The 56995-nt window shown below is 62.2% G+C and carries 55 protein-coding genes and 2 riboswitches (2 of these 57 only partly in view); of the genes, 24 read left to right on the top strand and 31 right to left on the bottom strand.

The window, feature by feature from the left end; translation table 11 throughout:
* A protein-coding gene (locus R4P65_RS02665; protein ID WP_317825333.1) for a D-alanyl-D-alanine carboxypeptidase family protein crosses the window boundary here: on the top strand, positions 1 to 39 show its final stretch. The gene continues 1272 nt to the left of window position 1, outside the view; only the last 39 of its 1311 coding nucleotides appear in the window; its start codon lies off the left edge, out of view; the stop codon is at positions 37 to 39.
* Here the strand turns inward: R4P65_RS02665 and yhjD are convergent.
* The 7 genes from yhjD to R4P65_RS02630 all read right to left on the bottom strand — a co-directional run bounded on the left by yhjD (position 36) and on the right by R4P65_RS02630 (position 6675).
* The gene (gene yhjD, locus R4P65_RS02660; protein WP_317825332.1) at positions 36 to 1070 is read right to left on the bottom strand and encodes an inner membrane protein YhjD; all 1035 of its coding nucleotides are present in this window, start codon (positions 1068 to 1070) and stop codon (positions 36 to 38) included. The two genes, R4P65_RS02665 and yhjD, sit on opposite strands and share 4 nt — an antisense overlap.
* 51 nt (positions 1071 to 1121) lie before the next feature.
* Positions 1122 to 2156 (bottom strand): tryptophan--tRNA ligase, encoded by a 1035-nt coding sequence (trpS, locus tag R4P65_RS02655; protein ID WP_230812354.1) that lies wholly within the window; start codon positions 2154 to 2156, stop codon positions 1122 to 1124.
* A gap of 26 nt (positions 2157 to 2182) precedes the next feature.
* Entirely contained in the window at positions 2183 to 2677 is a 495-nt protein-coding gene (locus R4P65_RS02650; protein ID WP_317825331.1) for a barstar family protein, read from the bottom strand.
* The gene (locus tag R4P65_RS02645; protein ID WP_317825330.1) at positions 2677 to 3204 is read right to left on the bottom strand and encodes a ribonuclease domain-containing protein; all 528 of its coding nucleotides are present in this window, start codon (positions 3202 to 3204) and stop codon (positions 2677 to 2679) included. Before R4P65_RS02645 ends, R4P65_RS02650 begins: the two co-directional genes overlap by 1 nt.
* Before the next feature lie 26 nt (positions 3205 to 3230).
* Positions 3231 to 4076, bottom strand: a complete 846-nt coding sequence (locus R4P65_RS02640; protein WP_317825545.1) for an exodeoxyribonuclease III — start codon at positions 4074 to 4076, stop codon at positions 3231 to 3233.
* A gap of 36 nt (positions 4077 to 4112) precedes the next feature.
* Positions 4113 to 5252, bottom strand: a complete 1140-nt coding sequence (locus R4P65_RS02635; protein ID WP_317825544.1) for an MFS transporter — start codon at positions 5250 to 5252, stop codon at positions 4113 to 4115.
* Between the two features lie 199 nt (positions 5253 to 5451).
* Positions 5452 to 6675, bottom strand: coding sequence for an NADP-dependent isocitrate dehydrogenase (locus R4P65_RS02630; protein ID WP_019747659.1), 1224 nt, complete (start codon positions 6673 to 6675; stop codon positions 5452 to 5454).
* 305 nt (positions 6676 to 6980) lie between these two features.
* Positions 6981 to 7121, top strand: a riboswitch (SAM riboswitch).
* 143 nt (positions 7122 to 7264) lie between these two features.
* Here R4P65_RS02630 and R4P65_RS02625 point away from each other — a divergent pair.
* The 4 genes from R4P65_RS02625 (at position 7265) to R4P65_RS02610 (ending at position 12246) form a co-directional block, all read left to right on the top strand.
* The gene (locus R4P65_RS02625; protein WP_317825329.1) at positions 7265 to 8590 is read left to right on the top strand and encodes a bifunctional o-acetylhomoserine/o-acetylserine sulfhydrylase; all 1326 of its coding nucleotides are present in this window, start codon (positions 7265 to 7267) and stop codon (positions 8588 to 8590) included.
* Positions 8587 to 9723: a homoserine O-acetyltransferase MetX gene (gene metX, locus R4P65_RS02620; protein WP_230812350.1), complete on the top strand. Its 1137-nt coding sequence runs from the start codon at positions 8587 to 8589 to the stop codon at positions 9721 to 9723. The genes R4P65_RS02625 and metX overlap by 4 nt, the downstream gene beginning before the upstream one ends.
* 118 nt (positions 9724 to 9841) lie before the next feature.
* The gene (locus tag R4P65_RS02615) at positions 9842 to 11671 is read left to right on the top strand and encodes a DEAD/DEAH box helicase (RefSeq protein ID WP_317825328.1); all 1830 of its coding nucleotides are present in this window, start codon (positions 9842 to 9844) and stop codon (positions 11669 to 11671) included.
* Positions 11671 to 12246, top strand: coding sequence for a hypothetical protein (locus R4P65_RS02610; protein WP_317825327.1), 576 nt, complete (start codon positions 11671 to 11673; stop codon positions 12244 to 12246). Before R4P65_RS02615 ends, R4P65_RS02610 begins: the two co-directional genes overlap by 1 nt.
* 5 nt (positions 12247 to 12251) lie before the next feature.
* Here the strand turns inward: R4P65_RS02610 and R4P65_RS02605 are convergent, their stop codons facing one another.
* Together R4P65_RS02605 and R4P65_RS02600 are read right to left on the bottom strand one after the other, a co-directional pair.
* On the bottom strand, positions 12252 to 12536 hold the full coding sequence (locus tag R4P65_RS02605) for a DUF3017 domain-containing protein (protein ID WP_230812347.1): 285 nt from the start codon (positions 12534 to 12536) through the stop codon (positions 12252 to 12254).
* A 5-nt stretch (positions 12537 to 12541) separates the two neighbouring features.
* Positions 12542 to 13399, bottom strand: a complete 858-nt coding sequence (locus tag R4P65_RS02600) for a bifunctional methylenetetrahydrofolate dehydrogenase/methenyltetrahydrofolate cyclohydrolase (protein WP_317825326.1) — start codon at positions 13397 to 13399, stop codon at positions 12542 to 12544.
* A gap of 64 nt (positions 13400 to 13463) precedes the next feature.
* Here R4P65_RS02600 and R4P65_RS02595 point away from each other — a divergent pair, with 64 nt between their 5' ends.
* On the top strand, positions 13464 to 13943 hold the full coding sequence (locus R4P65_RS02595) for a GNAT family N-acetyltransferase (RefSeq protein WP_411742510.1): 480 nt from the start codon (positions 13464 to 13466) through the stop codon (positions 13941 to 13943).
* Between the two features lie 32 nt (positions 13944 to 13975).
* Positions 13976 to 14251, top strand: coding sequence for a DUF1905 domain-containing protein (locus R4P65_RS02590; protein ID WP_230812345.1), 276 nt, complete (start codon positions 13976 to 13978; stop codon positions 14249 to 14251).
* Positions 14252 to 14257: 6 nt separating this feature from the next.
* Here the strand turns inward: R4P65_RS02590 and R4P65_RS02585 are convergent, their stop codons facing one another.
* A complete protein-coding gene (locus R4P65_RS02585) occupies positions 14258 to 14878 on the bottom strand; it encodes a pentapeptide repeat-containing protein (RefSeq protein ID WP_003940770.1) in 621 nt (206 codons plus the stop codon).
* Positions 14879 to 14911: 33 nt separating this feature from the next.
* Positions 14912 to 15592 carry an excalibur calcium-binding domain-containing protein gene (locus tag R4P65_RS02580; protein WP_317825324.1) on the bottom strand — a complete coding sequence of 227 codons (681 nt, stop codon included), beginning with the start codon at positions 15590 to 15592 and terminating at the stop codon, positions 14912 to 14914.
* Positions 15593 to 15727: 135 nt separating this feature from the next.
* Between R4P65_RS02580 and R4P65_RS02575 the strand changes: the two genes are divergently transcribed.
* Positions 15728 to 16192 (top strand): tRNA (cytidine(34)-2'-O)-methyltransferase, encoded by a 465-nt coding sequence (locus R4P65_RS02575; protein ID WP_317825543.1) that lies wholly within the window; start codon positions 15728 to 15730, stop codon positions 16190 to 16192.
* Between the two features lie 6 nt (positions 16193 to 16198).
* Here the strand turns inward: R4P65_RS02575 and R4P65_RS02570 are convergent, their stop codons facing one another.
* Positions 16199 to 20386 carry a bifunctional nitrate reductase/sulfite reductase flavoprotein subunit alpha gene (locus tag R4P65_RS02570; RefSeq protein WP_317825323.1) on the bottom strand — a complete coding sequence of 1396 codons (4188 nt, stop codon included), beginning with the start codon at positions 20384 to 20386 and terminating at the stop codon, positions 16199 to 16201.
* A gap of 180 nt (positions 20387 to 20566) precedes the next feature.
* Complete coding sequence (locus tag R4P65_RS02565) at positions 20567 to 21400, bottom strand: DUF3626 domain-containing protein (protein WP_317825322.1); 834 nt, start codon at positions 21398 to 21400, stop codon at positions 20567 to 20569.
* A 91-nt stretch (positions 21401 to 21491) separates the two neighbouring features.
* Here R4P65_RS02565 and R4P65_RS02560 point away from each other — a divergent pair, with 91 nt between their 5' ends.
* Complete coding sequence (locus R4P65_RS02560; protein WP_317825321.1) at positions 21492 to 21662, top strand: hypothetical protein; 171 nt, start codon at positions 21492 to 21494, stop codon at positions 21660 to 21662.
* Positions 21663 to 21674: 12 nt separating this feature from the next.
* Here R4P65_RS02560 and R4P65_RS02555 read toward each other — a convergent pair whose 3' ends face one another.
* Positions 21675 to 22586, bottom strand: coding sequence for a LysR family transcriptional regulator (locus R4P65_RS02555; protein ID WP_230812341.1), 912 nt, complete (start codon positions 22584 to 22586; stop codon positions 21675 to 21677).
* Between the two features lie 90 nt (positions 22587 to 22676).
* Here R4P65_RS02555 and R4P65_RS02550 point away from each other — a divergent pair, with 90 nt between their 5' ends.
* Both R4P65_RS02550 and R4P65_RS02545 read left to right on the top strand, forming a co-directional pair.
* Positions 22677 to 23762 carry a TDT family transporter gene (locus tag R4P65_RS02550; protein WP_317825320.1) on the top strand — a complete coding sequence of 362 codons (1086 nt, stop codon included), beginning with the start codon at positions 22677 to 22679 and terminating at the stop codon, positions 23760 to 23762.
* 74 nt (positions 23763 to 23836) lie between these two features.
* Positions 23837 to 24478, top strand: a complete 642-nt coding sequence (locus tag R4P65_RS02545; RefSeq protein ID WP_317825319.1) for a dihydrofolate reductase family protein — start codon at positions 23837 to 23839, stop codon at positions 24476 to 24478.
* 48 nt (positions 24479 to 24526) lie between these two features.
* On the opposite strand, the gene R4P65_RS02540 is transcribed toward R4P65_RS02545, so the two are convergent.
* Positions 24527 to 24835, bottom strand: a complete 309-nt coding sequence (locus R4P65_RS02540) for a rhodanese-like domain-containing protein (RefSeq protein ID WP_230813203.1) — start codon at positions 24833 to 24835, stop codon at positions 24527 to 24529.
* Positions 24836 to 24920: 85 nt separating this feature from the next.
* On the opposite strand from R4P65_RS02540, the gene R4P65_RS02535 reads away from it, so the two are divergent.
* Both R4P65_RS02535 and R4P65_RS02530 read left to right on the top strand, forming a co-directional pair.
* On the top strand, positions 24921 to 25760 hold the full coding sequence (locus R4P65_RS02535) for a CPBP family intramembrane glutamic endopeptidase (RefSeq protein ID WP_317825318.1): 840 nt from the start codon (positions 24921 to 24923) through the stop codon (positions 25758 to 25760).
* Between the two features lie 33 nt (positions 25761 to 25793).
* Positions 25794 to 26684, top strand: coding sequence for a chlorophyllase/cutinase-like alpha/beta fold protein (locus tag R4P65_RS02530; RefSeq protein WP_317825317.1), 891 nt, complete (start codon positions 25794 to 25796; stop codon positions 26682 to 26684).
* Here R4P65_RS02530 and R4P65_RS02525 read toward each other — a convergent pair.
* From R4P65_RS02525 to R4P65_RS02510, 4 genes are all read right to left on the bottom strand, one after another.
* The gene (locus tag R4P65_RS02525; protein WP_317825316.1) at positions 26671 to 27678 is read right to left on the bottom strand and encodes an NAD(P)-dependent alcohol dehydrogenase; all 1008 of its coding nucleotides are present in this window, start codon (positions 27676 to 27678) and stop codon (positions 26671 to 26673) included. The two genes, R4P65_RS02530 and R4P65_RS02525, sit on opposite strands and share 14 nt — an antisense overlap.
* A gap of 57 nt (positions 27679 to 27735) precedes the next feature.
* Positions 27736 to 28506: a glucose 1-dehydrogenase gene (locus tag R4P65_RS02520; RefSeq protein ID WP_317825315.1), complete on the bottom strand. Its 771-nt coding sequence runs from the start codon at positions 28504 to 28506 to the stop codon at positions 27736 to 27738.
* 14 nt (positions 28507 to 28520) lie between these two features.
* Complete coding sequence (locus R4P65_RS02515; protein ID WP_230812334.1) at positions 28521 to 28868, bottom strand: hypothetical protein; 348 nt, start codon at positions 28866 to 28868, stop codon at positions 28521 to 28523.
* A 215-nt stretch (positions 28869 to 29083) separates the two neighbouring features.
* Complete coding sequence (locus tag R4P65_RS02510; RefSeq protein ID WP_317825314.1) at positions 29084 to 32371, bottom strand: error-prone DNA polymerase; 3288 nt, start codon at positions 32369 to 32371, stop codon at positions 29084 to 29086.
* Positions 32372 to 32639: 268 nt separating this feature from the next.
* Here R4P65_RS02510 and phoA point away from each other — a divergent pair, with 268 nt between their 5' ends.
* Complete coding sequence (phoA, locus tag R4P65_RS02505; protein WP_317825313.1) at positions 32640 to 34172, top strand: alkaline phosphatase; 1533 nt, start codon at positions 32640 to 32642, stop codon at positions 34170 to 34172.
* A 31-nt stretch (positions 34173 to 34203) separates the two neighbouring features.
* Here the strand turns inward: phoA and R4P65_RS02500 are convergent, their stop codons facing one another.
* From R4P65_RS02500 to R4P65_RS02485, 4 genes are all read right to left on the bottom strand, one after another.
* Positions 34204 to 34974, bottom strand: coding sequence for a (2Fe-2S)-binding protein (locus R4P65_RS02500; RefSeq protein WP_317825312.1), 771 nt, complete (start codon positions 34972 to 34974; stop codon positions 34204 to 34206).
* Positions 34971 to 35768 carry an ABC transporter ATP-binding protein gene (locus R4P65_RS02495; RefSeq protein ID WP_317825311.1) on the bottom strand — a complete coding sequence of 266 codons (798 nt, stop codon included), beginning with the start codon at positions 35766 to 35768 and terminating at the stop codon, positions 34971 to 34973. Before R4P65_RS02495 ends, R4P65_RS02500 begins: the two co-directional genes overlap by 4 nt.
* An 86-nt stretch (positions 35769 to 35854) precedes the next feature.
* Entirely contained in the window at positions 35855 to 36895 is a 1041-nt protein-coding gene (locus R4P65_RS02490; protein WP_317825310.1) for an iron ABC transporter permease, read from the bottom strand.
* Complete coding sequence (locus tag R4P65_RS02485; RefSeq protein WP_230813202.1) at positions 36892 to 37887, bottom strand: ABC transporter substrate-binding protein; 996 nt, start codon at positions 37885 to 37887, stop codon at positions 36892 to 36894. Before R4P65_RS02485 ends, R4P65_RS02490 begins: the two co-directional genes overlap by 4 nt.
* 115 nt (positions 37888 to 38002) lie before the next feature.
* Positions 38003 to 38149, bottom strand: a riboswitch (cobalamin riboswitch).
* Positions 38150 to 38220: 71 nt separating this feature from the next.
* Here R4P65_RS02485 and R4P65_RS02480 point away from each other — a divergent pair.
* The 4 genes from R4P65_RS02480 to R4P65_RS02465 all read left to right on the top strand — a co-directional run bounded on the left by R4P65_RS02480 (position 38221) and on the right by R4P65_RS02465 (position 43146).
* Positions 38221 to 40341 (top strand): MMPL family transporter, encoded by a 2121-nt coding sequence (locus R4P65_RS02480; protein ID WP_317825309.1) that lies wholly within the window; start codon positions 38221 to 38223, stop codon positions 40339 to 40341.
* Between the two features lie 129 nt (positions 40342 to 40470).
* Positions 40471 to 40593 carry a hypothetical protein gene (locus R4P65_RS02475; protein WP_269067799.1) on the top strand — a complete coding sequence of 41 codons (123 nt, stop codon included), beginning with the start codon at positions 40471 to 40473 and terminating at the stop codon, positions 40591 to 40593.
* A 50-nt stretch (positions 40594 to 40643) separates the two neighbouring features.
* On the top strand, positions 40644 to 42638 hold the full coding sequence (locus R4P65_RS02470) for an SDR family oxidoreductase (RefSeq protein WP_317825308.1): 1995 nt from the start codon (positions 40644 to 40646) through the stop codon (positions 42636 to 42638).
* Between the two features lie 52 nt (positions 42639 to 42690).
* Positions 42691 to 43146 (top strand): hypothetical protein, encoded by a 456-nt coding sequence (locus R4P65_RS02465; RefSeq protein ID WP_317825307.1) that lies wholly within the window; start codon positions 42691 to 42693, stop codon positions 43144 to 43146.
* Between the two features lie 63 nt (positions 43147 to 43209).
* On the opposite strand, the gene R4P65_RS02460 is transcribed toward R4P65_RS02465, so the two are convergent.
* Together R4P65_RS02460 and R4P65_RS02455 are read right to left on the bottom strand one after the other, a co-directional pair.
* On the bottom strand, positions 43210 to 43893 hold the full coding sequence (locus R4P65_RS02460) for a response regulator transcription factor (RefSeq protein ID WP_317825542.1): 684 nt from the start codon (positions 43891 to 43893) through the stop codon (positions 43210 to 43212).
* Between the two features lie 41 nt (positions 43894 to 43934).
* Entirely contained in the window at positions 43935 to 44573 is a 639-nt protein-coding gene (locus tag R4P65_RS02455) for a sensor histidine kinase (RefSeq protein WP_317825306.1), read from the bottom strand.
* 179 nt (positions 44574 to 44752) lie between these two features.
* On the opposite strand from R4P65_RS02455, the gene R4P65_RS02450 reads away from it, so the two are divergent.
* From R4P65_RS02450 to R4P65_RS02440, 3 genes are all read left to right on the top strand, one after another.
* Positions 44753 to 45928 carry a serine hydrolase domain-containing protein gene (locus R4P65_RS02450; RefSeq protein ID WP_317825305.1) on the top strand — a complete coding sequence of 392 codons (1176 nt, stop codon included), beginning with the start codon at positions 44753 to 44755 and terminating at the stop codon, positions 45926 to 45928.
* 100 nt (positions 45929 to 46028) lie between these two features.
* Positions 46029 to 47225, top strand: a complete 1197-nt coding sequence (locus tag R4P65_RS02445) for a serine hydrolase domain-containing protein (RefSeq protein ID WP_317825304.1) — start codon at positions 46029 to 46031, stop codon at positions 47223 to 47225.
* Between the two features lie 286 nt (positions 47226 to 47511).
* Positions 47512 to 48663, top strand: coding sequence for an MFS transporter (locus R4P65_RS02440; RefSeq protein ID WP_317825303.1), 1152 nt, complete (start codon positions 47512 to 47514; stop codon positions 48661 to 48663).
* A 92-nt stretch (positions 48664 to 48755) separates the two neighbouring features.
* Here the strand turns inward: R4P65_RS02440 and R4P65_RS02435 are convergent, their stop codons facing one another.
* Both R4P65_RS02435 and R4P65_RS02430 read right to left on the bottom strand, forming a co-directional pair.
* Positions 48756 to 50381: a D-aminoacylase gene (locus R4P65_RS02435; RefSeq protein ID WP_317825302.1), complete on the bottom strand. Its 1626-nt coding sequence runs from the start codon at positions 50379 to 50381 to the stop codon at positions 48756 to 48758.
* Between the two features lie 153 nt (positions 50382 to 50534).
* Positions 50535 to 51524, bottom strand: a complete 990-nt coding sequence (locus R4P65_RS02430; RefSeq protein ID WP_230812321.1) for a threonine/serine dehydratase — start codon at positions 51522 to 51524, stop codon at positions 50535 to 50537.
* 81 nt (positions 51525 to 51605) lie between these two features.
* Here R4P65_RS02430 and R4P65_RS02425 point away from each other — a divergent pair, with 81 nt between their 5' ends.
* Positions 51606 to 52526 (top strand): LysR family transcriptional regulator, encoded by a 921-nt coding sequence (locus R4P65_RS02425; RefSeq protein ID WP_317825301.1) that lies wholly within the window; start codon positions 51606 to 51608, stop codon positions 52524 to 52526.
* Positions 52527 to 52571: 45 nt separating this feature from the next.
* Here the strand turns inward: R4P65_RS02425 and R4P65_RS02420 are convergent, their stop codons facing one another.
* Entirely contained in the window at positions 52572 to 53147 is a 576-nt protein-coding gene (locus tag R4P65_RS02420) for a TetR/AcrR family transcriptional regulator (RefSeq protein ID WP_230812319.1), read from the bottom strand.
* A 77-nt stretch (positions 53148 to 53224) separates the two neighbouring features.
* Between R4P65_RS02420 and R4P65_RS02415 the strand changes: the two genes are divergently transcribed.
* A complete protein-coding gene (locus tag R4P65_RS02415) occupies positions 53225 to 53839 on the top strand; it encodes an NAD(P)H-dependent oxidoreductase (protein ID WP_317825300.1) in 615 nt (204 codons plus the stop codon).
* 14 nt (positions 53840 to 53853) lie between these two features.
* On the opposite strand, the gene R4P65_RS02410 is transcribed toward R4P65_RS02415, so the two are convergent.
* Positions 53854 to 54435, bottom strand: coding sequence for a GNAT family N-acetyltransferase (locus tag R4P65_RS02410; RefSeq protein ID WP_230812317.1), 582 nt, complete (start codon positions 54433 to 54435; stop codon positions 53854 to 53856).
* A 76-nt stretch (positions 54436 to 54511) separates the two neighbouring features.
* Between R4P65_RS02410 and R4P65_RS02405 the strand changes: the two genes are divergently transcribed.
* A complete protein-coding gene (locus R4P65_RS02405; protein WP_317825299.1) occupies positions 54512 to 55495 on the top strand; it encodes a hypothetical protein in 984 nt (327 codons plus the stop codon).
* Positions 55496 to 55549: 54 nt separating this feature from the next.
* Here the strand turns inward: R4P65_RS02405 and R4P65_RS02400 are convergent, their stop codons facing one another.
* Complete coding sequence (locus R4P65_RS02400) at positions 55550 to 56452, bottom strand: sucrase ferredoxin (protein ID WP_411742503.1); 903 nt, start codon at positions 56450 to 56452, stop codon at positions 55550 to 55552.
* A gap of 30 nt (positions 56453 to 56482) precedes the next feature.
* Positions 56483 to 56995, bottom strand: the 3' portion of a protein-coding gene (locus R4P65_RS02395; RefSeq protein ID WP_317825298.1) for a YdeI/OmpD-associated family protein. Its footprint extends 60 nt past the window's final position; only the last 513 of its 573 coding nucleotides appear in the window; the start codon falls outside the window, past its right edge; its stop codon occupies positions 56483 to 56485.

Genomic DNA, 56995 nt, shown 5'->3' with positions numbered 1-56995 from the left:
GTGTCGGGAGCAGTCGCACTCAACCGTCGACGGCGCTAGCGCGGCCGACGACGCAGGAAGCCCGAAAGACCCAGGCCGGCAACCGCACCCGTGGCGATCAATGCAACGGCACGCGACGGCGAGGCACTATCGCTGACAACCACGCGCGGCGAGATCACTGCGGGATCGGGCGGAGGAACGAAGGCCAGAGCCATACTTTCCTTTGTCGTCGCCGCCCACGCCGTGCAGAACAGCAGCATCCTCGACGCCGTGAACACGAACACGAGCAAACCGATGATCGGGCCGAATGCCACGCCCGCCGGGCCACCGGTGACGGCAGCGAGGTAGATCGCACCCACCTGCTTGAAGATCTCGAACACAACCGCGGCGATGAGCGCTGCCTGCGCGGCGCTGCGCAGCGTGACGGGCTCGCGCGGTAGCCGGGCGATCACCCACAGGAAGACCGCCCACGTCGCCAGCAGTGACAGCAACAGCGAAACGACTCTGAGCCCCACACCGACACCGGTGATGTTCTCGAGGTTGAGCCACTTCACGATCTGAGTGGCTACCGTCCCGCTGCTCAGCGCCGACATTCCGAGCGAGACGACCATGGCGAGGGCCAGACCGATAAGGGCCCCTGCGTCACCGAGTTTGGTTCGCACGAAACCCTTCGGCTCGCGCTTGCTCTCCCACATGGCCGTCAGCGCGTCGCGAACATTTGCCATCCATCCGAGACCCGCGTAGGCGGCACCCAGGAGACCGAAGATTCCGACGCTGGCGCGCGAGTCGATAGCCGAATCGATCAGTGTGTTGATGGTGTCACCCAAGCTGCCCGGAATGCTCTTGGTGATCTGCTCCTGAATCGACTCCAGGTACTCGGGATGCCCGGCCAATACGAAACCGGCCACCGCAAACGCGACCATCATGATCGGAATCAGTGCCAGGACGCTGAAGTACGTGATTCCCGCAGCGTAGTAGTCGCCTTTTTGCTCTTGGAACCGTCCAGCGGCGCGAACCAGATGATCGAGCCAGGGTCGCGCTGCCCGTTGCTTCTCGAGAAAACTGGGTGCGTCGTCGTCCGTGTCAGCCATTGCCGTCCCCCTCATGTTCGGTCAGGCGCCGTGAGTCCGAATTCGCGTCGGTCAGCCCTTCGGTGCCAGGAATCCGACCTTGTCATAGACAGCGGCGAGAGTGCGTGAAGACACCTCGCGGGCGCGGTGCGCTCCGGCCGCGATGATGCGATCCAGCTCCGCCTCGTCGGCGAGGTAACCGTCCACCTTCGCTTTGAGCGGGGTGACGAACTCGGTCAGCACATCAGCGGTATCGGTTTTGAGGTCGCCGTATCCCTTACCCTCGTAGCCCGCCACCAGAGTCTCGATCGGTACTCCGGAGAGAGCCGACTGAATAGTGAGCAGGTTGCTGACGCCGGGCTTGGCCTGCGGGTCGAAGCGAATCTCGCGCTCGTTGTCGGTGACGGCCGACTTGATCTTCTTCGCCGACACCTTCGGATCGTCGAGCAGGTTGATCAGCCCTGCCGCACTGGCAGCGGACTTGCTCATCTTCGCGGTCGGATCCTGCAGGTCGTAGATCTTTGCCGTGCCCTTGATGATCTGCGGCTCAGGAACGACAAACGCCTTGCCGTAGCGGGTGTTGAACCGGCCGGCCAGATCGCGTGCGAGTTCGAGGTGCTGGCGCTGATCCTCACCCACCGGGACTCGTTGCGGGCGGTACAGGAGGATGTCAGCGGCCATCAGAACCGGATAGGTGAACAAACCGACACTGGCGTTGTCGCTGCCTTGCTTGGCGGACTTGTCCTTGAACTGAGTCATGCGGCTGGCTTCACCGAAACCGGTGATGCAGTTCAGGACCCACGCCAACTGCGTGTGCTCAGGAACTTGACTCTGCACGAACAGCGTCGCCCGATCGGGATCGATACCCACTGCGAGGAGCTGAGCCACCGCAACCTTGGTGCGACGACGCAGTTCCTTCGGGTCCTGCGTCACCGTGATGGCGTGAAGATCCGGAATGAAGTAGAAAGCGTCGAAATCGTCCTGCAACGGAACCCACTGCTGCAGCGCACCCAGGTAGTTGCCGAGGTGGAAAGAATCCGACGTCGGCTGGATTCCGGAAAGCACGCGAGGCTTTGCGGTGGGCTTCTGTTCTGCAGGGGTCGACATGGTTCCGATCTTTTCACGAGTGGAAATCAGTGCAGTGGCGTGGTGCCCGGGTAGTCGAGTTCGACGAGGTCTTCACCGGTGGCGCTGGGGCCGTCCTCATCGAACTGGTAGACGGTCCGAAAAACGACGGGTGCCCATTCTTCGGCGTAGAAGTCCATCGTTCCGCGGAACCACTCCAACTGATCCTGTTGCTCGGACAGTAGAGAACCCGCGCCTCGGATCACAACTACATATCCGGCGCCCAATCCGAGTACATCGTCCAGATCGCGCATGACGTCGTCGAAAGCATCCTTGTTTCGTCCGAAGTGGGACGGAAACTGGAAGGCCGCCGCGAACTCGTCGAAGACCTGCGCCGTGGTCCGCATCTTCTCTCCACGAACCACCCGAATGACAAAATCCTCGCCACGGAGTTCACGCGCAAGATCATCCGCGACCGATTGCTCGCCGCGCAGGGCCACCGAAGTCACGACGGAAGACGGGTCCAGCCACTGCGTCACGCTGACCGTGGACGAGTCGGACATCAGCGAATCCTCACAAACGTGTCGTAGTGATCGAGGGTGTACCACGCCGAACCGTCGTTGCCGGTGACGATTCGCTCGGCGTCGCGGCCTTGGCCGTTCTTCTTCGGGTTCACATCCCATTCCTGATAGACGACACGTCCGCCACCGGCACCGACAGCCGGTAGACGCCCTTCGCTGTTGCGGAAGGTGATGCCGCCCTTGGTGCCCGGCGCGTTGGCGGAATCCGGCCACCTCCCGGCGTCGATCTCCACCAGCGTGGCGAGAACTCGCGCCGGCGCATCGCTGTTCGTCTGCTGTGTTGTCTTGGCAGCGGAACTCGACGGCGCGGAACTCGACGGCGCAGCCTTGGTGGTGGCGCCAGGCTTGGCTTGAACACTCGAGGACTGAATGCTCGAGGACTTGGTGACCGACGACGCCGAAGACGCCGAACTGTCGGAGTCGCGTGAAGAAAGCGTCACCGCCAGCACAAGCGCCACCACGGCAACGACGACGGTGATGATGGCGTTGCGTGTCTTTGCGCTCGGCATTTTCAGACCTTCAGGCATGCCCGTCCCTACCGGTACGAGACGGTGACAGGTGCGTGATCCGACCAACGAAGGTCGTAGGACTCAGCGCGTTCCACGAGGGCAACCTTGGCCCGCTCGGCGTATCCGCGGGTGGCAACCTGGTAGTCGATGCGCCACCCCGAATCGTTGTCGAAGGCTTTTCCTCGGTACGACCACCACGAGTACGGACCGTCGACACCCGGATGGAGGGTGCGGAAGACGTCCACCCACGCGGAGTCCTGCGCGAACAGAAGGTCCATCCATGCGCGCTCCTCGGGGAGGAATCCCGAGGACTTCTTGTTGGTCTTCCAGTTCTTGAGGTCGAGTTCGGTGTGCGCGATGTTCCAATCTCCACTGACCACCACGTGGCGATCGGCAGCCTCGGCCGCCGCAGCGGTGGAGGCGAGGTGAACTGCGAAGGATGCCATGAACCGCTCCTTCTCTTCCTGCTTCGGCGTGAGCGCCTCACCGGAGGGCAGGTACAGGCTCGCGACGGTCAGATCCGCGAAGTCGGCTTCGATGTATCGACCGGCGTCGAGAAACTCGTCGTCCCCGTGGCCGATCCGCACCGCGTCGGGCTCGGTACGTGAGAGCACGGCGACTCCGTTGCGTCCCTTCGCGGACGGCTCGGCGGAGACCAGGAACCATCCGTTGCCGAGCGCCGGTTCGAGAGTCTCGCGAAGCTGATCGTCCGACGCACGCGTTTCCTGAAGGCAGATGAAATCCGCCGACGTCTTCTCCAGCCAGTCGAGCATGCCCTTACGGGCCGCTGCTCGAACGCCGTTGACGTTCACGGACGTGATGGTGTGGGGCGCAAGAATGTGGGAGTCAGCAGTTTGTGGCACGGCAAGCACCGTAGCCGATTCCACCGACGCGGATGGGCTCCCAGATCAGCGCACGGCCCTACGCTGCAGAATCACCGCAACCGCCAGCACGACGAGACCCGCGACGGCCAGCAAAGACCCCACCGCCGCCGGCGCCGTGTACCCGTAACCGGCCGCGATGACGACGCCGCCGATCCACGCTCCGAAGGCGTTGGTGATGTTCAGCGCGGCGTGATTGAGAGAAGCAGCCAGGGTCTGAGCGTCCTCGGCGACGTCCATCAACCGTGTCTGCAGACCCGGAACCATCGAGGACCCCGCGAGACCGATGAGGAAGACGAAGACCAGTGCCGTGTACGGATTGCGCACGGCGATCACGAAGACCGCGAGGATCACCACGAGGGATCCCATCGACAGGAACAAGCCCTTCATCAGTGCGCGATCCGCGAGGTATCCGCCGACGAAGTTGCCGGCCACCATGCCCAGTCCGTAGAGCATGAGTGCGAGGGGAATGAACGAAGCGTCAAGCCCGGACACGTCGGTGAGCGTCGTACTGATGTAGGTGTAGACGGCAAACATGCCGCCGAATCCGACCATGCCCACGATCAGCGTCATCCACACCTGGACACGGCCCAGTGCCCCGAGTTCGGTGATCGGATTCGTCACCGGCATACCGTCCAAACGCGGTATCCAGACGAACAGCGAAGCAACCGTTGCCACTCCGATTACCGCAACCAAGGCGAAGGCGCTGCGCCAGCCGAGTGCCTGACCGATCCAGGCGGCGACCGGTACCCCGATCACGTTGGCCACGGAAAGACCCATCATGACCATCGCCACGGCCTTCGCGCGTTTGCCCGGTTCGGCCAGGTGCGCTGCGACCAGCGCGGCGACTCCGAAGTACGCGCCGTGCGGCAATCCGGCGACGAAGCGAGCCATCATCAGCGTCGTGTACGAGGGCGCGAAAACCGAAGCGGCATTGCCGACGGTGAAGGCGACCATGAGCGCGATCAACAGTGTGCGGCGCGGTACCCGTGCGGTGAGAGCAGCGATCAGCGGAGCGCCGACGACAACGCCGAGCGCGTACGCGGAGATCACGTGGCCTGCGATGGGTTCCGAGACGCCGAGCCCGGATGCCATTTCCGGGAGCAATCCCATGGCGACGAACTCGGTGGTGCCGATACCGAAACCGCCGAGGGCGAGAGCGAGCATCGCCGGACCTCTGGCGGAACGAACCCCGGGTGTCGAGGCGTCAGAACGGGAGAGGGTAGACGAAGTCACTGATCAATTGTGATCTCACACCTGGTTGAACTTCCAAGTGAGAGCGGGTGAGTTCACTCACGTGAGACCGCGAACACAGATGGGACGCCCGGTTTCCCGGACGTCCCATTCGAGAGGTGAAGCGGTGAATCTACTTCGCGGCCATGGCCTTCTGCAGGTTCACGTCGAGCGCGCCGAGGAACTCCTCGGTGGTCAGGTAGCCCTGATCGCCGCCGACCAGCATCGAGAGGTCCTTGGTCATCTGGCCGCTTTCGACGGTCTTGATGACAACGTCTTCGAGCGCCTGCGCGAAGCCGATGACCTCAGGGGTGCTGTCGAGCTTGCCACGGTGCTCGAGCCCACGGGTCCACGCGAAGATGGATGCGATCGGGTTGGTCGAGGTGGGCTTGCCCTGCTGGTGCTGACGGTAGTGACGCGTCACGGTGCCGTGAGCAGCCTCTGCCTCACAGGTCCGTCCGTCCGGTGTGAGCAGAACCGACGTCATGAGGCCGAGCGAGCCGAAGCCCTGGGCCACGGTGTCGGACTGGACGTCACCGTCGTAGTTCTTGCATGCCCAGACGTAGCCGCCCTCCCACTTGAGTGCGGAAGCGACCATGTCGTCGATGAGGCGGTGCTCATAGGTCAGACCTGCGGCATCGAACTCAGCCTTGAACTCGGTCTCGTACACGTGCTGGAAGATGTCCTTGAAGGCACCGTCGTACGCCTTGAGAATGGTGTTCTTGGTGGACAGGTACACCGGGTAGTTCTGCTGCAGTCCGTAGGTGAGCGACGCGCGAGCGAAGTCACGGATGGACGTGGTGAAGTTGTACTGCCCCTGGACGACGCCGCCCTCTTCGGGGAAGTTGACCAGTTCGTGCTCGATCGGTGCGCTGCCGTCCTCAGGCGTGTAGGTGATCATCACCTTGCCGGGGCCGGGGACCTTGAAGTCTGTGGCGCGGTACTGGTCGCCGAATGCGTGACGGCCGATGATGATCGGCTTGGTCCAGCCCGGAACGAGTCGCGGAACGTTGGAGATGATGATCGGTGCGCGGAAGATCGTGCCGCCGAGAATGTTGCGGATCGTTCCGTTCGGGGAACGCCACATCTTCTTGAGACCGAATTCCTCGACACGTGCCTCGTCCGGCGTGATCGTGGCGCATTTGACGCCGACGCCGTGCTTCTGGATCGCGTGCGCTGCGTCGATGGTGACCTGGTCGTCGGTCTCGTCGCGGTACTCGATACCGAGGTCGTAGTACTCGAGGTTCACATCGAGATACGGATGGATCAACTTGTCTTTGATGAACTGCCAGATAATGCGCGTCATCTCATCGCCGTCGAGTTCGACGACGGTGCCCTCAACCTTGATTTTGGACATGGGTGCTTCGCGTCCTCCTAGGAAGTTTCCCTGGTTACACGGTTGCGGTCACACTTTGTGAGTGGGTCCGCGAACGGTTCGATTATCAAACCTAGACGGTGTGGACTGATCTCGGGAGATGAGTCCCAAACAAGACAAGCGTACTGCTAACCCGTGAGGCCGCAACCGGCAGGTCCACCCATCCGTCTCTACTCGCGAGTAACTTTTGCCTGCTAGTGGGCTGCGTCGCTCTGCCTCGCGTGCGGTTGCGGCTCACATTTCGCCCCGCGTCAGGACTGCGCTCACTTCCCGGTAGAATCCGACGTGGTCATGAGTGCCAGCGTCAAGCCCCGGCTCGCTGGACGGCAACCCTCCAACCGCGGTGGGGTGCCCCGGGTGATGACCAGGTTTCCCGACGTGGATCTGCTCGCGCAGTTCCACCGCAATTCGGGTGACAAGCGCGGGTCCGACAGGGACGGACCCCAGACCGGGCCGAGCCCCACGGAGGTTTTTCAGTATGTGTCGCACTTGTAGATAGACCCCAGCACGGGGCGGCGATCATTCGCCCCCGTCCGACATCTATCCGTCAGACCACTGGAGTGAAAAAATCATGACCGACAACACAGCCGACGCCGCAGCAACTTCTGATCCGACCGCGAACTGGTCGTTCGAGACCAAGCAGGTGCACGCCGGGCAAACAGCGGACACCGCCACCAATGCGCGCGCTCTGCCGATCTACCAGACCACCAGCTACGTCTTCGACAGCACGGATCACGCTGCGGCACTGTTCGGCCTCGCCGAGCCGGGCAACATCTACACGCGGATCATGAATCCCACACAGGACGCCGTCGAGCAGCGCATCGCTGCCCTCGAAGGCGGAGTCGCCGCACTCCTCCTCTCCTCGGGTCAGGCTGCCGAGACCATCGCGATCCTCAACATCGCCGAGGCCGGCGACCACATCGTCTCCAGCCCGTACCTGTACGGCGGCACGTACAACCTCCTGCATTACACCCTTCGTAAGCTGGGCATCGAAGTCACGTTCGTCGAGGATCCTGACGATCTCGACCAGTGGCGCGAAGCAATTCGCCCGAACACGAAGGCGTTCTACGGCGAAACGATCGCCAATCCGAAGAACCACATTCTCGACCTACCCGGCATCTCGTCGCTGGCCCACGAGAACGGTCTTCCGTTGATCGTGGACAACACTGTCGCGACGCCGTACCTGCTCCGCCCGCTCGAACACGGCGCCGACATCGTCGTCCACTCCGCCACCAAATACCTTGGCGGACACGGCACCGCGATCGCCGGCGTCATCGTCGACGGCGGCACCTTCGATTGGACGCAGGGTCGCCATGCGAACTTCACGACGCCTGATCCCAGCTACCACGGCGTCACCTTCGCAGACCTCGGCGCGCCGGCGTTTGCTCTCAAGGCTCGCGTCCAACTGCTGCGCGATCTCGGCTCCGCCGTGGCGCCGTTCAACGCGTTCCTCATCGCGCAGGGCATCGAAACCTTGAGCCTGCGCATCGAGCGTCACGTGTCCAATGCACAGAAGGTCGCCGAGTTCCTCGACCGCCACGGCGAGGTGGCCTCCGTTTCCTACGCGGGACTTCCCTCCTCGCCTTGGTTCGAACGCGGAAAGCAGCTGACGCCCAAGGGAACCGGCGCCATCGTCACCTTCGAGCTGCCCGGCGGGATCGATGCGGGCAAGAAGTTCGTCAACGCCCTGACACTGCACAGCCACGTCGCCAACATCGGTGATGTTCGCTCACTCGTCATCCACCCCGCGTCGACGACGCACTCGCAGCTCACCCCCGAAGAGCAGCTCGCTTCGGGTGTCACGCCCGGACTCGTCCGCCTCGCGGTCGGGATCGAGGGAATCGACGACATCCTCGCCGATCTCACCGTCGGCCTGGCTGCGGTGGCAAACTCGTGACCGTGAACGAATTGGAGCCCAGGATCGACCTCCTACCCCCGGCCGACGGTCAGGTGGGGTTCGTCGACATCGGCGCCCTGGAACTCGAAAGCGGCGCGGTACTCCCATCCGTTTCGCTCGCCGTTCAGCGGTGGGGTGAGCTGTCCCCGAACTGCGACAACGTCGTACTCGTCGAGCACGCACTGACCGGAGACTCGCACGTCACCGGTCCGATCTCCGCGAATCAGCCATCCCCCGGCTGGTGGAACGGGATGGTCGGCCCCGGCGAACCGATCGACACCGGCGAATGGTGCGTCATCGCAACCAATGTCCTCGGTGGTTGTCGCGGCACGACCGGTCCCAGTTCACTGGCCGACGACGGCAAGCCGTGGGGCAGCAGGTTCCCGGAGATCTCCATCCGGGATCAGATCGCGGCGGAGAAGAAGCTTGTCGATCTGCTCGGGATCGACCAGTTGGCCTCGGTGGTCGGCGGATCCATGGGCGGCATGCGCACCCTCGAGTGGGCAGTTACCTACCCGGACAGCATTCGCTCCGCGTTGGTGCTCGCAACCGGTTCACGGGCGACCGCAGATCAGATCGGCACCCAGACGACGCAGATCGCGGCCATCGTCTCCGATCCCGACTGGCAAGGCGGTAACTACCACGGAACGGGTCGGGCACCGCGCGCCGGACTCGGCATCGCTCGTCGCATCGCGCACCTGACGTATCGCTCCGAGTCGGAACTGGATGCGCGCTTCGAGAACTCCGCCCAGAACGACGAAAACCCTTGGAACGGTGGACGATACGCTGTGCAGAGTTACCTGGAACATCAGGCGGACAAGCTCGTCGACCGCTTCGACCCGAGCACGTACGTCCTCCTGACCGAGGCCATGAACCGGCACGACATCGGCCGTGGACGCGGCGGCGTTGCAGCGGCGTTGGCATCGATCACGGCACCGGTCGTCGTGGGCGGCGTGGATTCGGATCGGCTGTATCCCCTTCGTTTGCAAGAGGAGATCGCCGACGGAATTTCCACGTGCAGCGGCCTCGAGATTCTCAAGTCCAAGGACGGCCACGACGGCTTCCTGACGGAGGCGGACGCCGTTGCTGGACTCCTTCGCCGCACGATGGAGTTCGCACGCACGGCTCGCTGATCCGGCACAGAGCCACATTTTCAGAATTCGTCAATGTCGGGAAAACCACAGCTGATCTGCGGGTTTTCCCGACATTTTCATTGGCGAACGTGAGCCGGCGCGGCTAGCATCGGCGAACGTGAATCAGCCATGCTCGACGCGCCTGCAGGCTACGTACATTCCCGAGCACATGTCCTTCGCGTTCTGGGGTGACGCAGACCCGGCAGCGCGGCTGTCGGCGCTGGGGATGCCGACCGGATCGCCGGGCATGTGCAGGCTTGCGATCCCGGTCGACGAGTCGATCACAGCAACCGACGTCGAAGCACAACTGCTCGACCTCACCACCGCGATCGACGCGTTCCACAACCTCGATGCAGGTCGCGGCGACCTCGGACCGTCGTTGCTCGCGTGGAAGCGCGTCATCGACACCGGCGCACATGACATTCCGACCGCAGCGCATGCAGCGATCGACCGTGACGACACGAAAATCAGAAGCGCCCGGTCCACGCTGCAATTGTTCACACAAGCGCGCGCGGCCATCGAGAGTCTTCGCCGAGCAAAGATTCAGGCGACATTGCGCCCGTATCAAGTGCAGGGAGTTGCCTGGTTGACTGCACTGTCGGGTTCGGGCGGTGGGATCTTGGCCGACGAGATGGGTTTGGGTAAGACACTGCAAGCGATTTCGATGATCGCGATCCGCGCCGACGACGGTCCGCATCTGGTTGTGTGTCCCACCTCGGTGATCGGAAACTGGCGCCGCGAGATCGAGCGATTCGCTCCGCATCTGCCACTGCATGTTCATCACGGGACTGCTCGCGCACTTCCCACTAGTATGCCCGCCGGCACCACGGTTCTGACCAGCTACAGCGTCTTGCGTTCCGATGCGGCCCAATTGAGCCCGATCCACTGGAGTTCGGTGATCTTCGACGAGGCGCAGCAGATCAAGAACCCCGCTTCCCTCGCTGCGAAAGCGGCAATGCAGTTGTCGGCCGACGTCAAGGTGGCGATGACCGGCACGCCGGTGGAGAACCGCCTCGAAGAGTTGTGGTCCCTCTTTCGCGTCGCAAATCCGGGCGTCCTCGGAACACGCGCACGTTTTCGTCAACGCTTTGCCCTACCGATCGAATCCGGTCGATCCGCCACTGCGGCGAACAGGCTTGCCGCGGTCATCGATCCTTTCATTCTGCGCAGAACCAAAGACACAGTGGCCAAGGATCTTCCGCCCAAACAGTTCTCCACTGTCTCGTGCACTCTGACATCGGAACAGGCGCGGATCTATCGGTCGGCAGTTGCCGATGCTTTCGACACCGGATTGGGTACGGGAATTGCCCGGCGCGGCAACATCCTTGCGCTGCTGACCACCCTCAAACAGGTATGCAATCACCCCGCGCAGGTGACCGGTGATACGGACGACCTCTACGGAAGATCCGGAAAGCTCGACCGCGCAACGGAAATGATCGCCGAGATCGTCGACGACGGCGATCATGCGCTGATCTTCACGCAGTACCGGACGATGGGCGAGATGCTTTCGCGGCACCTGGGATCCGAATTGGGAATCGGCGCCGTGCCTTTCCTCCACGGCGGCCTGAGCACCGACAAGCGCGACGGGATGGTCGACGCGTTCCAGAACGACGCGGATTCCCCGCCGGTTCTGATTCTGAGCCTGCGCGCCGCCGGCTTCGGCCTCAACCTCACTCGCGCGAGTCACGTCGTGCACTACGACCGGTGGTGGAACCCAGCCGTCGAAGATCAGGCAACCGACCGGGCACACCGCATCGGCCAGAAGCGCACGGTCAACGTCCACACCTTGGTGACGGGCGGAACCGTGGAGGATCACATCGCTGCGATGCACGAGTCCAAACGAGCTGTGGCCGATGCTGTTTCCGGGAACGTCGAGGCCGCGCTGGCCGATCTTCCCGACACCGAACTGCGTGAACTTCTCGAACTGGATGGCGCGGTGATTATCTGATGGCCAACGAATTCGGTGTCACCGCTTGGGGTCGGGCGTGGCTGCGGACGGTGGAGCGGACCGCGGCATCAGGTCCGAACCCGTCCCTGCCGACGGCTCGTACCCTCGCACGCAACGGGTCGGTGGAATTCACCGTGGTCTCATCGGGGACCGTCGTCGCGGCGGTGAGCACCAAAGCAAAAACCTCGTCGGTGACGATTGGTGTCCCGCTGTGGACCAGATCCGAAATCGCTGCAGTGAAGAGCCTTCTCCGCTCGGCTGGAAAGGCCAACAGATCCGTCTCGACCGGCGAGCTGCCGGACAGCGTCGTCACCGAACTTCAGGCTCGAAATATCGCAGTCGCCGTTGATCTTTCGGAGTGCACTGCCAGCTGCGACTGCTCGGGTCGGCGCTCGCCGTGCGTTCACCATCTCGCCGCGATCTACGCTCTGGCCGGGCGGATCGACGAGGAACCAGTCCTCGCAGTGACGCTGCGAAGTGCACCGGACAAGGCCGGAAAGAAGTCGGCATCCACACAGTCACCGGAGTGGATCCCGTTGAGCGACATCGACATCCGCTCGTTCTACGGGAACTGACCTTCTCAGTCGGTACCGAGCGGATCGATGGTCAGGGCAAGCGTCGCGATCAACGCTCCCATGACGCCCATCGCCGCGGTGTCGAAAACCCTTCCGCGCACGGCAAGCAACCCCACACGATTCTCGGGAACGAACCACCGCGCGGCAGCACCGATGATGACGGCAACACCGAAGACAAGGGCGCCGCGGCGCCACCGGTCGGCCAGCACGAGAACAACAGCTGCCGCGATCACGGCAAGGACCGCGAGCATGGGCAGATTCTTCTTCGCGAGGCCGACCAGTGAGGACATCGGACTCAGACTCCGGCCAGAACCCGCTCGGCGCGCTCGACCACGTTGGTGATCAGGAACGCGCGGGTCAGCGGTCCGACACCACCGGGGTTGGGTGAGACGAACCCGGCGACCTCGTTGACGTCGGCTGCAACGTCGCCGCGCAGGCCGTCGTCGGTGCGACTGACGCCGACATCGAGGACCGCCGCTCCGGGCTTGACCATGTCTGCGGTGATGAGACCGGGAACGCCGGCGGCGGCGACGATGATGTCGGCGCGGCGAACCTCGGCTGCGAGATCGCGGGTACCGGTGTGGCAGAGCGTGACCGTGGCGTTCTCGCTACGACGCGTCAGCAACAGTCCGATCGGGCGACCGACCGTGACGCCGCGTCCGACAACCACCACGTGTGCGCCGGCAATCGGGACCTCGTAGCGACGCAGAAGGTGGAGGATTCCACGTGGGGTGCACGGCAGGGGCGCTTCCTTGCCTAACACCAGTCGACCGAGGTTGACCGGATGCAAGCCGTCGGCATCCTTGTCAGGGTCGATGCGCTCGAGGGCCGCGTTCTCGTCGAGGTGCTTGGGAAGGGGCAACTGGACGATGTAGCCGGTGCACTCGGGATTGGCGTTGAGCTCGTCGATCGTCGCGTTGAGTTGCTCCTGCGTGATGTCGGCAGGCAGGTCGCGTCGCAAAGAATTGATACCGACCTTGGCGCAGTCGTTGTGCTTGCCGCGCACGTAAGCAGCGGATCCGGGGTCGTCGCCTACCAGGATGGTGCCCAAGCCGGGTGTGATGTCCTCTGCCTTCAGAGCGCTCACCCGCACCTTCAGGTCTTCGAAGATTTCGTCGCGGGTAGCTTTGCCGTCGAGGATCGTTGCAGTCACGGCGACCATTGTTCCAGGTTAGGGTCGATGAGTGACAACGGCTCCGGAACTACGCGGCCCGAGAGTGGTCCTCTCCCCGCTCGCGCCCGATCATCACGCCCGTCTGCGGGCAATTCACCTGCACCCGGACGTCGTGCAGTGGTGGCAAAATCCCGACGACGACTGGCCTGCGGCGCCAGAAGCCGGCACCACGCGCTACAGCATCTTCTACGGAGACCAACTGATCGGCTTCATCCAGTGGTACGAAGCCGAGGACGACCCCGACTTCCGCCACGCCGGGCTCGACTTGTTTCTCGATCCCGACTTCCACAGCCAAGGGTTCGGTCGCGAATCGATACGGGTGCTGTGTGCCCATCTGATCGACGACCTCGCATTCCACCGTCTGGTCATCGACCCCGAGGTCGATAACTCCGTCGCCATCGCGTGCTATCGATCTGTGGGATTCAAGGACGTCGGGGTGATGCGCGAGTACTCGCGAGATCGCCACGGTGTGTGGAAGGACGGTCTGTTGATGGATCTCCTTGCTCGGGAATTCATCCGCTGATCGACTGGGACGAGCGCGAAAGGACCGACATCATGTTGCTGGACAAGGAATTCACGGCCACCTTGCAGAAGAGCGACGCCAAGGGCGGGTGGACTTATGTGATCTGGCCGGAGTCCGCCGAGTTCTTCGGCACCCGCGGCCTGGTCAAGGTTCGCGGGACGATCGACGGACATCCGTTCCAGAGTTCGTTCATGGCCTTGGGAGACGGCAACCACAAGCTGCCGGTCAAAGCCGATCTTCGCAAAGCCATCGGCAAGGAGACGGGCGAACTGGTGACTGTGCACCTCGAGGAGCGCTTGCAGAGCTAGGCGCCACTACTTCATGTCGACGACAAGACCGTGCGCCGACGCATAAGCCACGGCCTGCATCAACTCGATCTGCGCGTTTCCGACAGACGCGGACGTCCACAGACTCGGGTCGATCCGCGCACCGCGCAGGTCTGCACCCTCGAGTTTGAGTCCACCCGTGCGAGCACCGGACAGATCCGCCGACGCCAGAACCGCGCCCCGCATGTCGGCCCGAACCAGGTTCGCTTCACGGAAGCGGCATGAGGTGAAGTCGATCTTCCTCAAGTCCGCCCCGCCCAGTGAGGTCAACGAGAAGTCGACTTCGTCGAGCGTCAACGGCCGGATACGGCAACCGTCGAACGTCGACCCGAGCAGACTGCAGTTTCGGAACGTGCTGTGCCACAGGCTGGTCCGAGCAAAATTGCACGAACGGAACGCCGTTCCCGTATGTACGGACTCCCCCAGATCGGTGCCGGTGAAATCGCAGTCGGTGAACACCACCGATTCCGTCGTGAGTCCGGTGAGATCGGCGTCTCGGAAATTGCAATTGGTGAAAGTGCGCTGACGCCACTTCTGCCCAGCCAGTCGCGCGTCTGAATAATCTTCGCCGACGACGTCGTCGGATTCTTCGGGGAGCATGCCGTCCATACTGCCCCGCCGCACCGACACCGTTTCGACCGCCTAGGTCTCGCAGGCCACGCCGTCACCGTCGCGATCGAGCTTGGACGAATAGCCCGGATCGCCTCGGTAGATCGGGGCAGCACCGGCCGCTCGCACCGCTGAGCAGTTGGCGTAATAGACCCCCGCATCAGGCACCTTGGCCGGCGGCGGAACGTACGCCGGTTCCGTTGTCTTCGGCGGCGTGTACGCCGGAGCGGGCGGAACGTACGGCGTAGTCGTGGTCTCCGGGACCTGCGGCACCAGCGGCACTATTGCCACGGTGGTCGTCGTCGGTGGCTGCACGATCGTTGTCGTCGTCGGCAAGAGGGACGAAGTTGTGGTCTTCGTCGTCGATGGGACAGTGGTTTTGGTTGCCGTCGCTGCAGCTGTCGTCGAAGAGGTCACAGCAGGCGTCGTCGATTCTTCCGACTTGCCCGCCCCCGTCGCCGCAGCGATGGCCACCAACCCCACGACTGCTGCGCCGGCGATCCACGGCCACTTACGCCGCGTCTTGCCTTCCTCAGCGTTTGCGTCCGGCGACGGAGATCCCGGTGCACCGAAGACTTGCGTCGGAGTACCGAATGCTTGAGTGGGTGCATCGACGCCCTTGGGCCGTGTCTGGGCGGTCCACTGCTGACCGTCCCAGTAACGGTCGATCGTGGGGTCGAAGGGGTCGGGGTTCCAACCGGCGGGAGGGTTCATGAAATGTCCGTTCTGAGAAGAGTGCCGGAAATAGGTTCGCACGGACTGGCCGGTTTGTTACCAATTCGCCCACACTTCTCGACGGCTCTTCTCGCCGACGCGGGCAGCGATATGCCGCCCGGTACAGTTCCTCGCGTGTTCCGAGTGATGTTCCACGAGCCCCGCATCCCACCCAACACCGGAAACGCGATCCGCATGGTCGCGGGCACCGGTTGCGAACTCCACCTGGTCGGCCCTCTCGGGTTCGACTTGTCGGAGCCGAAACTCAAGCGCGCAGGCTTGGATTACCACGATCTGGCGACTGTCACGGTCCACGAGAACCTTGCTGCGGCGTGGGAAGCCGTCACGCCCGCGCGCGTGTTCGCCTTCACCGCGCACGCGACCACGTCCTATGCCGATATCGCCTACCAACCCGGCGACGTCCTGCTATTCGGGCCAGAACCCACCGGACTGTCCGAAGAGGTATTGGCGGACGAACACATCACCGAGCGCCTGCGTATCCCGATGCTTCCCGGACGCCGATCCCTCAACCTGTCCAACGCTGCCGCCCTGGTGACGTACGAGGCCTGGCGCCAGAACGGGTTCAAGGGCGCCGTCTGATCGACGTCAGTAGACGTCCCGGACGTAGCGCTTCTCCGCCGAAAGAGCCTTCACATACGCCTCGGCACTACGAGGGGCCAGTTTTCCGTGTTGAGCGACCACCCCGTTGAGGGCACTGTCGACATCCTTGGCCATCCGGTTGGCATCGCCGCAGACGTAGAAGTGTGCACCCCTCTGCAACCACTCCCACAGCTGCGCGCCCCGCTCACGCATCCGGTCCTGCACGTAGATCTTGTCGGCTTGATCCCGGGAAAATGCGAGGTCGAGTTCGGTGAGAAAGCCGTCTTTCCGCAATTCTTCAATTTCTTCGCGGTAGTAGAAGTCGGTCGCGGCATGCTGTTCTCCGAAGAACAGCCAGTTCGGACCCGTGTGCCCCAACGCCCGCCGCTCATGCAGGAAAGCACGGAACGGTGCAATGCCGGTCCCCGGACCGACCATGATCATCGGGGTCTCGGGATCGGAAGGGGGCCGGAAGTGAGTCGACTTCTGCACGTAAATTCCGATGTCGTCACCGTCAGCATGATCTGCGAGATACGTCGAGCACACTCCACGGCGTGGGACGCCCGCGACGTTGTATCGGACGGCGGACACCGTCAACTGCACTTCGCGTGGGTTCTCTTTCGGACTCGAAGAAATCGAATACAACCGCGGCTGAAGCGGTTTGAGTAACGAGAGCCATTCGTCGGTTGAAGCACGAACCGGCGACTGCGCAAGTACGTCGACGGACTGTCGTCCCCACGACCAGTCTTTGAGCGTGGAGATGTTCTCCGGCTTCATCAACTCGGCCAGGTCCGCATCGCGAGTCCGTTGATGCACGAACCGAATCATGTCGCTCGAGATTCGAGTGATCTCCAGGCGTTCGGTCAGCGCGGTACGCAAGGTCATCGCGCCGTACTGCCCCAGATCGACGGTCTCCTCACCGTCGAGGCCGGTAAGGGTGAGCCACTCGTCGACAAACGGGGAGCTGTTTCGCGGCCAGACTCCGAGAGCGTCGCCGGCTTCGTAGCTGACCGTGTCGTCCGGAAGGTGAAAACCCAACTGCCGCACGTCTTTGGAAGAGCCTGGCCGGTTGAGCACGACATTGCGCGTCAAAGCTGTAGTCAGTGGCGCCTTCTTGTTGTACTGCAGCGGCGCCGACATCGCCGGTAAAATCGGCGCGGCCACAGCAGTTGTGCCGGAGTTCTTCAATGCAACGACGACGTCGGTCGACTCGCCCGCCTCCGTGCTCTGAAGTTCGGCCGTGACCGCGTCGAGCCATCCAGCAGCTGTGTCTTCGAAATCAGGCTCGCAGTCGACGCGATCGACGATACGACTGGCTCCCAGTTCAGCAAGGCGAGCGTCGAGTTTTCGCCCGTGTCCACAGAAGTCGTCGTAGTTCGAGTCCCCGAAAGCAATTACTGCATAACGTGTCTCGACCATGCTGGGCGCTGTGTCAGCAGCCAAGGCTTCCCAGAAACCGCTGCCGTTGTCCGGGGATTCGCCGTCACCGGAGGTACTGGTGATCAGCAGGACCTCTCGGGTGGCCGCCAGGTCGGCAGCCGGGAACTCGTCCATTGCGTGTATCACCACGGGCAAACCGACTTCCCCGAGACGAGCAGCGCAGGCGGCGGCAAACTCCTCCGCGTTTCCGGTCTGCGATGCCCAGAGCACGACGATCGGCGCCCGCTCGGAGGCAGTGTCCGTACCCGATGACAACGCGGGCCCGTCAGTGCCAGGGAGTGAGGTCCTTGAGTACAGGCCGGCCAAGACACCGTCTACCCACATCCGCTTTTCGCCATCGAAGGGTGCAGCCGGAGGCAAGGTCGGCACTCCGACAGTGCGATCGGCATCCGCACGCAACGCCGCGAGAAGACCTGCCAGGTAGCTCTGTTGGAGCGGATCGAATACCACTGCAGGTGTTCCTGTTTGGCCGATGACATCAGCGAGGACATCGGTTCGCGACAAAGCCCGATCAGTCGCCACGGGAGCCACCCGCGGCGATTCGGCGAGCTCCGTTTCGGGCGTGTTCACGGCGACCTTCGTCATAGTGACGGCACAGGCTTTGAACTCCGGTTGCTGGGAGGCAGGGTCGATGGCGTCGTTGGTGACGGCGTTGATCGAGAGATACTCGCCGAAGGCGTCGTTCCAGTGAAACGGTGCGAAGCAGTTTCCCGGACGCACTCGGTCGGTGACCACGGCCGGGAGCACTGCGCGGCCGCGGCGTGAGGCGACCTCGATCGCGTCCTTGTCGACGACGCCGAGGCGTGTGGCGTCGTCGGGATGGATCTCGACAAAGGGCCCGGGATTGAGTTTGTTCAGCTTGGCCACCTTGCCGGTCTTGGTCATGGTGTGCCACTGGTGCGCAAGACGACCGGTGTTGAGCAGGAACGGATAGTCGTCGTCGGGCATTTCGGCGGGAAGCATGTGTGGCCGGGCGAAGAACATCGCGCGGCCCGTGGCGGTGGGGAACGCGAGGCGTGGAGTGCTGCCGTCCTCTCGGACCAGAAGCCTCTGACTGACACCGTCATTGAGGTATCGGATGGGATGACGGTCCTGATCACTGTCTGGCGGGCATGGCCACTGGATCGACGTCTTGCGGAGCCGCTCGTAGGTGACGCCGCGTAAGTCGTAGCCGGTCTTCGGATTCCAGAACTGCTTGATCTCTTCGAACACCTCTTCGGCGCAGGTGTAGGTGAACGCTTCGGCGTACCCCATCTCGCAGGCGATCCGGGCGATGATCTGCCAATCAGGCAGCGCCTGCCCAACCGGATCCAGTGCCTGCTGAAAGAGCGTCAGGTTGCGTTCGGAATTGATCATCACTCCGTCGGACTCTGTCCACAGCGACGCGGGCAGCAGAACATCGGCGTATTCGTTGGTCTCGGTGCCCAGGAAAGCATCCTGGGTGATGACGAGGTCGGCCTTCTCCAAGCCGTCGATGACGGTCTTGCGGTTGGCCACCGTCGCAACGGGATTGGTGCAGATGATCCAGCACGCTTTGATGTCGCCCGCCGCCATTCGGGAGAACATGTCGATGGTGCCACCGCCGATGTCGGTGCGCAGCGAGCCCTGCGGGATCCCCCATCGCTCCTCGACGAAGTCGCGATCGGCGTCGACCATCACGGCGCGCTGACCTGGCAAACCTGGCCCCATGTAGCCCATTTCACGCCCACCCATGGCGTTCGGCTGACCGGTCAACGAGAACGGACCGCTGCCGGGCTTGCAGATCGCACCGGTCGCAAGGTGAAGGTTGCAGATGGCGTTGGTGTTCCACGTGCCGTGGGTGCTCTGGTTCAAACCCATTGTCCAACAGCTCATCCAGTTGGCGGCCTCACCGATCCACTGCGCTGCCGTGTGGATGTCGGCTTCGGAGATACCGGTGATCTCGCTGACCTTCGCAGGCGTGTACTCCGCGAGGAAACTGGGCATGACCTCCCAGCCTTCGGTGAAGTCGGCGATGAAGTCCGGATCTGTGTGGCCGTTTACGACGAGCAGGTGGAGTAGTCCGTTGAGTAGCGCGAGATCGGTGCCGGGAGCGATCTGCAGGAACAAGTTCGCCTTGTCGGCGGTGGCGGTGCGTCGAGGATCGACGACGATCAACTTCGCGCCTGCCTTGATCCGCTCCTGCATCCGCAGAAAAAGGATCGGATGGCAGTCCGCCATGTTCGCGCCGGTCACGAAGAACACGTCGGCGTGTTCGAAGTCCTGATAGGAACCGGGCGGTCCGTCGGCCCCGAGTGACTGCTTGTAGCCGGTGCCGGCACTCGCCATGCACAAACGGGAATTCGATTCGATCTGATTGATCCCGATGAAGCCCTTGGCCAGTTTGTTCGACAGGTACTGAGCTTCGAGTGACATCTGCCCGGACACGTACAACGCAAACGCGTCGGGACCGTGCTCGTCGATTATTGCCCGCAGGCGCTGGGCGGTGTCAGTGATGACTGCGGCCATGTCCGCCGCTTCGATCGCATCACCTCGGCGCGGACGGCGATATGCAGATTCCATGCGCCCCGGGCCGGCGAGCATGTCTGCGGTCGTGGTGCCTTTGGTGCACAGACGCCCGAAGTTGGTGGGATGTGTCTTCAGACCGGAAGACTTCGCAGCCTTCCGACGCCCCGTCTCGGGATCAGTGATGATGTCGAGGACAAGACCACAGCCCACCCCGCAGTATGCGCAGAGTGTGTCGACACTGGTGGTGGTGGTGAGTTGAGCGCCCATCGATTCATGCATCCCTTCGACCGAGGATCAAGGTCGACTTCCATCTTCGGATGCAGTTGTTTCGGGAGTTCATGCCCGATGTTGCGTATCAATCACTCTTTCCTCACCGCCGCCTTCGGACTGATGTGCGCTCCCGGAACCATCAGTCGTCGACGGGCCGGGGTACGCGAATGCCCAGTTCTACGCCCTGCCGCCGAATCGAGCGATGTAGTGCCAGACCTTTTTGACGTCCTGCGGATCGTAAGAGCCGCGCCGGGCGAGACCCTGGACGGCAGGCGTCAGTCGACCATCGAGCGCAACCTCTCGGGCAATGTCGACGACGGTAGCTCCCCGATAGTCGGGATGTTCGGCGACCTCGTCGGCGTCGACCGCGTAACCGTCGTGCCACAACACCTGGCACGTGAGCGAGTGGGCGATCTCTTCGATCCGTGTGCCCCGGTAACTCGGATCCAGAACGAGCGCCTCGACGTCCGCTCCGATGTCGACGACGCCGTGAACGTGCGCCTCGATGTAGTGGTCGAGCGGATCCTCGAACTCGGCGGCTACGGCAGCGTCAACCAAGCTCATCGCTTCCGCCGTTCCGAAGAGGCCGGACTCGAAGACGCTGTCCGGAAAGCAAAAAGTGGTGCGGTCGAGCGTGTGCTCGGCAAGCCGGAAGTAGGACGAGCCGAATCGAGGAGATGCCCCGTACAGATCGGCGGAAAAGTTCAATGATCCGTACTTCGGCCGTTCCGACAGCTCTCGCTCGTCGTACGCTCCGCCGAAAATCCGACTCTCCCAACGCCAACGGTCGCCGCCGTGGTGTGCCGTCAGTCCCCCGTTGCTCGTACGAGTCTCGAACTGGGTCACATAGGCGCCTTGACGTGCGATCGAGGCCAGTGTCAGACCACTTTCAAAAGGGAGGTCTGGATGAAAGTGCAACGTCACCCGGTGATTTCGATCCAGCGGGCCACCCTTCGAGAGGTCGTGCACGTGCGCAATCGCGGCGGACGCGGGAGAGGAATCGACAGGCATTCGCCCATTATCCGGATACGGAAGCATCACCAGTGAAGAAGTCGACCAGCGAGTAGGGTGCGCCTTCACCGAGGCAGAGATCAAGGATCACGTGCAAGTCCGCGCATTCCTCGCGACCGTCGCCACGCGGTGGGAAGAACTCGACTCCGCGAAGTACCCGTTCCTCAATCGGGTGACGGCACGACTGCGCGATCACGACGACCGCGAGCAGTTCCTGGCAGGCATCAACCTCACCCTCGCGGGGATCGACACCGTCCGATAGCAGCCGCAGCCGTCAGCGTGAATGAACAGCGGTGTTGGAACCGAGCGCAATGTCGAGGAAATCTCGTGCCGCACCGCGCAATCCGCGATCGGGATCCCAGACGGCCTGCAGTCGCCGCGGCATCCGCAAGCCGTCGACGTTGACCGCGACCAGTCGGCCGTCCGTCAGGTCGGCCGCAACCGCCAGCGACGACAGAACGGCCGGGGCGTTGCCTGCCACCACCGCAGCCTTGACGGCGGTGCACGAGGTGAGCTCGAGCAACGGCGGCACACAATCGGGAACAGCATTCTCGAGCGTCAGACGGGTACCGGACCCTGACTCGCGCTGAATGAGCGGTGTGCGCGCGAGGTCCGCGACCGGAACCGGCGCACCATTCGCCCAGTCATGCCCCGGTGGAACCACCACGACGAGGTGATCACGCGCCACCTCGCACGACGCGAGCGCTGACGGCACATCCGGCCCTTCGACAAATCCGATATCAGCCTTGCCTGCCTGGACTTGAGCGGAGACGTCCGAGGAGTTGTGCAAACTCACCGACGCTACGACGTTGGGGAACTTGTGGCGCATCGCAACCGTCCACCCGGGCACCAGATATTCGGCAATGGTCATGCTGGCCGCGACAGTGACGGCAGCGTCGCGTTCACCGCGGAGAGCAGCAACCCCCGACGCCATTTCCTCGGCACTGACCAGGATGTGGCTGGCCCATTCGAGAATCAGTCCGCCCTCGGCAGTGGGACGTACACCGGTCGCCGCTCGATCGAAGACCTTGATTCCGAGCTGACGCTCGACCGAACGCACGCGCGCACTGACTGCCTGCTGACTGAGCCCGTGCTCCCGGCCGGCAGCACCCATGCTGCCCAGACGCCCCACGGAAAGCAGGACGTCGAGGGCACTGAGTTCCGGCACCCGAGGAGACAACGACATGACCCAAGATTAGACCCACAAGGCGAGTTTGTGGGCATTCAAGGACAACCGGTCTACCGGTACGAACCAGATGAGACGACAGTGGAATACATGACCACCACCACGAGTCCCACCTTCGCCCACATCACCCCGAACTGGTTCGCGGCAGCGATGGGAACGGGAATCGTGTCGGTGGCCGCGGCTTCGCTCGAACCGGAGATCGAGGGCTTGAAACTGGTCTCGGAGATCTTCTGGGTGCTGGCGGTTCTCGTGCTGTGCGCCCTGATCGGAGCATTCGCCACCCATTGGTCACAACATCGATGTCAGGCCCTTGCCTACCTGCACAGCCCCGCGATGTTCCCGTTCTACGGCGCCGTCGCCATGGCGCTTCTGACCGTGGGATCCGCAACCGGCATCACCGGCCCGGACTTTCTCGGCCACGACGTGGCGATCACCGTGTCGCTGACACTGTGGACACTCGGCACGGCACTCGGCCTGATCACCTACGTCGTGATGATGATTCGCCTGGTTCGAGATGCGGGAATGGCAACTGCTATGCCGTTCTGGCTCATGCCCGTCGTACCTCCGATGGTCTCGGCCACCACCGGCGCAGCGGTCAGCACGCACATGCCCGATGGTGCATTGCGCATCGCGGTACTGGTTTTCTGCTACATCCTGTTTGTTCTGGCACTGACCGCCGCCATCGGCATTCTGGTTGCCGTCGCCAGGCAGTTCGCACGCAACCGCTCGGCAGGCGTTGATGTGATCCCGTTCAATGCCATTCCCTCACTGTGGATTCCGTTGGGCGTGATCGGACAGTCGATCGCTGCATCGAACTTGTTGGCCGCCGCCTCACGGCATGTACTCAGTACCGAGCATGCCGACGCCCTGCACGAATTCGGAATCGCATACGGAACCGTCGTCGGAATCATCGGCGTGATCGCCTTTGTCACAGTCACCACCGTCACCGTCCACGCACTGCGCCGCGGCTTGGACTTCTCACTCGGGTGGTGGAGCTTCACATTCCCCATTGGAGCGTGTGCTGTCGGCGCAAATGCCTTCGGAGTCGCCACTGGTTCCACTGCAATCCTGGGTATCGCGCTTGCACTGTTGACTGTGCTCATCCCGATCTGGGCAACCGTCGCGGTGAGGACCGTCCGATCGATCCGCAGTGGAACCCTCCCGGCAGCGGCGTGAATTCGCACCGATGAGTTTTGCCGCGCCGTACGGTCTGTACTCACGTAGACCATTGTCGAGAGCGGGAGTACACGGTGAGTCAGTTATTGCGAGTGCAGAATTTCAGCGTTTCCAGAGACGGAATAGCCTGCGGTCCGGACCAAAGCTTCGAGAGCCCGTTCGGCCTCGACCACGGTGAAATGTTTGCGTGGGCAGGAGCCACGGCCAGCTGGCCCAATCGCACCGATCCCGGCGGCAGCCGAGGCCTCGACGACTATTTCACCCGGGACTTCTCCAACAATATCGGTGCCGAAATCATGGGCCGCAACAAGTTCGGCCCTCACCGTGGTCCTTGGGAGAATCTCGAGTGGCAGGGCTGGTGGGGCGACGAGCCACCGTTCCACACCCCGGTTTTTGTCTTGACCCACCACGTGCGGCCCTCGTTCACACTCTCGGACACGACATTCTACTTCGTCGACGCAGACCCCGCGACAGCCCTCGAGCAGGCACGTGAGGCGGCGCAGGGCAAGGACGTTCGGCTCGGCGGCGGAGTCAGCACTATCCGTGAGTTCCTCGACGCCGACCTTGTCGACGCCATGCACGTGGTGGTCTGCCCGCTCGAATTCGGATCCGGTCTACGGCTGTGGGAGTCACCCGACGAGTTACGAGACCGCTTCAACCTCGAAATAGTGCCGAGCCCGAGCGGCGTGACGCACCACTTGTTCTGGCGAAAATGACCTGTTGGGGCAGCTCCGGAAAACTGGAACTGCCCCAACGGTTACGCCCTAGGCCCCGGTCTCGACCTGGCGCCCCGACTGGTACCACGCCATCGTTCCACCGGCCACCGAAACCGCATTGATGCCGCGAGCCTGCAAATACTCTGCCGCTTGCAAGCTACGGCCACCGACAGCGCAGATGACGTAAACGGTTTCGGCGTCCGGAATCTCGCCTACACGAGCGACGAACTCGCTGAGCGGAATGAGCGTCGCACCCGGAACTCGAACCTGAGCGAACTCGTCGGCCTCACGGACGTCGATCAAGGGCTCACCCGCTGCCAAAGCCGTGTCCAGTGCATTCAAATCGACTTCCAACATTATTTCTGCGCCCGCCTTCATGTTCGCTGCTGTCCGAATAGACCGTACCCGCGCGCGTTCCTGCGACTCCCCTTACGATCTGACAATGACCAATACGGTTCCCGAAAAGTCCGGTTTTTGGAGTCGCCCCACAGTGTGGAAAGTACTCCTGCTGATCGTCGGCTACCTGGCCTTCTATCTCGCTGTCGGGCAGGTCACCTCTCGTGTTTTTGCAAACCAGATCGACACGGACAACGTCGTCGCGAGCGCCTCCAGCATCATCTTCGGAGTCGCATTGCCCATCGCGATCGGCGGGATCGCCCTGCTGGTTTTCGCGACCAAGGTCGGCTGGCTGCGCGAAATCTTCGGCCCACAGCCCATTCGTGGGCGGGGTTGGATGTGGATCGGTCCGATAATCGTGGTCGCCGCCGTTGTTGCGCATCTCGCGGGAACTGACTGGAGCGCGTGGACCACCGGCGAGATAATCGCCCTGCTGGTACTCGGTGCGTGTGTCGGACTGACGGAGGAACTGGCCACACGCGGTCTGGCAGTGAAGATGCTGCGCGACGCCGGCCACCGCGAGCGCTTTGTAGCCGTCGTGTCTTCACTGGTGTTTGCACTCATGCACACGGTCAACCTCATCGCCGGGATGAAGCCGTCGACCGTCCTTGTCACCGTTGTCTACACGTTCGGATTCGGTATGTGCATGTACCTGACCATGCGTGTGACGGGCACGATCTGGGCCGCAATCGTGTTACACGGCCTCACCGACCCCACCACCATTCTCTCGACCGGCGGGCTGGACACCTCGGTGACGTCGGAAGTGAGTGGGGTCGCAGCCGTCACCTCTTTACTCACGGTCCTCTTGGTCGTCTTCGGGGTAATCGCCATCTTTCTCATCCGGGATCGAAACGGCGAAGAACGGCCCACACGCGTCTCGGCCTGACCGACCGCGACCGTACAAGACATACTTGTGCCCATGCCTTCTCGAACCACATACTCGATCGCCGTCGTGACTGCATCGTGTGTACTGGCGCTCTCGGGTGCCGTCACTCATGCCACCGCGGGGGTTCCGACAACTTCCGGCGTGTCCACGACCGAGACCGTCGTACAGCAGTCGGTCAGTGAGATATTCGCGAATCCAGGTTCCCACGAGGTCACCGAGGAATCGGTGACGGGGTATCGGCTCTTCTATCCCACCGATATCGCCACAGTCGAGGAACAGCATCCCGTCGTCACCTTCGGCAACGGCAGCTATGCGACTTACGAAGAGTACGAAGCGCTCCTGCAGCATCTCGCTTCTTGGGGTTTTGTCGTTGTAGTGGCCGACAGCAGCGTCACCGGCGACGGGACGGAGATCTTGGGGGCTGCCCAGTACGTCGTCGATCAGAACACCAACGCTGAGAGCATTTTTTACCAGCGGATCGACACCGACAACATTGCCTCGGTCGGGCACTCCCAGGGCGCTGGTGGCGCGATCAACGCGGCAACCCAGTCCGCGAATCTGATCACCGCCACGGCGGTACTCGATTTGCCTGACCCGTGGTGGGCCTCGCGACCTGTCGACGTGATCGACGTGGCCCAGTTGACCGGACCGACGTTCTTCATGACCGGCGCCGACGACCCGGTCTCCACCGCCGATCCGCAAGCTGAGTACTTCGACAAAACCACTGGGCCCGCGGTCCGCGGCAGACTGCTTGGAGTCAGCCACAATTGGGCCGCAGACGGTGAAGGATTTCGTGGCTACCTCACCGCCTGGCTGAGGTTCACCCTCAGCGGCGATCAGACCGCTGCACCTGCCTTTGTCGGCGACGCGGCGGAAATTCTCACCGATCCCCACTGGGACCGGCAAGCCGTCAAGGGTTTGTGATGACGATCTTGCCGTAGGCGCGCCCTGATTTCTGTTGCTGGAATGCGTCAGCGAGGCGGTCGAGGCTGTAGGAAGAATCGATGACGGGACGAAGCGCGAGGCTCTCCAACCCGGCGACCATCTCCTCCTGGTGGGCACGACTGCCCACCAGGACACCTTCGATGATGACCTGCTTTGTCAGTAGCGAAGTCAGGTCGATCGACGACGAGGGGCCGTTCATGATGCCCAGCGCGCAGATCCGCCCGCCTGGTCGGACTGCAGCCAGAGATTGGCCGAGGGTGGAGGGCCCGCCGACGTCGAGGACAAGGTCGATCCCGCCGCTGAGCCGCATCGCTTCCGAACCCCAGTCCGGACGCTCACGGTAGTTGACCACGTGATCGGCACCGAGCTCGACCAATCGAGCCATCTTGTCGGGAGCCGACGAGGTTGCGATCACCTGAGCTCCAGCAGCTTTGGCAAGCTGGACGGCAAACAGCGCTACCGTGCTGGTCCCGGGAATCAACACCGAAGAACCAGGGATGATCGGGACGCTGGCAAACAGTGCACGCCACGCGGACAAGCCCGCAGTGGGCAAGGTAGCGGCTTCTTCGTACGTGTAGTTTCGCGGCATCGACGTCACTGCCGATACCGGCACGGTGACGGTGTCACGGGCGAACCCGTCGACGCCGTCACCGGGTGAATTTCCGAATCCGTCGAAATCCGGTGCACCGCTACGCCAATGCGGCAGATAGGTGCTCATCACTCGGTCCCCGACGCTGAACTGTGTGACGCCTTCGCCAACGGCGATTACTTCACCCGCAGCATCGGACAACAGAATGCGAGGGCCATCGGTCGGTATCTCGCCGGTCACCACGAGGTAGTCGTGATGGTTGAGCGAATTCGCGCGGATCGCGATCGTCACCTCACCCGTACCTGGCCCTGGCGTCTCGATCGTCCTCGATTCGAGGTTGTTCAACCCTCCAGGCGGAAGTACGTACACGGCGCGGTTGGTCATGGTGTGGATCCTCGCACGATTGATGATTTCGGGTGACGTTCGGAAAGGCTCTGCTGCTCAGAGGAGAGAAGCGGTGAACCCTCCGTCGAGAACCAGACTGCTGCCGTTGCACCACGACGACTGGTCGCTCGCAAAGAACACTGCTGCGGCGGCCACTTCCTCGGTCCGCCCGTAGCGCGTCTGCTTAGTGACCATCAGGTCGTCGAATCCTCCGGGCCCGAGGCCGAGCGCGTTCTCGAAATCCTGCTGGTGACTCTTGACCAGGTCAGTGTCGATGAATCCGGGTAGCAAGGCATTGGCTCGGAATCCATGGAAGCGAAGTTCGGCCGAGAGGGTTTCGGTGAGGTTGCGAACCGCAGCCTTGGCTGCGGCATAGCTGCCGATCAAAGGCGATCCGGTTGTCGACGAGATCGACGAGATGTTCACGATCGAACCGCCCCCGGATGCGACGAGCGCGGGCAGCGAATGACGGACGGTCAAGAACACTCCGTCGAGGTTGACGGACATGACTTTCCGCCAGTCCTCGAACGAGGTCTCGATCAGTGGAGTCGTGGTGGCGATGCCGGCATTGGGTACTACGACGTTCAGTCCGCCGAACTCTTCGGCCGCTCTGGCGACAAGATCCTTGACCTGCTGTTCGTCGGTGACGTCCGCGGTGACAGCGATAGCGCCGTCGATCGAGTCCGCCACGGTCTGTGCTGCGTCACCGTTGATGTCGGAGACTACGACGCGTGCACCCTCCGCCCCGAATGCCCGGGCAATGGCGGCGCCGATGCCTGCGCCTGCTCCGGTGACTATCGCAACTTTGTTCTCGAGTAGATCTGACATGTCGGCCGCTTCCTTCAGTTCTCGGTCGGGACGTAGAAAAGCAATTCGGGTCCGGTGTCACCGGTGGTCGCGATGGCCTCGGACATGTCGAGAGTTCCGTCGCCCAAAGCACTTCCCAACGCCTGGGCGGTGCCTGCGAGATCTTCCGTGTCGAGTTGATAGATGCTCAAGTAACGGCGCGCAGGCAATGCGTCCTCGGGCAGCAACTGCACATCCGCGAGAGAGAATCTGGAGGCGGAGACAACCCCAGGCACTCGTTCGACGACCTGCGGGATATGCACGTCGTCGTACCAGCGGTTGAATGCTTCTTCCGAAGACGGATCGGTGGGGTGTACGTGTGCGACGAGGATCGCTGTGCTCATGGAGTTCCTGTTCGATTCGAAGTGCTTTGGGTTCAGCGTGTTTGGAAGGCGACGATATTCACCTGCAAGGCAACTGACCGTGGCTGCGTGTGGTGAATCGATCGCGCTCAAGCGACAACCCTAGGGAGTAACTGTGACCCGCGCCATATGCTCGGAGGTCAGAGTTGAGCTCCACATTTGTCCTCTCGGCACAAAACGGTGGCCGGAATCAGGCGTTAACGGAAGTCTCGCGATTTGGCCGTGACTCGCAGATCCATCAGCTGCATCCGGTCTGCCACGACAGTGACAGCGCCTTCTGCATTTTGCACCTTTCCTCGAATAAGCAACGCCGGCGCCGTATTTGCAAGTTTTCGATACTTTGCCCACAACCCCACCGAACATACGACGTTCACCATTCCGGTTTCGTCCTCGAGATTGATGAACGTGACGCCCGCAGCTGTTGCCGGTCGCTGCCGGTGTGTGACCGCTCCCCCCACCAGCACACGGTCACCGTCCGGGATGTCGAGAAGTCTCGACGCCGGCACCACGCCGAGCGCGTCGAGCTGCGGGCGGAGAAACTGTGTCGGGTACGTGTCGGGAGATACTCCTGTCGCCCAGACATCCGCTGCCGCCAATTCGACGTCGCTCATGCCGGGCAGAGTGGGAGCTGTGACCGATGCACCGATACCGGGCAAGCGGTCGGGACGCTCCCCCGCCGCAGCGCCCGCTGCCCACAGCGCTTCTCTACGCGAGATACCGAAGCTGGCCAGCGCACCGGCGGTCGCCAGCGATTCAGCTTGTGCGGTAGTCAGTTCCACCCGCCCGGTCAGATCGAGAAGCGACGTGAACGGTCCACCGAGGTCGCGCTGTTCGACGATCTTCTCGGCCAGTGCATCGCCGATGTTGCGCACTTCCCCCAGTCCCAGCCGAACCTCGAATCCACCTGCCTCGACGGTGGTGTGCGCGAGGCTGACGTTGATATCGGCACCGTGTACCTGCACTCCGTGCCTGCGCGCATCAGCAACCAGGGACTGCGGTGAGTAGAAACCCATCGGCTGCGCGCGCAGAAGCCCAGCGCAGAACGCAGCGGGGTGATGGAGTTTGAACCACGAGGAGTAGAAGACCAGCGCGGCAAAACTTTGTGAATGGCTTTCCGGGAAACCGAAATTGGCAAACGCATACAGCTTTTCGTAGATCCTGTCGGCAACCTCGTCGCCGATACCGTGTAGGTCTCGCATGCCCTGGTACAGCCTCGCCCGCAGTTGCTCCATCTTCTCGGTCGAGCGTTTCGATCCCATTGCCCGACGCAATTGGTCGGCCTCGGACGGCGTGAAACCCGCAACGTCGACGGCCATCTGCATCAACTGTTCTTGGAACAGCGGAACCCCCAGCGTGCGTTCGAGTGCCTTCTCGAGCGATGGATGGTCGTAGGACACAGGTTCGAGTTTGTTGCGCCGACGAATGTACGGATGCACTGATCCGCCTTGAATCGGCCCCGGACGGATGAGCGCGACTTCGACCACCAGGTCGTAGAAGTTTCGAGGCTTCAGACGCGGCAGTGTCGCCATCTGCGCACGTGATTCCACTTGGAACACCCCCACCGAATCTGCCCGCTGCAACATCTCGTACACCGCTGTTTCCGACAGATCGAGTTGCGCCAGATCGACTGTGATGCCTTTGTGTTCGGCCACCAGATCCATCATGTAGTGCAAAGCGGAGAGCATACCGAGGCCGAGCAGATCGAACTTGACCAGCCCAGCGGCAGCACAATCGTCCTTGTCCCATTGCAGGACACTGCGATTGGCCATCCGCGCCCACTCCACCGGGCAGACGTCGGCGATGGGACGATCACAGATGACCATGCCGCCTGAGTGGATGCCCAGGTGCCGCGGATAGCCTTCGATCTGCGCCGCCAGTTCTAGTACCGGACGCGGAATATCTGTATCCGCGTTCTTGTCGATACCGCCCCACCGGCCGACCTGCTTACTCCACGCATCTTGCTGGCCCTGCGAAAAGCCAAGTGCCCGAGCCATGTCCCGCACCGACGACTTTCCTCGATAGGTGATGACATTGGCGACCTGCGCGGCATACGTACGCCCGTACTTCGCGTACACGTGCTGGATCGCCTCTTCCCTGCGGTCGGACTCGATGTCCACGTCGATGTCCGGCGGGCCGTCACGTTCGGGCGCAAGAAACCGCTCGAACAACAATTTGTTGCGAACCGGATCGACATTGGTGATGCCGATCGCGTAACACACCGCCGAGTTCGCAGCGGAACCTCTTCCCTGACAGAGGATGTCGCTGTTCTTGCAGAACGACACGATGTCATGCACCACCAGGAAGTATCCGGGAAAGCTCAATCCCTCGATGATGGCAAGTTCATGTTCGAGCTGTTTGTATGCCTTCGGCGCGCTTTCCGGAGGTCCGTAGCGTTCCAGCGCCCCCACCATGGTGAGCTCACGCAACCACGACGCCTCGGTATGCCCGGTGGGAACGTCGAACGGTGGCAATTTGGGCGCGATGAGCTTGAGATCGAAAGCACACTCACGTCCCAGATCGGCGGCACCACTGACGGCCTCGGGATAGAGCGAGAACAGTGTCGCCATCTCCGCGCCGGACCGCAGGTGCGCTCCGCCGTTAGGGGCCAACCACCCGGCAGCCTCGTCCAAACTTTGACGCGATCGCACAGCTGCCATTGCCATGGCGAGGCGTCGACGCGGAGGAGCGGCGAAGTGCGCGGCGGTGGTCGCCACCGTACGTAATCCACGCTCTCTCGCCAGTTCGGCCAGAACGGCATTGCGCTCGTCGTCCTCCGCCAACCCATGATGAGTGAGTTCCACCGACACTCGCTCCGCCCCGAAACGCTCGACCAAATCCTGCAAGGCTTCCGCCGCCGCGTCGCGACCACCCGACGTCAAGGCTTGCCGCACATGACCTTTGCGACATCCGGTCAGGATCTGCCAGTGTCCACCGGCCGCTTCGGTCAGCACGTCGTAGTTGTACTGCAGTTTGCCCTTCTCACCGCCCGCCAGATGTGCGGCGGCTATCTCCCGCGAAAGACGGCGATATCCTTCCTGCCCACGGGCAAGTACCAGAAGATGCGTTCCACCGGGATCTGCCGTGCCGGTTCTGGGTACCGAATCCAGAGACAACTCGGCCCCGAACACGGTCCGCATTCCCCATTCACGCGCAGCCTCCGCGAACCTCACCACGCCGTAGAACCCGTCGTGATCGGTGACGGCAATCGCCTCGAGCCCGAGACGCACAGCTTCCTCGACCAGCTCTTCCGGCGGTGATGCGCCGTCGAGGAAGCTGAAGGCCGAGTGAGCATGCAGTTCTGCGTAAGGAACCACGCCGGTGCCACGGGTGAGCTCGCCTGCGTGATACTCGCCGCGCTTTCGTGACCAGGCAGGGCTGTCACTTCCGTCGCCCGGGAACAAATCCTCATGTTCCACGCGGCCGGGCCGTCCGGACAGCACCCGTTCCATCTCGGACCACGTCGGCGGCCCATTTCCCCAACCCACACTGACCTCGCACCTGATCGAGCCGGCCGTCACGGACGACCGACTGCTCGAGGATGCCGAAAGGGAAGACGCACCACATGCATCGAACTGATGTTCGACACAAATTCAGTCTGACAGGTCACTCACTCGCAGTCAACAGAGCGAATCTCAACCCTCACCGTCTCGTCACATTCAGATGTACGCATGTCTGCACTCCGTTCACTTTGGACCCAGATCATTAGCGGCGTTCACCATCTCCATCCACACTGTTTCCAGGAGTACTACTCGTATGTCGTTCTCGCGCAACACACGTAGGTTGACGGCCGTCGCCGGCGCCGTCGCCGTTCTGGCCGCTGCAGGCTGCAGCAGCAGTGCCGATGAGGCCACAGGCTCGAACGGCACGACCGTCGATCGCACCGCGACCGGCGAACTGTCTTCGAACGGTGGTGCTCGTCGTATCGACGGTGATCAGTCGGCCGCGGTGCGCGACGCCGTCAACGCTTCCGGCGCGAAGAACGTCATTCTCTTGATCGGCGACGGCATGGGCGACTCTGAGATCACAGCCGCGCGCAACTACGCCGAAGGCGCTGCCGGCAGCTTCCCCGGTCTCGACGCCCTGCCGATCGCCGGCCAGTACACGCACTACGCACTGACCAAGGACGGCAAGCCCGACTACGTCACCGACTCCGCAGCGAGTGGATCGGCGTGGTCCACCGGCACCAAGACCTACAACGGCGCGATTTCCGTCGACATCAAGGGGCAGGCCCAGTCGACCGTCCTCGAGATCGCCAAGGCGAACGGCAAGGCCACCGGCAACGTCTCCACCGCCGAGGCGCAGGACGCCACCCCCGCAGTGCAGGTCGCGCACGTCAGTGGCCGCAAGTGCTACGGACCCGAGGCGACGTCCAAGTCCTGCCCGGAGAACGCCATCGAGAACGGGGGCAAGGGGTCGATCAGCGAACAGCTCCTCGACACCCGCGCCGACGTCACCTTTGCCGGCGGTGCCAAGTCCTTCGCCGAGACTGCGAAAGCCGGTGACTGGCAGGGCAAGACGCTCAACGAGCAGGCCGCAGCTCGCGGCTACCAGCTGGTGAAGAACGCCGCCGAGATGAACGAGGTCGGCAAAGCCGATCAGGATGCGCCCGTGCTCGGCCTGTTCGCCGAGGGCAACATGCCCGTCCGCTGGGAAGGATCCGTCGCCACCCGTGACGGTTACCTGCAGCCCGCCGAAACCTGCGTCGACAACCCCAAGCGAACCTCCGACGTACCCAAGCTCGCGGACATGACTCAGAAGGCCATCGATCTACTGAAGGTCAACGACAACGGTTTCTTCCTCCAGGTCGAAGGTGCCTCGATCGACAAGCAGGATCACGCGGCCAACGCGTGCGGTCAGATCGGTGAAACCGTCGACCTCGACGAAGCTGTGCAGAAGGCACTCGAATTCGCGAAGACCGACGGAGAAACCCTGGTCATCGTCACAGCCGACCACGCACACACCAGCCAGATCGTCACCAATGTCAGCGCCGACGACATCGCCACCATCGCCAAAGACCAGAACATCCCGGTCGAGCGCGCCCAGGACATCGTCTACCCCGGCCTGACCCGCAAGCTGACCACCAAGGACGGCTCGGAGATGACGATCAGCTACGGAACGTCCGAAGATCCGGCCGTCGAATCCGAAGGACACACCGGAACCCAGTTGCGCGTAGCAGCTTTCGGCCCGCACGCGGCCAACGTCAGCGGCCTCACGGACCAGACCGATCTGTTCTTCACGATGACCGACGCACTGGGACTCGACCGTTCCAAGGTCGCAGCTCACTGATCCGATAAGACCTGAATCCGCCCACCCACAGTCACACCAGAGCGGCCAAGGCTCGCACCCGGTCTTCGGGTGCGCGCTTCGGGCAACTGGTGCACTTGCCTTCACCGGGTACCTCGTAGATCAGGCAGCACGACGCCCGCTGCGTGAATCTGCGTCGCCCGAATGCCACCGGCGTCAATGGATTACCCACGCGCACAGCAGATTCTCTGCGGTCCACGTCCACGAAACGCGGGACCGGAATGCCCGGGTTCTCACCGCGGAGAACTTCGATCAGACCGGCAGCAAATGCACTTCCGCGCTCCCGCGCATTACCGGCGGCGTCGAGGCTGCGATTGGCGATGGAGTCCGTTGTGATCGCCCACAGCGCCTGCTGCCGAACGCCGGACACCTCGGCGAGCACCTCGATCACGGGACTGAGCGAGCGGAACATCGCGTGGCCCAACTCCGCCACACTCCGCGAGATCGAAATTACCGATCCGGCAGCGAAACCGCCCAGATAGCCGTTGTCACGCAGGAAGATCCGCCCACCGTCCAACACTGGATCGGCCGCGAACCCGGTGACCATTCCGGTTCCGATCGGAATGCCGGTCAGCGTCGAACTGGCCGAGTACCACCACAACGTGCCGTTCACTCGACTGTCCGCACTCCCCCATCGCTCGGCCGTATCGGCGACGCGTGCTGCCAACCACTGGGGGTCGGTCATCAACACCGCTGGCACCGTATCCGGATACGCGCTCAGGTTGTCGAAGAACGGCACAGCTACTGCCATACGGGCGTAGATCCCGGCTACCGATTCCGTCATGCCAGCCCCAATATCTCCATCCGCGGACGTACTCCGCGTTCGACTCGCGCCTTGATGCCGAAAACCTCGGCCAACAACGGCTCGTCCAAGACCTCGACCGTAGACCCACACGCGCGGAGTTCACCTTCGGTGAGCACCGCAAGGTTGTCGCAGTACTCGACTGCCAACCGTAGATCGTGCATGGTGACCACAACTGCGAGCCCCGCCGACGCAAGTTCGGCGAGCAATTCCATCACGATCAACTGGTGACGAAGATCGAGATGATTGGTCGGCTCGTCCAACAACAGAACCTTGGGCTCCTGAGCCAACGCGCGAGCTATCGAGACACGTTGCCGCTCACCACCCGACAGGGTCGACGCGTCTCGTCCGGCAAGCTCGACCAAACCGACCTGCTCGATGCACCGGTCGACGATGGCGGTATCGCGCTCCGTGCTTCGGTCCAACCAGCTACGGTGCGGAGTTCGTCCGAGTGCGATCGATTCACGAACCGAAAGACCCGCCGAGACAGTAGGTTCCTGGACGCTCGCCGAGATGGTTTTGGCGATGTCCTTACGCGAGAGCGTCGTCGAGTCGGCTTGATCGATCAGAACTGCTCCACCTGTCGGCGTCAAAGCGTTGTAGCAGCAGCGCAGTGCCGTCGTCTTGCCACTGCCGTTCGGTCCGACCAAGCCCAATATTTCACCAGACGTCACTGCGAAAGTGATGCCGCGCAAGACTTCGCGGTTGCCGAGCCTCGCCCGGGTCTCGACGAGTTCGAGCAGAGGCGCAGCTTCGGCGTCCTTCGGGAGTGTCACTGTTCTGTCCTGTGTCACTGTTCTGTCCTGTGTCACTGTTCTGTCCTGTGTCACTGTTCTGTCCTGTGTCACTGTTCTGGCTTGCGTCACTGTTCGAGCCTCCGATACTGCCGGTAGAGCATCCAGACGAAAATCGGCGCACCGACGAGGGCGGTGATCACCCCGACCGGGACTTCAGTGGATTGCGCCACCGAGCGCGCAGCGGTATCCGCGGCAACCATCGCGACGGCGCCCAGCAGGGCTGCAGCAGGGAGCAGTCGAATTGCTCTGGTGCCGACGATGAAGCCTGCCAGATGTGGGATCAGCAGACCGATGAAACCGATTCCACCGGCAACGCTGACTGCCGCGCCCGCCAGTACGGAGACCGCGAGCAAGGACAAGACACGGAACCGTCGGACGTTCATACCGAGTGCAGCAGCCCCGTCGTCACCGGTCTGCAAGACGTCCATCCACCGCGAACTGAACAGTAGCGCGGCACCGACGACGACTAGCGCCATAGTCGGGAAGATCAGCGTCGACCATCGCGCATCTCCGAATCCGCCGGCAATCCAGTGCATCACCGACGTCACGTGCCGATCATCGGCCAACACCAGGATGCAAAAGGTGATGAGCGCCGAGAATATCTGGGCGAGCGCGACACCCACCAAAATGATCGCGGTCGGCTGCGGATACCGGCCGCCGATCAGCAGCGCGAGGAACAACGGGATCATCGCCCCGACGAATGCTGCGACCGGAATCGTGAAAACCCCGAGGAGGCCGGCACCGAAACCCAGCACCGACACAAGCACCACCATGAATCCCGCACCCGACGACACTCCGAGTAGATACGGGTCGGCAAGAGGATTCCGTGTGACAGCCTGAGCAACAGCACCCGACATCGCCAAGGACGCACCCACCACCGCAGCCGTGAGGGCACGCGGTAGGCGAGAATCGATCACGATCGACTCCCGCGCCGCGGTCCACCATGTCTCGAAAGTCCCTGGCGCCAAACGGGCTCCGACTATCGCCCAGACGTCACCGACGGGAATGCGAACCGATCCCAAGGAGACGGCCAACCCCAGTACGATCGCCAAGGCGATCGCCAAGCCGACAAGCAGGGCGCCGTACCCGTAACGCGTGCGGGTCACTTCGCCGCGTCAGCGCCCGGATGGAAGGCTGTCGCGATGGTCTGTGCCGAACGCACCAACCGTGAACTCTCGAACAGGTCAGCGAGAGGAACCACGACGAACCGGTTCTGCTGCACAGCAGGGGTGGTCGCCATCAACGGCTGGGCACGGAGGAAGTCGATCTTCTGGTCGGCCGTCTTGTCGCCGTAGTCGATGACCACGATCGCCTGGGGTGCACGCTCGGCAACAGCTTCCCACGATGCGTCGATGTACGGCTTTGTCCCTTCGGCGAAGATGTTCGAGACGCCGGAGTATTCCGCGACCAATTGACCGACGCCGACTCCGCCGATTGTCGTCGGAACCTGGTCACCGCTGTCGTAGAAGAAGGTCGGCACCGGCGCCGCGTCCCCGACCGAAGCGCGGACGGAATCGAGACCATCGCTGATCTCCTCGGCGACCTCGCGGGCGGAATCTTCGACGCCCAGGACTCGACCGAGTTGCGTGTAGTCGTTCTCGAGCAATCCGATGTCGGGGAAACCGGTGCCACAGTATTCGGAGAAGAGGAAGGTGTTGATTCCGCGCTCGCCGAAAGCGTCTCGGGAACGGCCTTGCTTCTCGTTGAAGGCACTGGTCATTCCTCCGACCACGAAGTCCGGATCGACGTCGAGAACCTGCTCCATGCTCGGAAACGTATCGGAGAGGCTGGGAATCTTGTTGAATACATCGGCGGTCTCGGCAGTTGGCGGGTTGTCACTGTAAGCCCGCCCGACAATCCGATCACCCGCGCCGATCTCGATGAGGGCTTCGGTGACGTGTCCGTTCAAAGACACGATGCGCTGCGGCGGCGAATCGAAGGTCATCTCGCGATCGCAGTTGGTCACGGACACCGGCTGTGCGAAGGATTCCGCAGCAGACGCCGACTCTGATTCCTGACCTTTGGAACAACCTGCCGAAACCAAGGCGACCGCGATGAGAACAGCGGCGGCGCGGGACGGGGAGAACTGAAGTGACACGGGGACCTCGTAAGGGCTCTGAGCCACGAATGAGAATCCGACAGACAACTCCACCCGCACACTGATCCTCGGCCAGAGCTCCTGCTGGACTTCCTTTTCGTAGACCACGACGAATGGATGTCGCACACCGCGCGGTGGGTAATCGGGCTTGCCGACACTCGGTGACTACCGAGAATCGACCTACCGTTGCGGGTCAGCGCCGGATTCGGACCGGCTTCCCCCACACGCGTGGCTTGCAAGTGCTTCGAGCAGTATGCATGACGTTTCCGATTCAAGACCAAACGCCCACTACAGTCGATCTGGCCAGACGCCCCCACACACCGGAGTTGATACATGACACGCTGGGCCCAAACCGTCGTCGCCCGGAAATGGTGGGTACTGAGCCTCGCGGTTCTGATAGTTCTCATCAGTGGGGTGTGGGGACTCGGAGTATTCGGCAAGCTCAGCCAGGGCGGATTCATCGATCCGGGCAGTGACTCCGCGAAAGTCGCCGACATCATCGAAGACAACCTCGGCCCACAGACCCCGGACATCATCGCGATCTATTCGCCCACAGGCGGTAAGACCCTGGACGACATCGGGCCGGCAGTGACGGCCGCGGTCGACCAGTTCAAAACGGAAGTGCCGACGGCGTCGGTGAAGTCGTATTGGGGAACGGACGCGGCGGCCAAGGCCAGTCTGCTCTCGAACGACGGATCCATGGGCGCCGTTGCGATCACGTTGGCACCGGACTCGGGAGTCACGCCGGCCACTTTCGCCGATCTCTTGCCGAAGCTCGAAGTCGAAGGCGCCGAGGCACAATTCGCGGGCAACACCGTCGTCGGCGTCGCATTCAACACCAAACTCGAGAAAGACCTGGTTGTCGCCGAGGCCATCGCCATTCCGATCACTCTGGTGCTGCTGGTCTTCATCTTCGGCGGCGTCGTCGCTGCCGCGGTTCCGGTGTTCGTAGGTGTACTCAGTGTCCTGAGCGCATTGGCGGTTCTCCGGATCCTCACCTTGGTCACCGATGTGTCCTCATTCTCGATCAACGTCGCTTCTCTTCTCGGGTTGGGACTGGCGATCGACTACGGACTGTTCGTGGTCGGCCGGTTCCGTGAAGAACTGAATTCAGGCTCGGATCCGGGAGCTGCTGCCCAGCGAACAGTTCTGACGGCGGGTCGCACCGTCATGTTCTCGGGTCTACTGCTGATCTGTGCGTTCAGCGGCATGCTCGTTTTCCCGCAGGCCGTCATCCGGTCTCTGGGCTTCGGTGCGATCGCTGCAGTACTGAGCGCGGCAGTCCTGTCGCTGACCGCTGTGCCTGCGCTGCTTGCCATTCTGGGGCATCGCATCAACGCCCTGACGTGGCGCAAGGATGCGGCGCAACGCGGCGAGGAACGCTCGCGCAAGTTCTGGGGCCGCGTCGTCACGTGGGTGATGAAGCGTCCGGTCGCGGTCTCGGTGACGATCGTGGCCGTGCTGCTCGTGATGGCCTCGCCTCTGCTCGGCGCCCGTTTGGGAGAACTCTCGTACACCGCACTGCCGGACAACGACCCCGCTCGCGTCGCGATGGACACGTTGGTCAACGACTTCCCTCAGACCGGTAACGGCGCGACGTTGATCCTTCAGGCCGAGGACGGGAACACTCTCACCCCGGCCGAAGGTGCAGCGATCGCCGAGTCCGCCGGTCAGGTCGAGGGCATCGGTCAGGCGACCGTCGTCGCGAGCACCAATCAACTCATCGCGGTTCAGGCGCTGTACAGCGAGGGCTCCACGCCCCAATCGCAGAGCGCCGCAGTCACGGATCTGCGTGCGATCTCCGCTCCCGACGGGACGGAACTGCTTGTCGGCGGCGGCCAAGCCATGGTCGACGACGGCAACAACGCCGTCCTGCACTGGCTGCCGGTGATGATCCTCATCATGGTCGGATCGACCTTGATCTTATTGTTCCTCGCGTTCGGGTCGGTGATCCTGCCCATCAAGGCGGTGCTGATGGCAGCCCTGAGCCTCGCGACCACCTTCGGCGTCCTGACCTTCGTCTTTCAGGACGGTCACGGCGTCGAACTCCTCGGGGTCAGTCAAACTCCGCTGGAGGCGACGTTTGTCGTGCTCATCCTCGCGGTCGTCTTCGGATTATCCACGGACTACGAGGTCTTCCTGATGTCACGGATGGTCGAGGCAAAGAACGCGGGTGCGACGACAGAGGAAGCGGTCAAGTTCGGAACCGAGCGCACCGGCCGCATCGTGACGGCTGCCGCCTTACTCCTGATCGTGGTGACCGGGGCCTTCGCGATGTCCGGGCTGTCGGTGATGAAGTTCCTGGGCGTCGGCATGATCGTCGCGCTGATCGTCGACGCGACCATCATCCGTATGTTGCTCGTGCCCTCACTCGTGAAGTTGATGGGCGAAGCGAACTGGTGGGCTCCCGCGTGGATGAAAAAGGTTCACGCGAAGGTCGGCATCGGGCACTGATTTCGGGTCACTGATCGCGCACTAGTGGATTTCCCTGATCGGGCAGTCGTCCTCGAGGATGACTGCCCGATCGTCTAAATCGCTCCGCAGGGCGATGTTCTCCGAAGCTGATTTCGTCAGACTTGGAGCATGACAATTTTCGAATGGATCCTTGCAATCCCTGCTCTTGCGCTTGCCGTCGCGTTCTTGTTCTCCGGAATCATCACCGCGGGCATCGACTTCGACGCCGAGGACGGTGTCATGGCGCACTGATGTTCGTTTCCCTCTAGCCGCTGATCTTACTTTGGAGTAAGTTACCGACTATGGCCACATACATCGTCACTGGCGGTACCGGATTTCTCGGACGAGCTGCACTGCCACTCCTGCTAGAGCGTGATGAAACTGCTCAGATCCACGTGCTGGTCAGAGCCGGGTCTGTCGCCAAACTCGAAGAACAGGTGTCGGCAATTCCCGGCGGCGACCGCGTGCATCCGCTCATTGGAGATCTGACCGAACCTGGGCTGGGCATCGACTCTCCCCCACCTGCCGACCACGTCCTTCACCTCGGCGCGATCTACGACATCACGGCCGGAGACGAGCAGGCTTCGACGAATGTCGAGGGCACACGCTCCGTGGTCGAACTTGCTGCGAAACTGGGAGCCACCCTTCATCACGTGTCATCGGTCGCAGTCGCAGGCGACTATCCGGGCACGTTCAGCGAGACCGATTTCGATTGCGGCCAAGGCTTTCCGACGCCGTACCACCGAACCAAATTCGAGGCCGAGAAGCTCGTTCGAGAACGAGAAGGCCTCACCTGGCGTGTCTATCGGCCGTCTGCCGTGGTCGGCAACTCCGTCACCGGAGAGATGGACAAGATCGACGGTCCGTATTACTTGTTCCCAGGACTGGCGCTACTCGCGAAACTACCTGCAGCACTCCCCATCCCGATCCCCAGTCTCGGCGCAACCAACGTGGTGCCCGTCGACTACGTGGCCGCCGCCCTCGTCGAATTGATGCATGTGCCCGGCCATGACGGTGAAGCATTCCATCTCGTGAATCCGAAACCTCAACCGGTACGCGAAATCTATGCCGGACTCGCCAAGGCCGCTGGAGCGCCGCGGCCCGCGCTCAGCCTGCCGGGCGTGATCGCCAAACCCTTCGTCTCGCCGTTGCCGATGGATTCGGCAGAATCGGCGCGGAAGGTCTTCCTCGATCGCATCGGCATGCCTGCAGCATTACTCGACAACATGACGATGGCGCCGACATTCACCTCCGCGAGAACCGTTGCCGCCCTCGCTGGATCAGGACTGACGGTCCCCGAGTTCGGGTCGTACTCGACTGTGTTGTGGAAGTACTGGCGCGCAAATCTCGATCCCAATCGCGCACGTCGCAACAATCCCGAAGGACCACTCGTCGGCCGGATCGTTCTGATCACCGGAGGCTCGTCCGGAATCGGCAAGGCATCTGCCATCGCCGCCGCCCAGAAAGGCGCCACCGTTCTCCTGATCGCACGCCGCACCGACGAACTCGATGCCGCGGTACAGGAGATTCGATCAACCGGGGGCAAGGCATTCGGTTATCCCTGCGACATCACCGACGACGAATCCGTCCAGCACACGATCAAAAGCATTCTGACAGAACATGATCACGTGGACATGCTGGTCAACAACGCCGGTCGATCCATCAGACGCGGCATCTATCACTCCACAGATCGTTTCCACGACTACGAACGAACGATGGCCGTGAATTACTTCGGCGCTGTGCGATTGGTTCTGGCATTGTTGCCGACCATGCGTTCTCGTCGCTTCGGCCACATCGTGAACATCAGCAGCGCGGGAGTCCAGGCGGCGACACCCCGATTCTCGGCCTACGTAGCGAGCAAAGCTGCCCTCGACGGTTTCTCCGACGTAGCCGCCTCCGAAACCCTGGCCGACGGAATCACTTTCACGACCATCCACATGCCGCTGGTCGAAACACCGATGATCGCTCCGACCGGCGAATACAACAACGGCCCGATCACCAGCCCGGAAAAAGCTGCGGCAATGGTGATCCGCGCGCTGATCGATCGCCCCAAACGCATCGACGTGCCACTGGGAACTTTGGGCGATCTGGGAACCCTGTTCGCACCGCACACCAAGGACCGGATTCTCAACCAGATGTACCAGGCCTTCCCCGATTCTCCGGCGGCAAAGGGGCAGGTAGACAAGGAAACTCCGGCAGACGTTCCGGCAACATCGACGCGACAGCACCATTCGCGCTCACGTATTCGTAAACTCGGTCGACGCGCCGCCCGACTCGTGCCCGGTACGCACTGGTGACCGGTGGCGTGACTTCGCCTCGGAGCGCATTGACCACCGCAAGGGATATGCCGTGCTAGTCATCCGAATCTATCCTGACCATGGCCATCCCAGTTCGCTGTGGCCGTCGAAGGAATTGATTGTCATGCCGCCGCAACGCTTCCCGCAGGCATACGTTCTCCCGAGCCAAGTGGGGATCGACGACGAACTTGGAGAGAAGATACTGACGTGGACTGATCGCTTCCAAAAGTTCTTTGTGACTGAGATCGACGGTTTCGCGATGCGGCCGCGGTGGCGTCCAGGGATTAACGTCTTCGACTGGTATGACGAGGGCTATCAGATCGTGGGCGACCTTCGCGCACGGTTCCCGGATGTGCACGTCAAGCCCGAATTTGCCCAGTACGTCTTTTCGGTCAACGAGCGTCGGGAAAGCATGGGACTTGTGCCGGTCAGCCTTCCAAACGAACCCAAGCCCGGGCACATAAGCATTTCAGAACTCCTGCACCCCAAGGGGCAACACAAGTCCTAGTCTCACCCGAGGGCCTTGGGTTCAGTCGGCGAATCCTCACCGGCGCCACGCTGACGAAAAAAATCAACCGTCAGCTGCACAGGGTTCCGTATCGGTGCCTGATCCCGGGACCACCAGGCCAGACTCGTAGGCGATGACGACAGCGTGCGTCCGATTCTGAGCACCGAGCTTTGTCAGCACGTTTCCAACGTGCGTCTTCACCGTCTCCAGGCTCACCACCAGAACCTGAGCAATATCCGAGTTGGACAGCCCGGTGGCCATCAACCGCAATACCTCTTCCTCCTTTGCTGTCAGCGCTGCATTCGGGAACGCCTCAGCGGAAACCAATGGGCGGGGCGTGGCCATCCGGCGCAGCGCGGCAGGGAACAGGATCACTTCGCCCGCCGCCACTACACGTACTGCCGCTGCGATCTGCGGGACTGGGAGCCGCTTCAGTACGAAGCCACTCGCGCCCGCACTGAGTGCGGCCGTGACGTAGCCATCGTTTTCGAAAGTGGTGATTACCAAGACTTTCGGCGGTTCGGTGCACTCGACCTGGAGGTGTCGAGTTGCCTCTATACCGTTGCGCAGCGGCATCCGCACGTCCATCAGCACCACATCCGGACGAAGTTGCCGCGAAAGCTCCACTGCTTCGATACCGCCGGAGGCCTCGCCGACGACCACAATCCCGGGCTGAGCTGCGAGCAGCATACGCAGGCCGCTGCGGGTAACGTCGTCGTCATCCGCAATCAGCAGCGTGACTGGCATGCTTGCAGGGTTGGAGGCGTCCTCACTCCAATTGGCTTCAGTCATCGTGCCACCCGTACCGGCAACTGAACACTCAACCGCCAGCACTGGGCTCCGTCCGGTCCAGCCTTGAACTCGCCGTTCAAGAGTCGCACGCGCTCGGCCAGACCTGCCAGGCCGCGCCCTGATCTTCGAACTACGTCTGCGTTTCCCTCGGCCACTGCCCCGATGCAGTTGACCACTCTGAGCTCGACGCTCTCCGGCGCGAGCGCCACCGTGATTTCGATCGGCCCGCTGTCCCCGTGCCGCAGAGCATTGGTCGTCCCCTCTTGCATGATCCGGTACGCCGCGCGAGAGAGTGTCCCCTGGATCTCTGAAAGGTCACCAGACAGGTTCACCTCCACAATTGCACCCGCATGCCGCAACCGCTCAATCAAGTCGGGCAAGTCCGACAGCGTCCGCGAAGGTACAGCCCCAGATCTCTCCTCGCGAAGTACGCCCAGTACGTAGTCCAGGTCCTCGAGCGCAGCACGTGTCGACTCCTCGATGCTACGCATGGCGGCCCTCGCGGCGGCAGGATCGGAGGCGAGCACCTCGCCCGCCACGGCCGCCTGGATCGTGGCGGCGGTGAGCGTGTGCCCGATCGAGTCGTGCAACTCGCGAGCGACCCGATTACGTTCGGCCAGTATATAACTCGTCAAACCGACAGTGTCAGCCGCGAGAGGCCGGGCTCCGAGGTGCAGCCAGCTACACCCCTTGCGCTCCGGCGCGCACAACCGAGAGACTGCACTTCGCACCATGGAGGACGCGTACGCACGTCAATACTGTTCTCTGCATGTGGAACTCACCATGAGATCCGACGAACAGGAGACCACAACCAATGACCACCCTTCGACGTCGCCCCCTGCTCACCGTGCTTCCGGCAGTCACCGCTGCAGCCCTCATCTTGGGCGTGAGCGGATGTGGTGACGCCACTGATTCCACTCGGCAAAGCGACGCTGCCGTGCAACAGGCGCTCGACGGCGTCATCGAACAGGGGATCCCCGGCGCACAACTCGTGATCTCCGACCCGTCGCGGGGCACTCGCATCATTCGTGCAGGAATGGGAAACACCGCCACCGGCGAGCCTATCCCCGATGATGCGCGGGTCCGAATCGGCAGCAACACAAAGGCCTTCGTCTCGACCGTCGTCATGCAACTCGTCGACGACGGACTGCTCGACCTCGATATGAGCATCGAGCACTACCTGCCCGGAACGGTCGTAGGCAACGGGAACGACGGCAACCGAGTCACCATTCGAGATCTCTTGCAGCACACCAGTGGACTGACGGACTACCTCGCCGCCGGCGGAGCACGGCCGGAAGACATCAAGCCCGGCCAGCTGCTGGTGGGGACAAGCGCACAACCATCGGAGCACTTCTCCCCCACTGAACTGGTCGATATCGCGATGTCTCTTCCACCCGGCCCGGCAGCCAAAGACAAGGCTGTCTATTCGAACACGAACTACATTCTGCTCGGGATGCTCATCGAGAAGGTCACCGGACGCCCTGCCGCGCAGGAGATCACCACCCGCATAATCGATCCGCTCGGACTGATGGACACCTATTTTCCCGCCTCCCGCGAGACACAGATCCGCGGTTCTCATGCACAGGGCTATCACCCGATTGACGGCATTCAGGTCGATGTCACCGATGGCGACGTGTCGTGGGCTGACACCGCAGGTGCGATGGTCGCAACGGGCGCCGACCTCAACACTTTCTTCACGGCTTTGCTACGCGGCGATCTCGTCTCGAATGACAGGCTCGCCGAGATGAAACACACCGTGCCGTTCGACAGGAGCCCGCAGGACAGCTACGGACTCGGACTAGTCCGCGTGAACAGCTCCTGCGGGAAGGAGATCTGGGGTCACGGCGGCGGAATTCCCGGCTTCGGCACCTCGGGCGGAGTCGATACCACAGGACGCGCTGTGACTCTCACCCTCAATCACATCCCGATGAGCGAGGACGCCTTCGTAGCAGCACAGCGAGTTGTCGACGCAGCGATGTGCGAGGGGTGAAGGAAACATGTTCGTGCACGACTTCGCACGCAACATCGAACAACAATTCTTCCCGAGCGAACGATGTCCCAAACCCTACCAATCCTCAGGAGTTCTACTGATGCGTAACAATATTCGAAAGGGCTTCCCTTCCTCAGATCGCCGGCAAGACCGCAAACGGCACCGGACCTTTTCGGTCGTTACCGCGGTGGCCCTCGGTGCCATGACGCTGGCGTCCTGCTCGCCGTCATCCGCCCTCAGTCCCGATACCGTCGGTTCTTCCTCCACCGAGTCCGACGCGGTTCAACGCTCCCTCGACGCGCTGGTGAGCGAGGACGGACTACCCGCCGCCCTCGCAAGCATCCAAGACCGAAACGGCAACTCCCGCAACTACACCGCAGGAGTCGGTGACCTGACCACCGGATCAGAGGTACCGCACAACGGCCAGATACGGATCGGCAGCAACACCAAAACCTTCACCGCAGTAGTGGTCCTGCAACTGGTCGCCGAAGGAAAGATCGAACTCGACACCCCCATCGAGACCTACCTACCCGGACTCGTCCGCGGAGACGGGATCGACGGCCACAACATCACCATCCGCCAACTCCTCCAGCACACCAGCGGACTCCCCGAGTACGGAATACACGTCAATGACGAAGAGATCAGATACCGCTACGCCGACCCCCACGACTTGCTCGATATTGCCTTCCAGCACCCCGCCGACGCACCGCCCGGGGCGACTTGGGGGTACAGCAACACCAACTACATTCTGGCCGGCCTACTCGTACAGAAGGTTACCGGGCGCCCCCTCACAGAGGAGATGAATCGACTTATCTTCGCGCCGATCGGCCTGCGCGACACCTACTTCCCACCGCCCGGCGACATGACCATCCGGGGTCCCCATCCCAAGGGCTACCACCGCACAGCACCAGACAGCCCACTGAGTGACGTCACAGAGATGGACCCGTCGTGGGGATGGGCCGCAGGGCAGCTGATCTCCACCACCTCGGACCTCAACCAGTTCCTCTACGCGCTACTCGACGGACGACTGCTCCCCACAGCCGAACTCGATCAGATGCGTACCACCGTCCACGTCGGCGGGCCCACCGGACTCGAATACGGCCTCGGCCTCACCAGCAGGACTCTCTCGTGCGGCGGGGTCTACTGGGGCCATGGCGGCGACATAGTCGGTTACGAGACCCGCGGCGGCATCACCGACAACGGGCGCGCCGTAAACCTTGCGGTGACTGCTCTTCCCTCGACTGCGTCCGCCACGCAACACGTCGTAGACACCGTGGACAGAGCTTTGTGCAGTTAAAGCTCTGGTGACAGCGTCACCCGGAATCTCACCCGAGTGACGCTGTACCGCCCGACGAAACATTCGGTCGGTTATTGGCCGAACGGACCAATGCGGCCAACGTGTCCGCTGCCACACTTCATCAGTCCATGCGGCACAACGCAATTCAGGAGGCATGATGAAGTCGGAACGCGCCACAGTTGAGGAACCCTCGCATAGCGGCGGCAAGTCGATACAAAACATATTGGACAACAAGTCAATTCGTCGAACAACGACTATGACTGTTGGGCTGCTCAGTACGATCTGGATGATCGACATGATAGATCGCGTGATGATCGGGCTTGCACTGCCGATGATCGGAGACGAATTCTCCCTCAGTAATACGCAATTGGGCGGAGTCGTGTCGATCTTCGCCATCTTTTACATGCTCGGGCAGGTCCCCGGCGGCATGCTGGCCGACCGATTCGGACCCCGGCCACTGTTGATCGTTGCGTTGATCCTGTGGTCGGTGTTCACCGCAATGACAGGATTCGCCTGGGGACTCGTCTCGCTGATGGTCATGCGTGCGATGTTCGGGCTCAGCCAGGGTCTCTTCCCAGCAGCGTCGTTCAAAGCTCTGGCTGAGCGAACCCGTCCGAAAACTCGCGCCACGGCCATGGGCTTCATGATCGGTGCAAACAACCTGGGCCCCGGCATCGCACCATTGATCATCGCCCCAGTTCTCATGGCCGTCGGTTGGCGGGACGCATTTTGGCTGGTGGCCATAGTCGGCGCCGTGATCGGCACAGTCGTCTGGTTGGTGCTCCCGGCGCCGTTGGACACAGAGATCACGGAAGATCCGGAGGCCGCACTGCAACCGCTCGCCAGTGAACACTCACGCGCCGCGGTATTCAAGTCCGTTTCGGTCTGGAAGTTCGCACTTCTGTTCTGCCTGGCCAACATGGCCGGATATGGGCTGTTGACCTGGGTGCCGAGCTACCTCCTCAACGAAAAGGGGCTCTCGCTGATCGATACGGGAATCTTCGCGGCGATCCCGTTCATCGTCACGGCATTGGCCATCGTCGTCGGTGGACGTCTGGTGGACAAGTACTTTCACGACAGCGCGCGCATTCTGCTCGTTCCGTGCATGGCCACCTCCGCCGTTCTGCTGTTCTTGATGACTACCACCGATACCGTCGCGATGTTCACCTTCTATCAAACCCTCGCGATGGGCGTCAGCGGACTGTGCTCGATGTCGATCTTCGCCCTCCCGTTGCGGGCATTGCCCGCCGAATTCCTCGGTTCCGGAATGGGTTTGATCAACGGTTGTGGACAGCTTGCCGGTTTCATCACCCCACTCGTGATGGGATGGATGGTGGACCAGTTCTCGTATATGGCCGCGTTCGGAGTCCTGGTCGGAGCGACGGCTGCGGCGGCATTGGTGGCCATGATCGTTCCGCAGACCCCGGCGAAATTCTGAGGGCTGTCACGCTGTTCGCCGAAGTGGCCGCTGAAGGTGGTTCCCAGCAGGGGCCACTTCGCCGATCTGGACCTGACCTCGGCGCCAGGTTGTCACCTGACTGCATCGAACCCGTTGCGCGAGCGCCGAAGTGCGCGCCCTGCAAGCTTCCCCGTCGGCACCCCGTCCGACAGCGCCGGTTGTCCATTCACCAGAACGTGCCGCATTCCGGTCGCATATGCCCTTGGGTTGTCATATGTCGCGAGATCCTCTACCTGCGAGGGGTCGAAGATGGCCAGATCGGCGTATCCCCCTGGTGCAATGTAGCCCCGTTTCGTCAAACCGAAGTTTTCAGTGGGAAGGCTGGTCATTCGGCGAACGCATTCCTCGACTGATTGTCCGCCAATGCCGCGGGTGTAGCGGCTCAGGATACGGGCGAAGGTTCCGAATGAACGGGGGTGCACGGGTTGCCCCGCGAAACGGGTCTCCGTGCTCTGAGCATCGGCATCGGAACCAACCGAAACCCAGGGACGCTCGAAAGCTGTTCGCGTGTTTTCCTCCGATGCAATGAAATAGGCAGCTTCGGCGGTGGGAAGAGCGTCGAGAACAGCCAGCATCGTGTCCACCGGGTCGTGATGCCCCATCCTCCGAGCAATAGACCCCAGTGCCTCCCCCGCTCGGATACCGAGTGCCGGTACCTCGGACAAGATCACCACCCCATCGGCACCTCCGGACGCAGCGAAGAGATTCTCCCAGTCCTCGTCCTCTCGATGGATCCTCTCGCGGATCTTGTCTCGGACACCGGTCGAGTTCAGTTGCGTGCGCCCGGCCGTCGTGTCACGACAGCGAAACTCCGGTGGCAACGCGGCACTGAGCAGCGTGTTTCCTGCTTCGTACGGATACACGTCCGCGGTGATTCGCACACCGTCCTCTCGAGCCGACTCAACCAATTGCAAGGCATCGGACATTTTGTGCCAGTGCGACTTACCAGCAACCTTGAGGTGATAGATTTCCGCGCGCGCTCCTGTCGTTCGAGCGATGTCGATCAGTTCCTCGATGCTTTCGAGAAACCTTTGCCCTTCACTTCGAAGGTGGCAGATATGGACGGCATCATGCCTGGCGAGCACCCGCGACAATGCTCGCAACTCGCCGGTATCCGCATAGCTTCCGGGTGGATATATCAGAGCCGAACCAACTCCGAGAGCTCCATCTTCAAGCTCCTCGTCGAGCAGGGCGCACGCTTCGGCCAGCTCTTGTTCGCTCAACAGACGATTGTCCACACCCGCAACCACCATGCGCAGATTCGCTGCGCCGACGAAGCTCGCCACATTGAAACCGACGCCGTCCGTCTCCAACGATTTGAGAAAATCGTGCAACCTCGGCCAATGTGATTGCACCCCAGGTGGAATCGCACCCAATCCGAGCATCGCCGGAGTCATCGATCCCGTGACCGGTCCGAGAGACACGCCTTCACCGAAGACTTGAGTTGTGACCCCCTGATACAAGTCCGACAATCCTCGCGGGTCTTGCTGCAGCGTGAGGTAACTATGACTGAGCACATTCACAAAACCGGGAGCCACCATGCAACCGCGAGCATCGATGTCGATCGCTCCCGGCACAGCACCGATCGTTCCGACTTCCACGATCGTGTCACCCGCGATCGCAACGTCCGCTTTCCTGGGCGGGCTCCCTCTACCATCGAGCACAGTCCCGTCCCGAACGACGATTGTCGGCAGCATCACGTCTCCTCCACGGTGGCCTTGTTGTCGCAAGATGCGACCCTGTTCACTCTGCTCAATCGTGGAAGCGAAATCTTGTTCCAGACACACATACGCGATGCAGAATTGGTGCCGCCCTACCAAACTGGCACATGGTTCCGATCATGCCATCGGTTAGCCGACGATCCTGCGGATCTCGTTCTCGGAGGCATTGGCGCCCGTGCAGACGACGGCAACGCGCTTGCCAGCGAAGGTGCTCGGATGCGCATAGACCGCAGCAAGTGCAGCCGCACCGGCGCCTTCACTCAAAGTGTGAGCGTCGTAGAGCAACGCCCGCTGCGCGAGCGTGATGTCGTCGTCCGTGACGAGCAGGAAGCCTCCGAGCCGTTCACGCAAAACACGTTGAGTCAGTGTGAACCCGGCACCAGTCGCAAGCCCTTCGACGCGGGTGGTGTTCGGGCGCTCGACGCACGTACCTGAACTCCACGAGTCATGTGCGGCTCGCGCGGCCTCCGACTGCACTGCGAACACCTCTAGGTGCGGTGCGAGCGCACTGGCGACGAGACACGCCGCCGCAGCACCGCTGCCGCCACCGACTGGGACTACCACCGCGTCCAGATCGGGTTGTTGTTCGACGAGTTCGACGTAAGCCGTAGCGACACCGGCAAGTATGGCCGGCTCATTGGCGGCACTGACGAGACGCAGGCCGTCACGTTCGCTGATGAACTCGGCGTGAGCACGCGCCTCGTCGAAATTCACGCCGTGCTCGATGAGCTCGGCTCCGAGCATGCGGACAGCGTGAGCCTTGACTGAATTCGCCCCAACCGGCATGACGATCACACACCGCACGCCCGCACCCGCTGCTGCATACGCCAAGGATTGAGCGTGGTTTCCGGTCGAGTAGCCGACAATCCCCCGCGCCCGCGTCGCCTCATCCAGTCCTGCCACCAGATTCAGTCCACCGCGAACCTTGAACGCACCCGTGGGGTGCACGTTCTCGTGTTTGACGAACAATTGGCTGCACGAGCCCGCGCCCAAGGTCGGGTGCGATATCAGGGGCGTCACCGGTAGATGCCGTCGCACGACCTGACTGGCACGCTCGATGTCAGCCCAGACGGGTGGATGTAGCTGGTTTGATGCCGCGAGATCAGGTGCCGGTGCCATGTGATTCACCCTGCCAAACACCGATTCATAGATCCAATACGTGTTTTCGTCAAAAGCATCGAAATCTTCTATGATTTCGGCATGCTCGATCTAATTCGGCTGAGGGTCTTGGTCGCTGTTGCGCAGGAAGGATCGGTGACAGCCGCCGCCGATTCTCTCGGTTACGCGCAGCCCTCCATCAGTCACCACCTTCGACAGCTCGAATCGGAAGTCGGGGTTCCACTGTTCCAGCGAGCGGGTCGTGGACTGCGCCTGACGGAAGCCGGCGCAGTGCTGGTTCGGCGAGCCACAGAGATCCTCGGCCACGTCGACGCAGCGGTAGCCGAAGTCCAGACATACGCAGGGCTGAGGGCCGGGCGGGTACGACTGGCCGCATTCCCGTCAGCCCTGGCGAGTTTGATTCCGCAGGCGATGGCAGCGTTCACGTCCCAGTACCCCGATGTGTCCATCAGCCTCGTTGATGCAGAACCACCCAAAGCACTTGCAATGCTTCGTAACAACGATGTCGACGTAGCGGTTGTCTTCGCACACGAGGACACCCCTGACGTCGGGCTCAAGCATGTCGCGCAGACGACTTTGCTGGAAGATCCGTTGTACCTGATCACCTCTGCGCGGAATGCAGATGCTGCCAACGAGATCACGGACTACGCCGGTGAGACCTGGATTGCCGGTTGCCCGAGCTGCCGAGCCCACCTCCTCACCGCTTGCAATCGAGCTGGATTCATTCCGCGGATCGAGTTCGAGACCGACGACTACGTCGCTGTCCAAGCTCTGGTCGCCTCCGGAAACGGCATAAGCACCCTTCCCGCTCTCGCTCTCCAGGCACATCAGAATCCGAATATCCGCGCGCACCGTATTCCCGACGAGCGACGCACCATCTCCGTCGCGACCTACGGGAAACCTCCACATGCTCCGGCGATCGACGCGTTCGTCCAAACTCTGACAGCAGTCTCGAAATCCATGCGTGAGCGCGTCGAACTGGATGGGCACGTCAGTCGATGACGAACCTGGGCGGCTCGATCAAGACCGCCCGCATACCCGGTGACCTCAGGTCCGGCCGACCACCGCGACAATCAGTGCGGCAAGTTCGCTCCGAGCCTCGTCGGGCGAGAGCGCTCCCGCTACCGCCGCGTGCGAGAGTGCCTCTGCAGCACCGAATATTGCAGTCATCGAAGGTTGCGCAAGTCCGCCGGCTGCACCAAAGGGAGTCAGCACCTCCCGACATCGTTCGGAGTAGGCGTGTTCCGATTCACGCTTGACCCGCTCCAGTTCGGGCGAACCCTCCAGCGCTGCAAGCACACCCGTCAGCTCACGCCCCTGCGCCAGCGAACATCCGACGTAGGAGTCGGCGATGGCATTCGCGCGTCCGCTCAAGGACTCATCCGCGGCATCGAGATACTCCTCGAGCATCACCGTCTGACGATCGTCGAATTCCTTGAAGAGGGCCGCCAACAACGCGGCGCGGGAGGCGAAATGGCTGTAGACAACCGGCTTTGCAACGCCGGCACGTTCAGCCAACCGGCCGAGGGTCAGCGCGTCCGCGCCCTCCTCTCGCACCAATGCCCACGACACCTCCACGAGTTGTTCGTACCTGCCGGCCCGCGACAGTCTCGTACGTGCCATCGGACACCTCCTTGCGCTATATACCAATAGTAACCTACTCTTAGTACATAAGCGCACCATCTACCGAAGGAACGCTCATGACCACACTCGTCGTAGTCTCCCACTCCGATCCACAGTCACTTACCCAGCATGTCGCCCGTTCTACCGCCGACGCGATCCGCAACCTGGGCGGCGACGTCGACGTCGCGGACCTACATGCCGAAAATTTCGATCCCCGATTCTCCGAAGCCGATGTGAACCTTTTCCGCGGCAACGGGACTCCCCCGGCTGATGTTGTAGCCGAGCAGGACCGAATCGATCGTGCAGACGATCTGATTCTCGTGTTTCCTATGTACTGGTGGTCGATGCCGGCTCTACTCAAAGGTTGGATCGATCGAGTCTTCGTCAGCGGATGGGCGTACGAATTCACCCCGGGAAGCGAATTCGTGAAGAAACTGGACCGACTCACCGTCCACCTGATTCCGGTCGCAGGTGACGACGCGGAGAGTTTCGACCGACACGGCGTGTACGAGGCCTTTCGGACACAGATCGAGCGCGGCATCGTCGAATATTGCGGTGCCACACTGGGATCGACAACCTTCGTTCACGAGTCGGACACGAAGAGCCGAGACGTCCTCGCCGCAGAAATCCAAGATCTCAGCGAAAGTATCGCAGCCCGTGTCGCCTACCCTGCAACCGTGACTTCCCGTTGACGGTCAGACATCGGTCAACTGACGCTTGATTGGCCCGTGGCTGCCCAGTAGCGAAGCGTATCTCCCGTATGACCGAGGTTGCGCGACAACTGATCAGCTGGGCGCACGCTGTCGAGTAAACCACCACACCCTTCGATTGCCTTACGCGAACCCGCGTTCGATTCGTCGCAGGTAATCAGGACGCGACTGAGCCCCACCGGGTCGCCGGCATACGTGAGCACCTCCCGCAGAGCGGTCGACGCTATCCCTTTCCGGCGTTCCGACGGCCGGACCCCGTAGCCGATATGGCCACCGACATCGGCCAAGAACTCATTCAAGCTGTGCCGCAACTGGATAGCACCGAGGTACCTGCCGTCTCGAACGATCCACCAGTTGGTTGCCGGGACAATGTCGGGCCCTGGTAACGCCTCAGGCTGCGCCAACAACTCCTGCACCCATTGCCCGAATCCATCGCGGGATGCAAGGTCGAGATCTAGACGTTGCGCAACTCCCAAGGCCGAACCGGGCTGATCCGCCTGCGGTCCGCCCCACTCGTCACGCGACTCCAACCAGGACGCCCACAAGGCCTCGTCAGGAGCAACCAAATCGACAGTCATAGCTGCGATGCTACTTCGCACCGGCACTGGTCGAGACTTCGCCTCATTCCATCGCAAAGGCACATAGTGTTCCTGTATGAGTGGACGTTTCATAGCTGGGGTCTTTATCGTCGTCGTCAGTGTCGTCGCCGTTGCGCTGGTTTGGACCAGCGTTCGGGACTATGAATCTTTCACTCCACCGGTCGCGACGGCGGTCGATCGGGCAGACTGTCTCGCCCCTGATATCACTGCTGCGCTTGTAGCCCCCGAGACACGCGACAGCAGCACCGCTCTTCGCCCTGAGGGAAGTGGTTACCCACCTCCTGATTTCAGCCCCGTTGCCGTTGTTCGATGCGAACGCGGAGAAGCATCCGACGGTGGGTTAACGATCGACGCCGTACGCCTAGAGGGTGACATAGACGCGGTGGACGATGCATTTCGCGAACAGTCTCGTCGATTCCCTGCCAACGTCCAGGCCAGTTGCGCATACCGCCACCTCTTGCCAGCCGGTTTGTGGCTGCTGGACGAAGCCGGAGCGGCCATACGACCTACCTGGCCGACCGAGCCGTGTGGCCTGCAAGAGCAACCATACGTAGCCCTGAGCCAATTACATGAGGCCAGCCGCGAGCAGCATCTGGTCGCCGGCATATCCTCCGATGACGCCGGAACCTGCGCGGAGTCGATCGGACAGCTCTTCGAAACGACCACTGAAACTGACGTGGATCGCATGGCAGCGTACGACGACACGTACATACGCCCATTAACCGAAACAGCCTTGACTACGCCGATTTTCGATGTCGGCCGGCTCCAGGTGTGCCGCTATTCCACCGAACCACCGCTGCCCGAGTCCCGAATCCGCTTGTCACGCCAGCAGAGTACGGATCTGATGGAGGTTGCATCCACCGCGCCACCGGCAGGCCCATGCGATCTCGTCGCTCAACGCATCGCTTCGATCGACGTACTTCGTCCCGACGGATCGGGGGGCACGCGGATCGCAGTCGAACTCGACGGATGCCAACGAGTAAACCTCCTCGGACAACGTCAATTACCGCCCGCAGTCATTGCGCTCCTGTTGCAGTAGCGCTGACCCACGCCCGAGTTCATCAAGACTGATCGTATAAAACCGTCGAGGGAATCACAGGTCTCGAATCGATGTGACGACAACCGGCCTGACCGGCTTGGGCGCCGCGCCGCAACTCGGTGGACGCGGCGCGAGTTCGGAGATTGCAGTCTCCACCGCCCATCGCCGGCCGTCCACATGTGCGACGACGCATGTCCCGTCACTCGCCTGCTCGATGACAGCCAAGTCGTCGATTCCACAGCTGATTTGTTGTCGCACAGCAATTTCCGAAGCCTGCCCCGCAGGAGACCAACAACTCCGTCCACGGAGGCCTGGCAAATGGACCTGATCTCGGGAAGCCATCTCCACGGCCGTGACACTCTCACTTGCGGACAGACGGCCGTATGTATTGCCGCTCGGCAGCAGGATCATCGACGGCGCAAATCGGTGCCCGCCGGTATGCGAACACTCCCACACCTGGGGTCCGAAGGACGACATCAGCGCTGCGGCAATCGGCCTGCCGAACACAGCGCAGCACTGGTCACGCTTGCCGTGAGCGCAGACGAATACCACCGGCTCGGTCACCTGCTCGCCCAATCCTGGTGGCGGCCCATCCATCAGGGAGAAATCGACGTCGAGTAGGTCTATCGGTGAATCGATGCGCAACCTTTCGCACCACGAGTCGCTCGGATCGGAGCGCGCGAGCAAGACCGTGTGTCCATCAGTCAGCGGATCGGTGCGGCCTGGTCGCCGAATGAACATGATTCGTACCTCGGCAGCGTCGGCTCGTCGGCTCAGCTCGGTGGCGAGCTCGTCCCCCAACGCCGTTCCGTCCAGCACGTCACGACCCCAGGCTGCGTTGAATTCGAGGCACACCCAACCCCGCACGACGGCAGCGCTGCCTGCCAGCGGTTCGTCGACGGCAGACAGCGCGGAACAGGTTTCGGCTTCGATCACGAGCCCTATTGTGTCAGCCACGTTGAAAGTCGATCAGCCGTCCCAGTCAGCTCAGTAGAACTTCTTGCCCTCCGCGAGTTGGTTCACGAACTTCTCGATCCGCCTGGCTCGCGTCTCCGGACGCTTTGCCTCCTGCAGTCGGTACGCGATGGTGAATCGGTTGGTGGAATTGAGCGTCGCGTAGAACTCGCGAGCCTTCGAATTTTCCGCAACCGCATCGAGAAAGTCCTTCGGCACCTCGGCCTTGGCTGCTCCCTCGTACGCGCGATCCCAGCGACCGTCGGCCTTGGCCTTCTCGATCTCGGCGATGCCGGATGGCTCGAGAAGTCCCGCGGCGTCGAGGCGGGCGACGATCTCGACGTTGCGTTTGGACCACGGACTCCGCGCGGTGCGTCGCGAAAACTTCTGTACGAAGAAATCGTCGTCGATTCGCCGTGCGAGGCTGTCGATCCAGCCGAAGCACAGGGCAACGTCCAACGCTTGGTCGTAGTCGATCGAGCTGTGCGACGAGGTCTTCTTGGCCATTTTCAGCCAAAGGCCGGGGACCACCTCGTGATTCTCGGA

The sequence above is a fragment of the Rhodococcus sp. IEGM 1318 genome (assembly GCF_033142465.1).
GTDB classification, from domain to species: Bacteria; Actinomycetota; Actinomycetes; order Mycobacteriales; family Mycobacteriaceae; genus Rhodococcus_F; species Rhodococcus_F qingshengii_B.
The sequence above is the reverse complement of the archived record's forward strand: the minus strand, read 5'-3'. Positions and strand labels throughout refer to the sequence as shown.

What these genes read in the sequence shown, in the direction of transcription:
- yhjD (WP_317825332.1), bottom strand. Translation starts at nt 1,070, where the DNA reads ATGGCTGACACGGACGACGACGCACCCAGTTTTCTCGAGAAGCAACGG.
- trpS (WP_230812354.1), bottom strand. Translation starts at nt 2,156, where the DNA reads ATGTCGACCCCTGCAGAACAGAAGCCCACCGCAAAGCCTCGCGTGCTT.
- R4P65_RS02650 (WP_317825331.1), bottom strand. Translation starts at nt 2,677, where the DNA reads ATGTCCGACTCGTCCACGGTCAGCGTGACGCAGTGGCTGGACCCGTCT.
- R4P65_RS02645 (WP_317825330.1), bottom strand. Translation starts at nt 3,204, where the DNA reads ATGCCGAGCGCAAAGACACGCAACGCCATCATCACCGTCGTCGTTGCC.
- R4P65_RS02635 (WP_317825544.1), bottom strand. Translation starts at nt 5,252, where the DNA reads ATGCTCGCTCTCGCCCTCGGCGGTTTCGGTATCGGCACCACCGAGTTC.
- R4P65_RS02630 (WP_019747659.1), bottom strand. Translation starts at nt 6,675, where the DNA reads ATGTCCAAAATCAAGGTTGAGGGCACCGTCGTCGAACTCGACGGCGAT.
- R4P65_RS02625 (WP_317825329.1), top strand. Translation starts at nt 7,265, where the DNA reads ATGACCGACAACACAGCCGACGCCGCAGCAACTTCTGATCCGACCGCG.
- R4P65_RS02610 (WP_317825327.1), top strand. Translation starts at nt 11,671, where the DNA reads ATGGCCAACGAATTCGGTGTCACCGCTTGGGGTCGGGCGTGGCTGCGG.
- R4P65_RS02605 (WP_230812347.1), bottom strand. Translation starts at nt 12,536, where the DNA reads ATGTCCTCACTGGTCGGCCTCGCGAAGAAGAATCTGCCCATGCTCGCG.
- R4P65_RS02590 (WP_230812345.1), top strand. Translation starts at nt 13,976, where the DNA reads ATGTTGCTGGACAAGGAATTCACGGCCACCTTGCAGAAGAGCGACGCC.
- R4P65_RS02585 (WP_003940770.1), bottom strand. Translation starts at nt 14,878, where the DNA reads ATGGACGGCATGCTCCCCGAAGAATCCGACGACGTCGTCGGCGAAGAT.
- R4P65_RS02580 (WP_317825324.1), bottom strand. Translation starts at nt 15,592, where the DNA reads ATGAACCCTCCCGCCGGTTGGAACCCCGACCCCTTCGACCCCACGATC.
- R4P65_RS02570 (WP_317825323.1), bottom strand. Translation starts at nt 20,386, where the DNA reads ATGGGCGCTCAACTCACCACCACCACCAGTGTCGACACACTCTGCGCA.
- R4P65_RS02565 (WP_317825322.1), bottom strand. Translation starts at nt 21,400, where the DNA reads ATGCCTGTCGATTCCTCTCCCGCGTCCGCCGCGATTGCGCACGTGCAC.
- R4P65_RS02555 (WP_230812341.1), bottom strand. Translation starts at nt 22,586, where the DNA reads ATGTCGTTGTCTCCTCGGGTGCCGGAACTCAGTGCCCTCGACGTCCTG.
- R4P65_RS02550 (WP_317825320.1), top strand. Translation starts at nt 22,677, where the DNA reads ATGACCACCACCACGAGTCCCACCTTCGCCCACATCACCCCGAACTGG.
- R4P65_RS02540 (WP_230813203.1), bottom strand. Translation starts at nt 24,835, where the DNA reads ATGTTGGAAGTCGATTTGAATGCACTGGACACGGCTTTGGCAGCGGGT.
- R4P65_RS02535 (WP_317825318.1), top strand. Translation starts at nt 24,921, where the DNA reads ATGACCAATACGGTTCCCGAAAAGTCCGGTTTTTGGAGTCGCCCCACA.
- R4P65_RS02530 (WP_317825317.1), top strand. Translation starts at nt 25,794, where the DNA reads ATGCCTTCTCGAACCACATACTCGATCGCCGTCGTGACTGCATCGTGT.
- R4P65_RS02525 (WP_317825316.1), bottom strand. Translation starts at nt 27,678, where the DNA reads ATGACCAACCGCGCCGTGTACGTACTTCCGCCTGGAGGGTTGAACAAC.
- R4P65_RS02520 (WP_317825315.1), bottom strand. Translation starts at nt 28,506, where the DNA reads ATGTCAGATCTACTCGAGAACAAAGTTGCGATAGTCACCGGAGCAGGC.
- R4P65_RS02515 (WP_230812334.1), bottom strand. Translation starts at nt 28,868, where the DNA reads ATGAGCACAGCGATCCTCGTCGCACACGTACACCCCACCGATCCGTCT.
- phoA (WP_317825313.1), top strand. Translation starts at nt 32,640, where the DNA reads ATGTCGTTCTCGCGCAACACACGTAGGTTGACGGCCGTCGCCGGCGCC.
- R4P65_RS02500 (WP_317825312.1), bottom strand. Translation starts at nt 34,974, where the DNA reads ATGACGGAATCGGTAGCCGGGATCTACGCCCGTATGGCAGTAGCTGTG.
- R4P65_RS02480 (WP_317825309.1), top strand. Translation starts at nt 38,221, where the DNA reads ATGACACGCTGGGCCCAAACCGTCGTCGCCCGGAAATGGTGGGTACTG.
- R4P65_RS02475 (WP_269067799.1), top strand. Translation starts at nt 40,471, where the DNA reads ATGACAATTTTCGAATGGATCCTTGCAATCCCTGCTCTTGCGCTTGCC.
- R4P65_RS02470 (WP_317825308.1), top strand. Translation starts at nt 40,644, where the DNA reads ATGGCCACATACATCGTCACTGGCGGTACCGGATTTCTCGGACGAGCT.
- R4P65_RS02460 (WP_317825542.1), bottom strand. Translation starts at nt 43,893, where the DNA reads ATGCCAGTCACGCTGCTGATTGCGGATGACGACGACGTTACCCGCAGC.
- R4P65_RS02450 (WP_317825305.1), top strand. Translation starts at nt 44,753, where the DNA reads ATGACCACCCTTCGACGTCGCCCCCTGCTCACCGTGCTTCCGGCAGTC.
- R4P65_RS02445 (WP_317825304.1), top strand. Translation starts at nt 46,029, where the DNA reads ATGCGTAACAATATTCGAAAGGGCTTCCCTTCCTCAGATCGCCGGCAA.
- R4P65_RS02440 (WP_317825303.1), top strand. Translation starts at nt 47,512, where the DNA reads ATGATCGACATGATAGATCGCGTGATGATCGGGCTTGCACTGCCGATG.
- R4P65_RS02435 (WP_317825302.1), bottom strand. Translation starts at nt 50,381, where the DNA reads ATGCTGCCGACAATCGTCGTTCGGGACGGGACTGTGCTCGATGGTAGA.
- R4P65_RS02430 (WP_230812321.1), bottom strand. Translation starts at nt 51,524, where the DNA reads ATGGCACCGGCACCTGATCTCGCGGCATCAAACCAGCTACATCCACCC.
- R4P65_RS02425 (WP_317825301.1), top strand. Translation starts at nt 51,606, where the DNA reads ATGCTCGATCTAATTCGGCTGAGGGTCTTGGTCGCTGTTGCGCAGGAA.
- R4P65_RS02420 (WP_230812319.1), bottom strand. Translation starts at nt 53,147, where the DNA reads ATGGCACGTACGAGACTGTCGCGGGCCGGCAGGTACGAACAACTCGTG.
- R4P65_RS02415 (WP_317825300.1), top strand. Translation starts at nt 53,225, where the DNA reads ATGACCACACTCGTCGTAGTCTCCCACTCCGATCCACAGTCACTTACC.
- R4P65_RS02410 (WP_230812317.1), bottom strand. Translation starts at nt 54,435, where the DNA reads ATGACTGTCGATTTGGTTGCTCCTGACGAGGCCTTGTGGGCGTCCTGG.
- R4P65_RS02405 (WP_317825299.1), top strand. Translation starts at nt 54,512, where the DNA reads ATGAGTGGACGTTTCATAGCTGGGGTCTTTATCGTCGTCGTCAGTGTC.